Source organism: Oceanimonas aquatica, assembly GCF_030732065.1.
In the GTDB taxonomy this organism is placed as follows: domain Bacteria; phylum Pseudomonadota; class Gammaproteobacteria; order Enterobacterales; family Aeromonadaceae; genus Oceanimonas.
Map to the genome: position 1 here is coordinate 57,672 of NZ_JAVBHX010000001.1, position 54,970 is coordinate 112,641.

Annotated in this window: 56 protein-coding genes, 1 tRNA gene, 1 pseudogene and 1 other annotated feature (2 of these 59 only partly in view); of the genes and pseudogenes, 35 read left to right on the forward strand and 23 right to left on the reverse strand. The window is 61.9% G+C overall.

The features are described 5' to 3' along the window. From ccmA to Q9290_RS00325, 10 genes are all read left to right on the forward strand, one after another. Positions 1–22, forward strand: partial view of a cytochrome c biogenesis heme-transporting ATPase CcmA gene (gene ccmA, locus Q9290_RS00280; RefSeq protein ID WP_306077639.1) — the final stretch only. 611 nt of this gene lie to the left of the window's left edge; the window shows 22 of its 633 coding nt (coding positions 612–633); the start codon falls outside the window, past its left edge; it ends in the stop codon at positions 20–22. Next, entirely contained in the window at positions 19–687 is a 669-nt protein-coding gene (gene ccmB, locus Q9290_RS00285) for a heme exporter protein CcmB (RefSeq protein WP_306077640.1), read from the forward strand. Before ccmA ends, ccmB begins: the two co-directional genes overlap by 4 nt. A 107-nt stretch (positions 688–794) precedes the next feature. Next, positions 795–1,541, forward strand: coding sequence for a heme ABC transporter permease (locus Q9290_RS00290; protein ID WP_306077641.1), 747 nt, complete (start codon positions 795–797; stop codon positions 1,539–1,541). Further along, a complete protein-coding gene (ccmD, locus tag Q9290_RS00295) occupies positions 1,531–1,737 on the forward strand; it encodes a heme exporter protein CcmD (protein ID WP_306077642.1) in 207 nt (68 codons plus the stop codon). The genes Q9290_RS00290 and ccmD overlap by 11 nt, the downstream gene beginning before the upstream one ends. After that, the gene (gene ccmE, locus Q9290_RS00300) at positions 1,734–2,228 is read left to right on the forward strand and encodes a cytochrome c maturation protein CcmE (protein ID WP_306077643.1); all 495 of its coding nucleotides are present in this window, start codon (positions 1,734–1,736) and stop codon (positions 2,226–2,228) included. Before ccmD ends, ccmE begins: the two co-directional genes overlap by 4 nt. Next, the gene (locus tag Q9290_RS00305) at positions 2,225–4,180 is read left to right on the forward strand and encodes a heme lyase CcmF/NrfE family subunit (RefSeq protein ID WP_306077644.1); all 1,956 of its coding nucleotides are present in this window, start codon (positions 2,225–2,227) and stop codon (positions 4,178–4,180) included. The genes ccmE and Q9290_RS00305 overlap by 4 nt, the downstream gene beginning before the upstream one ends. After that, complete coding sequence (locus Q9290_RS00310; protein WP_306077645.1) at positions 4,177–4,710, forward strand: DsbE family thiol:disulfide interchange protein; 534 nt, start codon at positions 4,177–4,179, stop codon at positions 4,708–4,710. Before Q9290_RS00305 ends, Q9290_RS00310 begins: the two co-directional genes overlap by 4 nt. 3 nt (positions 4,711–4,713) lie before the next feature. Next, positions 4,714–5,175: a cytochrome c-type biogenesis protein gene (locus tag Q9290_RS00315; RefSeq protein WP_306077646.1), complete on the forward strand. Its 462-nt coding sequence runs from the start codon at positions 4,714–4,716 to the stop codon at positions 5,173–5,175. Position 5,176: 1 nt separating this feature from the next. Further along, entirely contained in the window at positions 5,177–6,391 is a 1,215-nt protein-coding gene (gene ccmI / locus Q9290_RS00320; protein ID WP_306077647.1) for a c-type cytochrome biogenesis protein CcmI, read from the forward strand. Between the two features lie 74 nt (positions 6,392–6,465). Beyond that, complete coding sequence (locus Q9290_RS00325; protein ID WP_306078166.1) at positions 6,466–7,257, forward strand: MlaA family lipoprotein; 792 nt, start codon at positions 6,466–6,468, stop codon at positions 7,255–7,257. Between the two features lie 70 nt (positions 7,258–7,327). On the opposite strand, the gene Q9290_RS00330 is transcribed toward Q9290_RS00325, so the two are convergent. After that, on the reverse strand, positions 7,328–7,612 hold the full coding sequence (locus Q9290_RS00330; protein ID WP_306077648.1) for a hypothetical protein: 285 nt from the start codon (positions 7,610–7,612) through the stop codon (positions 7,328–7,330). A gap of 240 nt (positions 7,613–7,852) precedes the next feature. Between Q9290_RS00330 and Q9290_RS00335 the strand changes: the two genes are divergently transcribed. Then, the gene (locus tag Q9290_RS00335) at positions 7,853–8,923 is read left to right on the forward strand and encodes a 3-deoxy-7-phosphoheptulonate synthase (protein WP_306077649.1); all 1,071 of its coding nucleotides are present in this window, start codon (positions 7,853–7,855) and stop codon (positions 8,921–8,923) included. Between the two features lie 90 nt (positions 8,924–9,013). Continuing rightward, entirely contained in the window at positions 9,014–10,144 is a 1,131-nt protein-coding gene (gene tyrA / locus Q9290_RS00340; RefSeq protein WP_306077650.1) for a bifunctional chorismate mutase/prephenate dehydrogenase, read from the forward strand. 817 nt (positions 10,145–10,961) lie between these two features. On the opposite strand, the pseudogene Q9290_RS00345 reads toward tyrA, so the two are convergent. Together Q9290_RS00345 and hpf are read right to left on the reverse strand one after the other, a co-directional pair. After that, positions 10,962–12,122, reverse strand: a pseudogene (locus tag Q9290_RS00345) (chorismate mutase); the annotation flags it as partial. A 35-nt stretch (positions 12,123–12,157) separates the two neighbouring features. Continuing rightward, positions 12,158–12,279: a sequence feature (Phe leader region), on the reverse strand. Positions 12,280–12,418: 139 nt separating this feature from the next. Then, entirely contained in the window at positions 12,419–12,745 is a 327-nt protein-coding gene (gene hpf / locus Q9290_RS00350; protein ID WP_306077651.1) for a ribosome hibernation-promoting factor, HPF/YfiA family, read from the reverse strand. A 248-nt stretch (positions 12,746–12,993) separates the two neighbouring features. Between hpf and Q9290_RS00355 the strand changes: the two genes are divergently transcribed. From Q9290_RS00355 to yciA, 3 genes are all read left to right on the forward strand, one after another. Continuing rightward, on the forward strand, positions 12,994–14,901 hold the full coding sequence (locus tag Q9290_RS00355; protein WP_306077652.1) for a transglycosylase SLT domain-containing protein: 1,908 nt from the start codon (positions 12,994–12,996) through the stop codon (positions 14,899–14,901). After that, positions 14,891–15,703 (forward strand): NAD(P)-binding domain-containing protein, encoded by an 813-nt coding sequence (locus Q9290_RS00360; protein WP_306077653.1) that lies wholly within the window; start codon positions 14,891–14,893, stop codon positions 15,701–15,703. The genes Q9290_RS00355 and Q9290_RS00360 overlap by 11 nt, the downstream gene beginning before the upstream one ends. Before the next feature lie 70 nt (positions 15,704–15,773). Beyond that, positions 15,774–16,172 (forward strand): acyl-CoA thioester hydrolase YciA, encoded by a 399-nt coding sequence (yciA, locus tag Q9290_RS00365; RefSeq protein ID WP_306077654.1) that lies wholly within the window; start codon positions 15,774–15,776, stop codon positions 16,170–16,172. A gap of 68 nt (positions 16,173–16,240) precedes the next feature. Here yciA and Q9290_RS00370 read toward each other — a convergent pair whose 3' ends face one another. Beyond that, a complete protein-coding gene (locus tag Q9290_RS00370; RefSeq protein WP_306077655.1) occupies positions 16,241–17,623 on the reverse strand; it encodes a LysM peptidoglycan-binding domain-containing protein in 1,383 nt (460 codons plus the stop codon). A 63-nt stretch (positions 17,624–17,686) separates the two neighbouring features. After that, positions 17,687–18,454 carry a hydroxyacylglutathione hydrolase gene (gene gloB / locus Q9290_RS00375; RefSeq protein WP_306077656.1) on the reverse strand — a complete coding sequence of 256 codons (768 nt, stop codon included), beginning with the start codon at positions 18,452–18,454 and terminating at the stop codon, positions 17,687–17,689. 52 nt (positions 18,455–18,506) lie between these two features. Here gloB and Q9290_RS00380 point away from each other — a divergent pair, with 52 nt between their 5' ends. Then, entirely contained in the window at positions 18,507–19,223 is a 717-nt protein-coding gene (locus Q9290_RS00380) for a class I SAM-dependent methyltransferase (protein ID WP_306077657.1), read from the forward strand. On the opposite strand, the gene rnhA is transcribed toward Q9290_RS00380, so the two are convergent. Beyond that, complete coding sequence (rnhA, locus tag Q9290_RS00385) at positions 19,211–19,675, reverse strand: ribonuclease HI (protein ID WP_306077658.1); 465 nt, start codon at positions 19,673–19,675, stop codon at positions 19,211–19,213. The two genes, Q9290_RS00380 and rnhA, sit on opposite strands and share 13 nt — an antisense overlap. A 136-nt stretch (positions 19,676–19,811) precedes the next feature. Between rnhA and dnaQ the strand changes: the two genes are divergently transcribed. The 6 genes from dnaQ (at position 19,812) to Q9290_RS00415 (ending at position 26,635) form a co-directional block, all read left to right on the forward strand. Next, on the forward strand, positions 19,812–20,546 hold the full coding sequence (gene dnaQ / locus Q9290_RS00390) for a DNA polymerase III subunit epsilon (protein WP_306077659.1): 735 nt from the start codon (positions 19,812–19,814) through the stop codon (positions 20,544–20,546). Beyond that, positions 20,543–21,655, forward strand: coding sequence for a choice-of-anchor X domain-containing protein (locus Q9290_RS00395; protein ID WP_306077660.1), 1,113 nt, complete (start codon positions 20,543–20,545; stop codon positions 21,653–21,655). Before dnaQ ends, Q9290_RS00395 begins: the two co-directional genes overlap by 4 nt. 129 nt (positions 21,656–21,784) lie before the next feature. Further along, positions 21,785–21,861, forward strand: a tRNA-Asp gene (locus Q9290_RS00400). A gap of 463 nt (positions 21,862–22,324) precedes the next feature. Then, entirely contained in the window at positions 22,325–23,962 is a 1,638-nt protein-coding gene (locus Q9290_RS00405; RefSeq protein ID WP_306077661.1) for a BCCT family transporter, read from the forward strand. Positions 23,963–24,024: 62 nt separating this feature from the next. After that, positions 24,025–25,896, forward strand: coding sequence for a DUF294 nucleotidyltransferase-like domain-containing protein (locus tag Q9290_RS00410; protein ID WP_306077662.1), 1,872 nt, complete (start codon positions 24,025–24,027; stop codon positions 25,894–25,896). A gap of 7 nt (positions 25,897–25,903) precedes the next feature. Then, positions 25,904–26,635 (forward strand): 3'-5' exonuclease, encoded by a 732-nt coding sequence (locus Q9290_RS00415; protein WP_306077663.1) that lies wholly within the window; start codon positions 25,904–25,906, stop codon positions 26,633–26,635. A gap of 4 nt (positions 26,636–26,639) precedes the next feature. On the opposite strand, the gene Q9290_RS00420 is transcribed toward Q9290_RS00415, so the two are convergent. Further along, positions 26,640–27,257, reverse strand: a complete 618-nt coding sequence (locus Q9290_RS00420; protein ID WP_306077664.1) for a DUF2726 domain-containing protein — start codon at positions 27,255–27,257, stop codon at positions 26,640–26,642. 179 nt (positions 27,258–27,436) lie between these two features. Here Q9290_RS00420 and Q9290_RS00425 point away from each other — a divergent pair, with 179 nt between their 5' ends. The 4 genes from Q9290_RS00425 to rlmM are packed head-to-tail and all read left to right on the forward strand — an operon-like array spanning position 27,437 to position 30,411. After that, the gene (locus tag Q9290_RS00425) at positions 27,437–28,348 is read left to right on the forward strand and encodes a transcriptional regulator GcvA (protein ID WP_306077665.1); all 912 of its coding nucleotides are present in this window, start codon (positions 27,437–27,439) and stop codon (positions 28,346–28,348) included. Continuing rightward, on the forward strand, positions 28,345–28,956 hold the full coding sequence (locus tag Q9290_RS00430; RefSeq protein WP_306077666.1) for an alpha/beta fold hydrolase: 612 nt from the start codon (positions 28,345–28,347) through the stop codon (positions 28,954–28,956). The genes Q9290_RS00425 and Q9290_RS00430 overlap by 4 nt, the downstream gene beginning before the upstream one ends. Next, the gene (locus Q9290_RS00435; protein ID WP_306077667.1) at positions 28,946–29,323 is read left to right on the forward strand and encodes a DUF423 domain-containing protein; all 378 of its coding nucleotides are present in this window, start codon (positions 28,946–28,948) and stop codon (positions 29,321–29,323) included. The genes Q9290_RS00430 and Q9290_RS00435 overlap by 11 nt, the downstream gene beginning before the upstream one ends. Next, complete coding sequence (gene rlmM, locus Q9290_RS00440) at positions 29,320–30,411, forward strand: 23S rRNA (cytidine(2498)-2'-O)-methyltransferase RlmM (RefSeq protein WP_306077668.1); 1,092 nt, start codon at positions 29,320–29,322, stop codon at positions 30,409–30,411. Before Q9290_RS00435 ends, rlmM begins: the two co-directional genes overlap by 4 nt. A 69-nt stretch (positions 30,412–30,480) precedes the next feature. Here rlmM and Q9290_RS00445 read toward each other — a convergent pair whose 3' ends face one another. From Q9290_RS00445 to queF, 6 genes are all read right to left on the reverse strand, one after another. After that, positions 30,481–31,488, reverse strand: a complete 1,008-nt coding sequence (locus tag Q9290_RS00445; protein WP_306077669.1) for an isocitrate dehydrogenase — start codon at positions 31,486–31,488, stop codon at positions 30,481–30,483. A 91-nt stretch (positions 31,489–31,579) separates the two neighbouring features. Continuing rightward, positions 31,580–32,350 (reverse strand): flap endonuclease Xni, encoded by a 771-nt coding sequence (gene xni, locus Q9290_RS00450; RefSeq protein WP_306077670.1) that lies wholly within the window; start codon positions 32,348–32,350, stop codon positions 31,580–31,582. 7 nt (positions 32,351–32,357) lie between these two features. Beyond that, a complete protein-coding gene (gene ppnN / locus Q9290_RS00455) occupies positions 32,358–33,713 on the reverse strand; it encodes a nucleotide 5'-monophosphate nucleosidase PpnN (protein ID WP_306077671.1) in 1,356 nt (451 codons plus the stop codon). Positions 33,714–33,745: 32 nt separating this feature from the next. After that, a complete protein-coding gene (locus Q9290_RS00460; protein ID WP_306077672.1) occupies positions 33,746–35,248 on the reverse strand; it encodes a GGDEF domain-containing protein in 1,503 nt (500 codons plus the stop codon). A 39-nt stretch (positions 35,249–35,287) separates the two neighbouring features. Continuing rightward, complete coding sequence (locus Q9290_RS00465; RefSeq protein WP_306077673.1) at positions 35,288–37,528, reverse strand: tetratricopeptide repeat protein; 2,241 nt, start codon at positions 37,526–37,528, stop codon at positions 35,288–35,290. An 84-nt stretch (positions 37,529–37,612) separates the two neighbouring features. Continuing rightward, positions 37,613–38,464, reverse strand: coding sequence for an NADPH-dependent 7-cyano-7-deazaguanine reductase QueF (queF, locus tag Q9290_RS00470; RefSeq protein WP_306077674.1), 852 nt, complete (start codon positions 38,462–38,464; stop codon positions 37,613–37,615). A gap of 118 nt (positions 38,465–38,582) precedes the next feature. Here queF and Q9290_RS00475 point away from each other — a divergent pair, with 118 nt between their 5' ends. Beyond that, positions 38,583–39,119: a SecY-interacting protein Syd gene (locus Q9290_RS00475; RefSeq protein WP_306077675.1), complete on the forward strand. Its 537-nt coding sequence runs from the start codon at positions 38,583–38,585 to the stop codon at positions 39,117–39,119. Here the strand turns inward: Q9290_RS00475 and Q9290_RS00480 are convergent. The 5 genes from Q9290_RS00480 to Q9290_RS00500 are packed head-to-tail and all read right to left on the reverse strand — an operon-like array spanning position 39,109 to position 41,777. Beyond that, complete coding sequence (locus tag Q9290_RS00480; protein WP_306077676.1) at positions 39,109–39,882, reverse strand: Zn-ribbon-containing protein; 774 nt, start codon at positions 39,880–39,882, stop codon at positions 39,109–39,111. The genes Q9290_RS00475 and Q9290_RS00480 overlap by 11 nt on opposite strands. Continuing rightward, the gene (locus Q9290_RS00485; RefSeq protein ID WP_306077677.1) at positions 39,882–40,163 is read right to left on the reverse strand and encodes a hypothetical protein; all 282 of its coding nucleotides are present in this window, start codon (positions 40,161–40,163) and stop codon (positions 39,882–39,884) included. Before Q9290_RS00485 ends, Q9290_RS00480 begins: the two co-directional genes overlap by 1 nt. Before the next feature lie 14 nt (positions 40,164–40,177). After that, the gene (locus tag Q9290_RS00490) at positions 40,178–40,405 is read right to left on the reverse strand and encodes a DUF2789 domain-containing protein (protein WP_306077678.1); all 228 of its coding nucleotides are present in this window, start codon (positions 40,403–40,405) and stop codon (positions 40,178–40,180) included. Between the two features lie 42 nt (positions 40,406–40,447). Continuing rightward, positions 40,448–40,750: a DUF3301 domain-containing protein gene (locus Q9290_RS00495; protein ID WP_306077679.1), complete on the reverse strand. Its 303-nt coding sequence runs from the start codon at positions 40,748–40,750 to the stop codon at positions 40,448–40,450. Continuing rightward, entirely contained in the window at positions 40,743–41,777 is a 1,035-nt protein-coding gene (locus tag Q9290_RS00500; RefSeq protein WP_306077680.1) for a DUF3549 family protein, read from the reverse strand. Before Q9290_RS00500 ends, Q9290_RS00495 begins: the two co-directional genes overlap by 8 nt. A gap of 86 nt (positions 41,778–41,863) precedes the next feature. On the opposite strand from Q9290_RS00500, the gene Q9290_RS00505 reads away from it, so the two are divergent. The 3 genes from Q9290_RS00505 to Q9290_RS00515 are packed head-to-tail and all read left to right on the forward strand — an operon-like array spanning position 41,864 to position 43,420. Next, positions 41,864–42,199 (forward strand): YqcC family protein, encoded by a 336-nt coding sequence (locus Q9290_RS00505; protein WP_306077681.1) that lies wholly within the window; start codon positions 41,864–41,866, stop codon positions 42,197–42,199. Then, a complete protein-coding gene (truC, locus tag Q9290_RS00510) occupies positions 42,196–42,951 on the forward strand; it encodes a tRNA pseudouridine(65) synthase TruC (protein WP_306077682.1) in 756 nt (251 codons plus the stop codon). The genes Q9290_RS00505 and truC overlap by 4 nt, the downstream gene beginning before the upstream one ends. Before the next feature lie 28 nt (positions 42,952–42,979). Further along, positions 42,980–43,420: a flavodoxin gene (locus Q9290_RS00515; RefSeq protein ID WP_306077683.1), complete on the forward strand. Its 441-nt coding sequence runs from the start codon at positions 42,980–42,982 to the stop codon at positions 43,418–43,420. 166 nt (positions 43,421–43,586) lie between these two features. On the opposite strand, the gene Q9290_RS00520 is transcribed toward Q9290_RS00515, so the two are convergent. Continuing rightward, entirely contained in the window at positions 43,587–44,423 is an 837-nt protein-coding gene (locus Q9290_RS00520) for a CvfB family protein (RefSeq protein ID WP_306077684.1), read from the reverse strand. A gap of 242 nt (positions 44,424–44,665) precedes the next feature. Between Q9290_RS00520 and Q9290_RS00525 the strand changes: the two genes are divergently transcribed. Beyond that, on the forward strand, positions 44,666–46,555 hold the full coding sequence (locus Q9290_RS00525) for an SLC13 family permease (RefSeq protein WP_306077685.1): 1,890 nt from the start codon (positions 44,666–44,668) through the stop codon (positions 46,553–46,555). Between the two features lie 14 nt (positions 46,556–46,569). Continuing rightward, positions 46,570–46,836: a DUF3081 domain-containing protein gene (locus Q9290_RS00530; protein WP_306077686.1), complete on the forward strand. Its 267-nt coding sequence runs from the start codon at positions 46,570–46,572 to the stop codon at positions 46,834–46,836. A gap of 121 nt (positions 46,837–46,957) precedes the next feature. Here the strand turns inward: Q9290_RS00530 and dbpA are convergent, their stop codons facing one another. From dbpA to glnD, 3 genes are all read right to left on the reverse strand, one after another. Then, positions 46,958–48,337 (reverse strand): ATP-dependent RNA helicase DbpA, encoded by a 1,380-nt coding sequence (gene dbpA / locus Q9290_RS00535; RefSeq protein WP_306077687.1) that lies wholly within the window; start codon positions 48,335–48,337, stop codon positions 46,958–46,960. 235 nt (positions 48,338–48,572) lie between these two features. Continuing rightward, a complete protein-coding gene (gene dapD / locus Q9290_RS00540) occupies positions 48,573–49,604 on the reverse strand; it encodes a 2,3,4,5-tetrahydropyridine-2,6-dicarboxylate N-succinyltransferase (protein WP_306077688.1) in 1,032 nt (343 codons plus the stop codon). Between the two features lie 52 nt (positions 49,605–49,656). Continuing rightward, positions 49,657–52,287: a bifunctional uridylyltransferase/uridylyl-removing protein GlnD gene (glnD, locus tag Q9290_RS00545; RefSeq protein WP_306077689.1), complete on the reverse strand. Its 2,631-nt coding sequence runs from the start codon at positions 52,285–52,287 to the stop codon at positions 49,657–49,659. Positions 52,288–52,402: 115 nt separating this feature from the next. Here glnD and Q9290_RS00550 point away from each other — a divergent pair, with 115 nt between their 5' ends. Next, positions 52,403–52,996: a YqaA family protein gene (locus Q9290_RS00550; protein WP_306077690.1), complete on the forward strand. Its 594-nt coding sequence runs from the start codon at positions 52,403–52,405 to the stop codon at positions 52,994–52,996. A 79-nt stretch (positions 52,997–53,075) separates the two neighbouring features. Here Q9290_RS00550 and cspD read toward each other — a convergent pair whose 3' ends face one another. Then, positions 53,076–53,291 (reverse strand): cold shock domain-containing protein CspD, encoded by a 216-nt coding sequence (cspD, locus tag Q9290_RS00555; RefSeq protein ID WP_306077691.1) that lies wholly within the window; start codon positions 53,289–53,291, stop codon positions 53,076–53,078. Between the two features lie 365 nt (positions 53,292–53,656). Between cspD and clpS the strand changes: the two genes are divergently transcribed. Further along, entirely contained in the window at positions 53,657–53,974 is a 318-nt protein-coding gene (gene clpS, locus Q9290_RS00560; RefSeq protein WP_306077692.1) for an ATP-dependent Clp protease adapter ClpS, read from the forward strand. 44 nt (positions 53,975–54,018) lie between these two features. Next, positions 54,019–54,970 carry the 5' end (the start) of an ATP-dependent Clp protease ATP-binding subunit ClpA gene (clpA, locus tag Q9290_RS00565; RefSeq protein ID WP_306077693.1) on the forward strand. The gene runs 1,301 nt beyond the window's last position, so the window shows 952 of its 2,253 coding nt (coding positions 1–952); the start codon lies at positions 54,019–54,021; the stop codon falls past the right edge of the window.

Genomic DNA, 54,970 nt, shown 5'->3' on the forward strand with positions numbered 1-54,970 from the left:
GCCCCGGGAGGTCACCCCATGATGCATACCTTTACCGGCGTGGTACGCCGGGAGCTGGTCAGCGCCCTGCGCCGGCGCGCCGACATTCTCAACCCGCTGTGGTTTTTCGTCATCGTCATTACCCTGTTTCCCCTGGGCGTGGGGCCGGAGCCGGCGCTGCTGGCGCGCATCGCCCCCGGCATCGTCTGGGTGGCGGCGCTGCTGGCCTCTTTGCTGGCGCTGGAGCGGCTGTTCCGGGACGACTTTATTGACGGCACCCTGGAACAAATGATGCTGATGCCCTGTCCTTTGGGGGTAGTGGTGCTGGCCAAGGTGCTGGCGCACTGGTTGCTGACCGGCTTGCCACTGCTGCTGCTGTCGCCCCTGGTGGCGGTGCTGCTGAGCATGGACATGAGCGGGTTTGCCGGCATGTTCTGGACCCTGTTGCTGGGAACGCCCATTCTCAGCCTGCTGGGCGCCATTGGCGTGGCCCTGACCGTGGGCATCGGCAAGGGCGGTGTGCTGCTCAGCCTGCTGACCCTGCCGCTGTATATTCCGGTGCTGATCTTCGCCACCTCGGCCATTGAAACCGCCGGCCTGGGGCTGCCCTACAGCGGTCAGCTGGCAATACTGGGCGCCATGCTGGCGGGCAGTGTGACCCTGGCGCCCTTTGCCATTGCGGCGGCGTTGCGGGTTAGCGTGAACTAGATTCGGCTGGCGCTGTCTGAGTCGGCAAAGGTTTCTAAAGGGGGCGGATTTGGGGTATCTTAAGCCCGCCCGAACAATGCGTAGTATACAAAAGGTCTTTGAGCAAGATGTGGAAATGGTTACACCCTTACGCCAAATCGGAAGAAGCCTACCGAATTGCCGGCCTGTGGCTGCCCTGGTTTGCCGTGTTCAGCCTGGTCTCCTTTGCAATAGGACTGGCCTGGGGGCTGGCGTTCGCGCCCGCCGATTATCAGCAGGGTGACGCCTTTCGCATCATCTACATTCACGTGCCTGCCGCCATTATGTCGATGGGGGCCTATTCCTCCATGGCCATTGCCGCCTTTATCGGCCTGGTGTGGCAGATAAAAACCGCCGACATGGCGGTGTCGGCCATCGCCCCGGTGGGCGCGGTATTTACCTTTATCGCCCTGTTTACCGGTGCCGCCTGGGGCAAGCCCATGTGGGGCACCTGGTGGGTGTGGGACGCCCGCCTGACCTCCGAGCTGATTTTGCTGTTCCTCTATCTCGGTGTCATCGCCCTGTATAACGCCATCTCCGACAAGGTGCTGGCCGGCCGTGCCGCCGGTATTCTGGCGCTGGTGGGGGTGATTAACCTGCCCATCATTCACTACTCGGTGGAGTGGTGGAACACCCTGCACCAGGGCGCCACCATCACCAAGTTTGACCGGCCGTCCATTTCCAATGACATGCTCTGGCCGCTGCTGATCATGATTTTTGCCTTTATCTGCTTTCTCGGTGCGGTCACCCTGATGCGGCTGCGCAACGAGCTGATACGGCGCGAGTCCCATCGTCCCTGGGTACTGAAAATGGCGGAGAAACAGAATGAAGTTTGATAGCTGGTCTGCCTTTCTGGCCATGGGTGGCTACGGCTTTTACGTCTGGCTGTCCTTTGCCGTGACCCTGCTGGCCCTGCTGGGGCTGGTGGTGGCCACCATAACAACAAAAAAACGCTTGCTGCGCGAGGTCAGCCAAAAACAGGCCCGGGCCGCCCGACGCGAGGCCGCCCGCAAGTTGGAGAACACCCTATGAATCCCAGACGTAAAAAGCGAATGACCCTGCTGCTGGCCGTGGTGGCCGGGCTGTCGGTAATGATTGGCCTGGTGCTTTACGCCCTGCAGCAAAACATCGACCTCTTCTATACCCCCACCGAGCTGGTGCAGGGCAAGGGGGAAGACCATATCAAGCCGGAAGTGGGCCAGCGCCTGCGCATCGGTGGTCTGGTGGTGCCGGGCTCGGTGGCGCGGGATCAGCAAAGCCTCAAGGTCAGCTTCGGGCTGGTGGATGCCGGCGGTGAGCAGGTCACGGTACGCTTTGACGGCATACTGCCGGATCTGTTCCGGGAAGGACAGGGCATTGTGGCTCAGGGTACCCTGGCGGACGCCCGCACCATAGACGCCTTTGAAGTGCTGGCCAAGCACGATGAAGAATACATGCCACCGGAGGTGGCGGAAGCGCTCAAGGGAATGGAGCACTTCAAACCCGAATACACGGAGGCACAGCTGAAGGGTAGCAACCTATGATCCCCGAGCTTGGACAATTCACCCTGGTGCTGGCCCTGGCCTGCGCCCTGGTGCTGAGCATTTATCCGCTGACCGGGGCCATTCGTGGCAACACCGCCATGATGCTGCTGGCCCGGCCGCTGGCCTATGCCCAGTTCGGCTTTTTGCTGGTGTCGTTTCTGTGTCTGGCCTGGGCCTTTGTGGAGCACGACTTTACCGTGCTCTATGTGGCGTCCAACTCCAACAGTCTGCTGCCGCTGGCCTACCGCATCTCGGCGGTGTGGGGCGCCCATGAGGGCTCGCTGCTGCTGTGGGTACTGATCCTCGCCGGCTGGACCGCCGCCGTGGCTCGCTTCAGCCGGGCGCTGCCGCTGGACGCGGTGGCCCGGGTGCTGAGCGTGATGGGCATGATCGCTATCGGCTTTTTGCTGTTTGTACTCTTTACCTCCAACCCCTTTGAACGCACACTGCCGTTCTTTCCGGTGGACGGCCGGGACCTGAACCCGCTGCTGCAGGATCCGGGGCTGATTTTCCACCCGCCCATGCTCTATATGGGCTATGTGGGCTTCTCGGTGGCCTTTGCCTTTGCCATCGCCTCACTGATGACCGGCAAGCTGGATGCCGCCTGGGCCCGCTGGTCCCGGCCCTGGACCATGGCCGCCTGGATTTTTCTGACCCTCGGCATTGCGCTGGGCTCCTGGTGGGCCTATTACGAGCTGGGCTGGGGCGGCTGGTGGTTCTGGGATCCGGTAGAAAACGCCTCATTCATGCCCTGGCTGGCGGGCACCGCCCTGATCCACTCCCTGGCGGTGACCGAAAAACGCGCCAGCTTCAAGGCCTGGACGGTACTGCTGGCGATAATGGCGTTCTCCCTCAGCCTGCTGGGTACCTTCCTGGTGCGCTCCGGGGTGCTGGTGTCGGTGCACGCCTTTGCCTCCGATCCCACCCGGGGCCTGTTTGTGCTGATCTTCCTGCTGCTGGTAGTGGGCTCGTCGCTGCTGCTGTATGCCATCAAGGGCGCCGAGGTGCGCAGCCACGGCAAGCATGAGCTGGCCAGCCGGGAAAGCCTGCTGCTGGGCAACAATATCGTGCTGATGGCCGGTCTGGTGGTGGTGCTAATCGGAACCCTGCTACCCCTGGTGCACAAGGAACTGGGGCTGGGCAGCATCAGTATCGGTGCGCCCTTCTTTAACAGCCTGTACGCCTGGCTGATCATTCCCTTTGCCCTGCTGCTGGGCGCCGGCCCGCTGTTCCGCTGGCGCCGTCAGCCCATGAAGGAAGTCAGCGGCAAGCTGTTGCTGGCACTGGTGCTGAGCATTGTGCTGGGGATTGGCCTGCCGGTGCTGTTCTCGGATCATTTTGAGCCCTGGGCGGCCGTGGGCATTGGCCTGGGTGTGTTTATCGCCATTACCAGCCTGCAGGAAACCTGGACCCGGGCCACGCATCGTCATTCATTCTTTACCGGCGTGCGCAAGCTCGGCAACAGCCACTGGGCCATGATCCTGGGGCACATTGGCCTGGCGGTGACCATAGTGGGCGTCAGCTGCACCCAGCTCTACAGCATCGAGCGGGACGTGCGCATGAGCAAGGGCGACACCGTCACCTTTGCCGATTACACCTTCACCTTTGACGGCATTCGCGAGGCCGATGGCCCCAACTACGACGGCTTCAAAGGCGTGATCAGCGTGGCCAAAAACGGCCGGCCGCTGACCGAGCTTCGTGCCGAAAAGCGCATGTATCTGGTGCAGCGCATGTCCATGACCGAGGCCGCCATCGATGCCGGCTTTACCCGGGATCTCTATGCCGCTCTGGGTGAAGAGCTGGACGACGGCGCCTGGGCGGTGCGGCTGTACTACAAGCCCTTTGTTCGCTGGATCTGGCTGGGTGGCCTGCTGATGGCCATTGGCGGCGCCATTGCCATTGCCGATAAGCGCTACCGTTTTGGTCGCAAGCAAGCCGTGGAGGCCCAATGAACCGCCGTATTCTGATCCTGTCCATTCCGCTGGTGCTGTTTCTGGCGGCCAGCGTGTTCCTGTACAAGGGGTTGTTTTCCGACCCCACCAAACTCGAGTCGGTGCTGATCGATCAGCCGATTCCCGAGTTCACCCTGCAGGATTTGCACGACCCGGACAAGCAGCACGACAAGGCCATTTTTACCGGCAAGCCCATGCTGCTGAACGTCTGGGCCACCTGGTGCCCCACCTGCTATGCCGAACATGAATACCTGAATGAGCTGAAGGCAAAGGAAGGCGTTTATATCATTGGCATGAACTACAAGGACGAGCGGGAAAAGGCCCTGCGCTGGCTCAGCAACCTGGGTAACCCCTATGCCATCGATCTGTACGACCCGCGCGGCATGCTGGGGCTGGATCTGGGCGTGTACGGCGCCCCCGAGACCTTTCTTATCGACAGCAAGGGGGTCATTCGCTATCGCCATGTGGGGGATGTGAATGAACAGGTGTGGACCCAGACCCTGAAGCCCATTTTCGAGCAAATGGAGTAAGCCATGTTGCGCGTGCTGATGCTGGCGGCCCTGCTGTGGCTGCCCCTGGCCCAGGCGGCCATTGACGTATACGAGTTTGACGATCCCAAGCAAGAAGAAGTATTCCGCGAGTTGCTGCGGGAGCTGCGCTGCCCCAAGTGTCAGAACCAGGACATTGCCGACTCCAATGCGGAGCTTGCCAAGGATCTGCGGGAAAAGACCTACCAGATGCTGCAGGACGGCAGCAGCAAGAGTGAGGTGGTCGACTACATGGTGGCCCGCTACGGCAATTTCATTCTCTACAAGCCGCCGGTGATGGCGTCCACCCTGATCCTCTGGGCCGGCCCGGTACTGGTGCTGATGATCGGCGTCATGGTAGTGCTGGTACGTACGCGAAAAAAGCCGGCAACCTCCGCCGATGAGGCCCTCAGCGACGAGGAAAAACAACGCCTCGATCGCCTGCTGAACAAGAACAAAGAGAGCTGACATGACTGTATTCTGGATCCTCAGTGCCACCCTGGTGGCGCTGCTGGCACTGGTGATTATTCTGCCGCTGACCCGCGGCCGCGCCGAGTCGAGCCAGAGCCGTAACGAACTGAACACCCGGCTTTATCGCCAGCGTCTGAAAGAGCTGGAGCAGGACAGCGAACTGGGCCTGCTGGAAGACGATGCCGCCCTGCAGCAGGAGCTGCAGAAAAGCCTGCTCGATGACGTGGTCAGCGACGAGCCTGCCGCCCGCCGTGGTCGCAGCCCGCTGGTGCTGCTCTCCGCCCTGGCGCTGGTGGTGCTGGTGAGTTACGGCACCTACTGGCAGCTGGGGGCATATCGTCAGGTGGACGAATGGCAGCGGGTCTCGGCGGCACTGCCCGAGCTGTCCCGTCATGTGCTGATCCAGCCCGACGACACCGTCACCGATCAGGACGTGCGCGAGCTGATACTGGCCCTGCGCACCCGCCTGCATCAGGACGGCGACGACTATCGCGGCTGGTTGCTGCTGGGCCGACTGGCGCTGGAGCTGCGCGATGGCGAAACCGCCCGCGACGCCCTGGAAAAAGCCATGACCCTGACCGACGAGCCCGACGCGGTGCGGGTGCCCTACGCCGAAGCCCTGGCCATGACCGGCGAAAGCCTGCGTGCCGAGCGGCTGGTGCGGGACGTGCTCACCCGTCAGCCCGGTAACTTGGAAGCCTGGTCGGTGTTTGCCTTTATGGCGCTGCAGCAGAGCGACTATCAGCTGGCCATCGCCCGCTGGCAGCAGATGCTGGAGATCATGCCCACCGACAATCCGCGCTACGCCATGGTGCAGCGCTCCATTGCCTTTGCCGAGCAGCAGCTGTCCGGCAGCGAGCAGGCACCGGTGACCGGGCCCCGCTATCAGGTGGAGATCAACACCGCAAGCAGTGTGCCCTATCACCCGGGGGCCGTGCTGTTTGTGTTCGCGGTGGATGCCAACGGTGGTGAAATGCCCCTGGCGGCCCGGCGCATTGAGCAGCCGGCCTTTCCCATGAGCATTACCCTGTCGAACGCCGATGCCATGGTGCCGGAGAATAACCTGAGCAGCCGTGAGGCGGTGATCATCAAGGCGCGCATAGCGCCGAGCGGCAATGTGACCGATGCCACCGATGCCTGGGAAGGGCGCAGCGGCAAGCTCGCCACCGATGAAGACAGCCAGCTGAGTGTGCTGATCGACACGCCTTTGTAAATTGCGGCTGGCCGTGATGGCCGGCCCTCGGTAGACTTGAACTTTCGATAACAACAACAAATGAGCGACTGATGATGTGGCATAGAGTGCTGATGCCCGCTGCCGGCATTCTGCTGACCGGCTGTGCGGCACACCAGGGCGTGGAGCAGGAGCGGGTTAACGATCCGTTTTCACCGTCCGTTCCGGCGGACTACGCCAAATCCACCGCGGCCGACTCCCGCGATCCTTTTGAGCCGGTGAACCGGGCCAGCTGGGTGATTAACTACGACATCGCGGATCCTTACGTGGTGCGTCCGGCGGCTCACGCCTATGCGGATTATGTGTCGCGTCCGGTGCGGGTGGGCATTCAGAACGTGGTGCTCAACCTGGAAGAGCCGGCCAGTTTCGTGAACCACCTGGTGACCGGCGACCTGCCGGGGGCCGGCAATAACCTGGTGCGCTTTGGCGTGAACAGCACTGTCGGGGTGCTGGGTTATTTCGACGTGGCCAGCAGGTTTTCGTTCGACCCCAAATCCAAGGACTTCAGTCAGGTACTGGGGCAGATGGGCGTGGGCGACGGTCCCTTCCTGATGATCCCGCTGATGGGCCCCACCACCCTGCGCCAGCTCTCCGGCGACATGGTGGACAGCCTGTATTTTCCCTACGATGTCATGACCTTTGCCATGCGTACCGGCAAGTGGGTGATGGACGGCCTCTATCAGCGCAGTGAGCTGATAGAGCGGGAAGCCATTATCGACAACTCCCTCGATCCTTATGGTCTGACCAAGGATCTGTACCTGCAATATCAGGACACCAAGATCGGCAAGGAATTCGAGCCTGCCTCCGATGAAGAGCTTGAAGCCTTTATGGAAGAAATCGACGGCTAATTTCTGTCAGGAGTGAAGGGGGAGGGGAGAGCTGTGGTGACACCTCTCCCCTGACATCTCCTCCCTTACGTCAGTCTCGGCGCTGCCAGCGCTGCCACCAGCGTTTGTACCAGGGCGGCGAAAACGCCCTGCTGTGCTCGGCGGCAAACAGGGCCTTCTGCATGGCGCCCGGGCTGGGGCGATAACCGTAATGCTGCTCCCAGCTGGCGGCCACCTCGGCCAGGATCAGCCGGCACTGGTGATCGTACAGGGTATCGTAATCGTAGGACGGCGGGCTTTGCCGGTAATCAACGCCGTAATGATCCAGAATACGCCGCAGGGCGGCGACCAGCTCCCGGTATTCATGCTCGCTCATGGCCATGCAGGCTCCTTGGTTCTTTTCATTATAGAGTTGACCCGCTTGCGGCTCTTTTCTGCGCATTAAAGCGACATTCTCCAAAATAACGGCCTTTTGCAACCTTCCAGGCTTTGCAAGCCCGGTCAGCCTTGGTAAGGTGAAGGTGGTTGCGTAAAAGAGAAATAGTCATAAGTCAAACAACAGTGGCCTTTTCTTTTTATTTGGTTGTAAGAAAAAGTTTACAGTGAGGATGTCATCATGCAGAAAGACACATTGAACAATATTCATATTCAATCCGAGAAGGTGATGATCACCCCGGCGGAGCTCAAGGCCAAGCTGCCCATCTCGCAGAAGGCGCTGGATTACATCGGCCAGGCCCGCCAGACCATTTCCGATATTGTTCATCGCAAGGATCACCGCCTGCTGGTGATCTGCGGACCCTGCTCCATTCACGATATCGACGCAGCCAAAGAGTACGCAACCCGCCTCAAAAAACTGCATGATGAATACCGTGACAGCCTTTATATCGTAATGCGCGTCTATTTTGAAAAGCCGCGCACGACCGTGGGATGGAAAGGCTTTATCAACGATCCTCACCTCGACGGCAGCTTTGACATTGAGCTGGGTTTGCACAAGGCGCGCGAGCTGCTGTGCTGGCTGGCGGAGCTGGAACTGCCCCTGGCCACCGAAGCGCTGGATCCCATCAGCCCGCAATACCTGGCCGAGCTGTTCTCCTGGTCGGCCATCGGCGCCCGTACCACCGAATCCCAGACCCATCGGGAAATGGCCTCCGGCCTGTCGATGCCGGTGGGCTTCAAGAACGGCACCGACGGCAACCTGGGCACCGCCATCAACGCCATGAAGGCGGCGGCCGAGCCCCATGCCTTTATGGGCATCAACCAGGAAGGTCAGGTGGCGCTGCTGGTGACTCAGGGTAACCCGGACGGCCACGTGATCCTGCGCGGCGGCAAGCACCCCAACTACGATTCGGTGAACATCGCCCTGGCGGAAAAGGCCATGACCGGCGCCGGCCTGAGCCCGCGGCTGGTGGTGGACTGCAGTCACGGCAACTCCAACAAGGACTACAGTCTGCAGCCGCTGGTAACCGAAAACGTGGTGCATCAGATCCAGGAAGGCAATCAGTCCATTCTCGGCATTATGCTGGAATCCCACCTGTTCGAGGGCAATCAGTCCAGCGAGCAGCCGGTTGGTGACATGCAGTACGGTGTCTCTATTACCGACGCCTGTATCGGCTGGGATACCACCGCCGAGCTGCTGGCGAATTGCCATCAGCAACTGGCTGACGCCCTTAAGGCTCGGGTGGGCTGAGCCGTGATTGTCAGTCGCGGCCAGTAACAGGCATAATGCAAAGGCGCCGGGCCTTGAGTGGTCCGGCGCCTTCATTCTGGGATGGAATCAATGGTAGATGAACTCAAGGTCCTGCGGGATCAAATCGATGAAGTCGATCAGCAGCTGGTAGAGCTGTTTGCCAGACGACTGAAACTGGTGGCCGGCGTGGGCGAAGTGAAGAGCCGCAACGGCGTGCCCATTTACGCTCCCGACCGGGAAGCGGCCATGCTGGCCAGTCGCCGGGCCGAGGCTGAGGCCCGGGGCGTGCCGCCGGATCTGATTGAAGACGTACTGCGCCGCTTTATGCGCGAGTCCTACGCCAGCGAAAAGGATACCGGCTTCAAGTGCGTTAACCCGGATCTGCGCAAGGCGGTAGTGGTCGGCGGCGGCGGCCAGCTTGGCGGTCTGTTTGCCCACCAGCTGACCCTGTCCGGTTACCGGGTTGAGGTGCTGGAAAAGGACGACTGGGAGCGGGCCGATACCCTGCTTGCCGATGCCGGCCTGGTGATGATCGCCGTGCCCATCGATCAGACGGTGGCGGTGATCGAGCGCCTACCGGCCCTGCCGCAAGACTGTTTGCTGGTGGATCTGACCAGCATCAAGAGCGAGCCGGTAGCGGCCATGCTCAAGGCCCATGCCGGCCCGGTGCTGGGTTTGCACCCCATGTTTGGCCCCGATGTGTCCAGCCTGGCCAAGCAGGTGATCATTCATTGCGAGGGCCGCGGTGCCGACCAGTATGAATGGCTGCTGGCACAAATTCGCATCTGGGGCGCCCGGCTGCAGGCGGTGCCCGCCGAGGAGCATGATGAGGCCATGAGTCTGGTGCAGGCGCTGCGTCACTTCACCAGCTTTGCCTATGGGGCGCATTTGTGTGCCGAGGGTGCCGATCTGGCCCAGCTGCTGCGCCTGAGCTCGCCCATTTACCGGCTGGAGCTGGCCATGGTGGGGCGGCTGTTCGCCCAGGATCCGGCGCTGTACGCCGACATCATTTTGTCGTCACCCCGCAACCTGGCGATGATCCGTCGCTACCATGGGCGTTTCGGCGAGCTGCTGGATCAGCTGGAAAGTGGTCAGCGTGAGGCCTTTGTGAACCAGTTTGAAACCGTGAGCGCGTTTTTCGGCGACTATGCCGACACCTTCCTCAAGGAAAGTCGACTGCTGCTGGCCCAGGCCAACGACAGCCGTCATCACGCGGACTGACGCGGCGCGCAGGTACGAAATGCCGGATCAAATCCGGCATGACGGACAATAAAAAGCCCGGCCAACTGGCCGGGCTTTTTGCGTTCTGGCCGAGCCTGGCTCAGTCGCGATACAGGCTGTGAGCCAGTTGCTCCAGGGCGGTGTCGTCGTCGCTCAGGGTCAGGCAGAAGCCGCTGACGCCGGCGGCATTGAGCGCCTCGCCCAGGCGGGGCAGGGCGGCGGTATCGCCACTGAGCCGGCTGACCAGCGGCAGGTGGGTCTGGCTGCCCAGCTCCAGCAGGCGCGCCAGGGGCAGCGCCTGGGTGTCCAGCAACGCCAGCTGCTGGTTGCCCTGATGCAGAATGTGCTGGGCCAGGCGCAGGCTGTTCTCGGGCTCGCCGGCCAGCTCCAGCAGCAGCGGCCGGGTACAGCGGCCGGCAGCGCTCACCAGCTCTTCATTGCCGGCGGCATCGGTACCCAGCAATAACAAGTCCACCGACTCGGCGGCCCTGTGTACCTGTTCGGCATTGCCGACCCGGGTCATGGCCGCCAGATCAAAGCGGGCGGCGGTGGTGCGCAACTGCTGCAGCCGTGCCAGGCCCTGCTCCGGCGTGACGCCGGTGAAGCAGTCCAGGGCCAGAACCTGGCCGCCCTGCTCCTTGATGCGGCGGGCGGCTTCCTGCAGCCGGGCCTCATCGGGCCAGCCCGCCAGCTCGGCGATCAGCAGCGGCTCGTCGCCGCCCAGGGTAAAGGGGCCCACCTGTACCTGGGTGTTGTCGGCCTTGTAATGACGGCTGTAACGCACCGGCTCGGTGCGCTCATCGCTCTGGGCCTGGTTCAGCAGCCGTGCCGGTATGCGGGTGGGCGCCACCTCGGCGCTGGGGTAGCAGCCCAGCACCTTGATAAAGCGGGTAATACGGCCCAGCTCCTTCATGGCGGCTTGCATGGCCTCGCTGTTGACGTTGGCGGCCACATCCACATAGAACATTTCTTCCCAGGGATTGCCGATAATGGGGCGGGATTCCAGCCTGGTCATGGTAATGCCATGACTGCGCAGCACTAGCAGGGCTTCCACCAGGGCACCGCTCTGCTGGCCGGTAGACATAATAAAGCTGGTCTTGGCGGGGATCTGCCCGGCCACCTCTATGGGCTTGCGGGCCACCACGATAAAGCGGGTCATGTTCTGCTTCTGGTTGGCCAGGCCTTCCACCAGCGGAGTGAGGCCGTGCAGCGCGCCGCCGTCGGCACTGCCCAGGGCGGCCACGTCGGGGCGGTTCAGTTTGGCGACCTGCTCCATGGCATTGGACGAGGCTGCGCAGAACTTCACTTCCAGCTTGCCCAGGCGCTCCAGGTACTGGGAGCACTGCTGGTAGGGCTGAGAGTGGGTATAGAGGGTCTTGATGTTCTCAACGCGGGTATCGGTGGCCACCAGCAGGCAGTGCTCAATGGGCTGGGTCAGCTCGCCCACAATGGACAGGCTGGTGTGCTGCATCAGATCGAAGACATCGTTGATGGAGCCGGAGCTGGTGTTTTCAATGGGCAGAATGCCGTACTGGGCCTGGCCCGATTCTACTGTGTCGAAGATCTGCTGAAAGGTATCGCAGTTGTGCTCGACAAGCGGCGCCTGATAACGGGACAGGTATTTGCGCGCCGCCATGTTGGAGTAGGAGCCCTTGAGCCCGAGAAAGGCCACGCTGATGGCGGGAACGCTGTCCTGAGGGTTAAGCAGATCCTGCAGCAGTGCCTGCTGGGACAGCACCGAATCCTCGATAACGGTTTGAAAGATGCGGGTCACAAAGTGGGCGTCGAGGCCGAGTTGCCGGCCCTGATTGACCAGCTCCACCAGCAGTGCCTGCTCCCGCTCCTGATCGCGAATGGGGCGCGGGTTTTCCAGTTTCGAGCGGGCCACGTCCAGGCTCAGGGCCTTGCGCTGGGCCAGCAGGCTGAGCAGCTCCCGGTCCAGGCGGGTGATCTTGCTTCGTATCTCGTCCAGGTTCATGAATAGGGCTTCCTTCCTCGCCAGACTGCGCGTGAATAAAAAAAGCCTCCCGGTGGGAGGCTTGGCTGTTCGTCTTTCGCTTGTTTCTCGCCAGACCCTCGCCTCCCGGATTCAGGATGCAAAAAAGAAGCGAAAGAAAAACAGATGTACCGGCATGCTTTATGACTCTTGATTAACGCAACCCATAGAAATACTGAAAAGCGGCGGTGCTGGCAAGCGTTTTCCCGGCTTTTTGGCGGTTAACGGTAAAAAAAAGCGGCCGAATGGCCGCTTTGCAGAAAGGATGGGGAGCAAGGTTACTCTTCTTCTTCCAGCACCGGCTGGGCGGTCTGGGTACGCTGGGCCAGGGGTTTTTCCGCGTAGCGGGTCAGCTGGCGTTCCAGCTTGTGGCCCAGATCGTTGATGGCGGCGTACAGGTTGTCGTCTTCTGCCTGGGCGAACAGGGTTTCACCGGGCAGGCCGGCACTGGCTTCCACCTGATAGTTAAGACCTTCCTTCTGGATCACGACCTGGGGGTTAATCAGGGCGATCTGGCGCCGGTTGAGCTTCTCGAAGCGACTTTCAATCCGTTCACGAATCGCGGGAGTGATGTCGATAACATGGCTGGTAATGGCAATGGACATAAGGGACCCCCTTGGTTGTTGTCTCTGCTTTACGGTTTCAGATTACTCCCTTTGTAAATTGGTATCGTGAGCTGGATCAAGTAAAGGGGGCGGGCACGGGAGGAAGACGGTAACTGTGATTGAGGACAAAATTTGGTGCTTAACGACTCCGCTTGTCCTGTACTTTAAAAGAATTTTGCGCTCGCCATTGGCAGCTCTGCCGGCATTTCTTACGATAGCGTCATTATATCGTCGCGGGAGAGAGCAACGTGTTCAAACGGGTAGGATTGGGAGTCTTGTTACTGAGTCTGGGGCTGAGCGCCCAGGCATCGCCGCAGCGGGAGCAGTATCGCCTGGCGGAGCAGGCCCTGGCTCAGGGTAAAACCGGCGAATACCGCCAGCTGAGGCAAGGGCTCGACACCTATCCGCTGGTGCCTTATCTGGACTATGAAGCGCTGTCGAAGCGACTGAATGAGCTCGGCACCGGTGATGTGCGCGATTTTATGCGCCGCTATGCCGACACGCCGCTGGCCAACCGGCTGGAGCGCCGTTTTTTGTTTCGTCTCGCTCGGGAGCAGCGCTGGCGGGAGTTTCTTTCTCTTTACCCCGAGCTGCCCAACAGCGCCGAGCTGCAATGTGCTCACTACCGGGCCAAATGGGCCACCGGCGACAAGGCCGAAGCCATGAAAGGCGCCGAGCGGCTGTGGCTGCATGGCCGCTCCCGTCCCGATGCCTGTGATCCCCTGTTTGAGGCCTGGAAGACGCGGGGCGGTCTGAATGACGAGCAGGTATGGCAGCGCATGCTGCTGGCCTACGAGTCCGGCCAGAGCGGCCTGCTCAAGTACCTGTCCGGTTTGCTTGGTGGCAAGGCCCGCGAGAGCGGCGACCTGCTGGTGAGCCTGGATCGCAATCCCGCCCTGCTGGCCGACGGTGAAGGTTTCAGCTCGTCCAACCCCCGCCACCAGGCCGCCATGGCAATGGCGCTGGTGCGGTTGGCCGACCGGGATCCGGGCCTGGCCATGACCCTGTATCCGCGTTATCAGCGTGCTCCCGGCCTGACCTCATTGCAGGTGGCCGAGGTGGAGCGCAGCCTGGCCCGGCGGCTGATGTTCAACCGCACCAAGGAGTATCGGGGCTGGCTGGACAAGCGCCTGCCCGAGATAGGTACCGATGCGCTGTTTGAGCTGCGCGCCCGTCTGGCCATCTGGGAGCAGGACTGGGGTCATCTGGTGGCCTGGATAGACCGGCTGCCGGCGGATGAGCAGAATACCAGCCGCTGGCAATACTGGCGTGGCCGCGCGCTGGCAAGTACCGGAAAGCAGAAAGAAGCGGATGCGGCCTGGGCCAGGGCCGCCGGCGAGCGGGAATATTATGGTTTTCTCGCCGCCCAGCGCAGCCAGCGGCCGTTTTCCCTCAATCGCCAGGCTCCTCCGGCGGCACCCGACTGGCAGCAGGCCCTAACGCGCTGGCCGGGGCTGGCCCGGGTAGCGGAGTGGCTGGCGCTGGGCAACAAGGCGGCGGCCCGCAGCGAGTGGTATCACCTGCTGGGCAGCGTGGGTGAAGCGGATCAGCTGGCGCTGGGCGCCCTGGCGCTGAAGCAGGGCTGGCACGACAAGTCGATTCTGGCCAGCATTCGCGCCCGGGCCTGGGATCAGCTGGAACTGCGTTTTCCCGTGGTATACGAACAGGTGTTTCGCGGCCAGGCCAACAAGCTGGATCTCGACGAGTCCACGCTCTTTGCCATTGCCCGACAGGAAAGTGCCTTTTACGAGCAGGCCCGCTCGCCGGTGGGCGCTGGCGGCCTGATGCAGCTGATGCCGGCCACCGCCCGGGAAACCGCGCGCAAGCACGGCATCCGTGATTATCAGCGGACCAGCGACGTTTACCGTCCCGAGGTGAATGTGCAACTTGGCTCCAGTTACTTCAAGGAGCTGCTGGAGCGCTATCAGGGCAACCGCATTCCGGCCATTGCCGCCTACAACGCCGGCCCCGGCCGCATTAACCGCTGGCTGGAGCAAAGTGCCAGTCGCCCACTGGATGTGTGGGTGGAAAACATTCCCTACCGGGAAACCCGGGGATACGTACAGAACGTGCTGGCTTATTCGGTGATATACCAGGATATGCTGGGACAGAAAAAGACCTTTATCACGCCGCAGGAGCTGGATTATGTCTATTGATCGCAGCCTGGCCATTCTTGGCCTGGGCTGGCTGGGCGAGCCGCTGGCACAAACCCTGCTGGAGCAAGGCTGGCGGGTAAGCGGCACCAGCCGCCAGGCCGACAAGGTGGAACGGCTTGAGCGTGCCGGCATGGCCACCCAGCTTTGGGACTTTAACGCACCACTGCCGTCACACTGGCCGGAGCGGCTGAAGGCCGGCACTCTGCTGCTGTGTGTGCCGCCGGGCAAGCTTGACGCTTATGCCGATACGCTGGGGGCCCTGGCCCGGCTGGCGGTGGCCGGGGGCGTGACGCGGGTGATCTTTACCAGTGCCACTTCCGTGTATGCCGGAGTAGGCAGCAAAACCGAGGCCGATGCCGGCCCCGATGGCCCTCGCGGCGAGCGCATGCTGGCCGCCGAGCGGGCAGTGCAGGCCTGCGGTGCCGAGCGGGTGCTGATTTTGCGCCTGTCGGGGCTGGTGGGCGGCAACCGGGAGCCGGGGCGGTTTCTTTCCGGCCGGCGTTTTGACGGCGGTGATGAGCCGGTCAACCTGGTGGCACTGGAGGATCTGCTGCGCTTTATTCCCGCTGTGCTGGAACGGGATGACTGGCCCTATGTGCTTAACGTCAGCGCGCCTCATCACCCCAGCCGGTGCGATTTTTACGGTGAAGCGGCGCGCCTGCAGGGGCTGGCACCGCCCGAGTTCGGCGGGGGCGGCGAGGGCAAGACCATTGATGGCAGCGCCCTGAGCCGCTGGCTGAATATGGACTATTCGGTCACCGACTGGTTTGACTGGCTCGCGGCGCGCCGGCCGCAAGGCTGAGTGACGATTGCGGGGGGCCACAAGGCGGACTATGATGCCGGCTTCGGTTTGAAAGAAGAGAATTGTAACCATGAGCGAACCACAAAGCCCTTGCGGAGACCTGCTGCTGCGTACCATGGCCATGCCGGCCGACACCAATGCCAACGGCGATATTTTCGGTGGCTGGATCATGTCGCAGATGGATCTGGGCGGCAGCCTGCTGGCCAATGAAATAGCCTTTGGCCGGGTGTGCACCGTGGCCGTGGATAAAATGGTGTTCGCCCGTCCGGTGCAGGTGGGTGATGTCATCTGCTGTTATGGCGAGCTGGTGAAGGTAGGCCGCACCTCCATTACCATCAAGGTGGAGGTCTGGGTCAAGCCGGTATTAACGCCGGAAAGCGGCCCGCGTTACCCGGTGGCCGGCGCCGAGTTCGTGTACGTGGCTATCGACGAGAACGGACGCCCCCGTGAAGTAAAAGGACGCGACTGATAACCGCCGCACCACAGAACAAAAAAGGGAGCCGAAAAGGCTCCCTTTTGCATTTAACGTGTGGTTAATCAACCGGAATTGGCGGCTACAATCAGCTTCTGGCCGGCGCGCAGCATGTGCTTGTTGCTGAGCCGGTTCCAGCGCAGCAGATCGGCAATGCTGACGCTGAAACGGCTGGCGATCACCGACAGCGAATCGCCGGCCCGCACCCGGTAGGTGCTTTGCTGAGTGCTGGCGCGAGCGGGCGCCGGCGCAGCGGAAGTGGGCACCAGCAGGGTCTGGCCAATGCGAATGGTGTTGCCGCGCAGGTTGTTGGCCTGCTTAAGCGCCACGATATGCGTGCCATGGCGACGGGCGATCACGCCCAGGCTGTCGCCGCCCTTGACCCGGTAGCGCTGGTAACTCATGCGTTCTTCCGCGGGCAGATCGGCCATGGCCAGCTCAAAGGTTTCGGCGTGGCGCACCGGTACCAGGATCTCGGTATCGATCAGCGGCGACGTGGCGGTGTGCTTGAACGCCGGGTTCAGCTCCCGAAGCTGGCTGCGGCTGACGCCGGCCAGATCTGCCGCCATGTTCAGATCGACCTGACCTTCCACGGTCACCGCCGCCACCTGAGGACGGTTGGGCAGTACGGGCACGTCCATGCCGTAATGGCCGGGCTGCTTGAGAATGTCGGCCAGGGCCATCAGCTTGGGCACGTAGTTCTGGGTTTCCTTGGGCAGCGACAGCGACCAGAAGTCGGTGGGCTTGCCGTGGCGACGGTTGGCGCGAATGGCCCGCTGTACCCGGCCTTCACCCGAGTTATAGGCGGCCAGGGCGTGGGTCCAGTTGCCGTCAAAGAACTTGTGCAGGTACTCCAGATAATCGAGGGCCGCATCGGTCGAGGCCATGATGTCATAGCGGCCGTCGTACCAGCTGTCGTAATGCAGGCCAAAGTTCTTGCCGGTGCCTTTCAGCATCTGCCAGATGCCGGCGGCATGGCTGTGGGAGTAGGCCTTGGGATCAAAGGTGCTTTCCACCACCGGCAGCAACACCAGCTCCATGGGCATGTCCCGCTTTTCTATCTCTTCCTTGATGAGATAGAGAAACGGTCTGGCGCGCTCGGTAACGGCGCGCATATATCCGGGCTGTTTCAGGTACCACTTGCGCTGAGCCACCACACGGGGGTGGTCGGCCGGAATATCCAGCGTCATGTCGTCGGCAATGGCCTGCCACATATCCTGCTGGCGGGCGTCGGCCTTGCGCTGTTCCGGGCCTTCATCGGACGAATGACGGCTGTCGCGGCCGGCGGCCTTGCGCGAAGCGTAATCACTGGATTTGGAGTAATACGGCTGGCTTGTCTGCTCTTCGGCGCGGTTCTGGTGACCATGGGTCTGGCGCGCCGAATCGGTCGATACCGCCTGGCAGCCAGCCAGGAGCAAGGCACCGGATAAAAGGCAAAGTCTTATCATCGTGTCTGCTTCTCTAAAAAACGGCGGCCAGTGTATGCTTTGTGAGCAGTTTAATCAAGTTCGTTAAAAATGGTCTTTCCAGCGCCGAAGTGCGGCGAACACTTGACAGTCTTCGTTTAACTCCTCCATCGCCTGTTGCTGAGCGGCGGCCCGCACCGCCGGCTCGCCGGTGCGCAGGAACACATTGATGGCTTTTTCGCGGCCAATGGTAGATGGCAGCGTGGGCACGTCCTGCTGGCGTAATTTGGCCGCTTGTTTCATGTAGTTCAACAGCGCTGGGTTATCGGGTTCCACGGCATGGCAGAACGCCAGGTTCGACAGCGTGTATTCGTGGGCACAATATACCTGGGTGTCGTCGGGCAGGGCGGCCAGGCGCTCGAGGGAATGGTGCATCTGCTCGGGCGTGCCCTCAAACAGCCGGCCACAGCCGCCGGAAAACAGGGTGTCGCCGCAAAACAGCATGCCGTTGCCAACATAGGCGATGTGGCCGCGGGTGTGGCCCGGTATCGACAGCACCGTCAGTTCAAGCCCGAGCGCCGGCAGCGACACCGGGTCGCCGTCGTACAGGGCAATGGCGCCGGGCGCAGGCAGGCGCTCGTCGGCGGGGGCATATACCGCGGCATCGGGCCAGGCGGCCAGCAGCTCGCGCACGCCGCCGGTATGGTCGTGATGATGATGGGTAATGAGAATGGCGGTCAGCTCAAGATCACGTTCGGCCAGGGCGGCCGTGACCGGAGCGGCCTCGCCCGGATCGACCACGGCGGCCTGACGGCCATTGCCAATCAGCCAGATATAGTTATCGTTAAAGGCACGAAGCGAAATAGCGTTCATCGTTGATCACATCCTTGGCATGAGCAGAATGCCAAAGTTTACCAGAGGGATCATGACCACAGCCAGCAAGATGCCCCCACCAGCCCCGTCCGGCTGGCATGCGCTGCCCCGGGGCAAGCATATCGCCGAGCAATTGCAGCAGCGCCTGGACGCCTGGGCGCCGGGCCTGTTCGGCTTTACCCTGCTCAAGGTGGATGCCCTGAGCGCGGCCCTGTCGCTGGACGGCAGCCGGCTGCGCCAGGGAGTGGTGATGACCCGGCATGAACAGGAAGGCACGGATCTGCTGGGGGACGCCACTGCCATGCCCTTTGCTCCGGGCAGCCTGGATGCCTGCCTGCTGGCCCATGTGCTCGACTACAGCGAACACCCTCATGCCATTTTGCGGGAAACCGAAGTGGTATTGCGGGATGACGGCTGGCTGGTGCTCACCGGCTTTAACCCTTACGGCAGTGCGGCCTGGGCCCGCTGGTTGCCGGGCTGGCGCAAGCGGTTGCCGGGCTGGCGCCATATGCTGGCACCGGCCCGGGTGGAAGACTGGCTGAAATTGCTGGGATTTGAGGTGATCGAGCGGGATTACATCGGTTTTACCAATTTCATGCCCTGGCTGGATCGCTGGCAGCGGCAGCGTTGCCCGCATTTTTGTCCGTCACCGGCGGCGGTGTATATCGTGCTGGCGCGCAAGCGCCGGTTTCCGCTGACTCCTGTGCGCGAGCGTCAGCGGGTGGCGGCGCCGGTGGCCCGGCCGGAAATGGCCCGTCAGCGGGAATAACCTTCGTCTTCTTGATGATTGCCGGAATCCATGGCCGCTTCCCGGGCCAGGTCGTCACAGCGTTCGTTTTCCGGATGGCCGGTATGGCCGCGCACCCAGTGCCACTGCACCCTGTGGCGCTGGCAGAGTTCGTCCAGCTGCTGCCACAAATCCGCGTTTTTCACCGCCGTTTTGGCGGCGGTACGCCAGTTATTCCGCTTCCAGCCCTTGATCCACTGGGTAATGCCCTGGCGCACATACTGGCTGTCGGTGGTCAGCTCTACCGCACAGTCGTGGCTGAGGGTTTCCAGCCCCTTGATGGCGGCCATCAGTTCCATGCGGTTGTTGGTGGTCAGCCGGTAGCCGCCGCTGAGCTCCTTGCGGTGCTGCTTGTAGATAAGCACGGCGCCGTAGCCGCCGGGGCCCGGGTTGCCGAGGCAGGAGCCGTCGGTAAATAGCTGAACCTGTTTCATGGTGTTGCCCGTTCGGTAAATTCTGTGAAAGGGCGCAGTCTGCCACAGGCAACGGGGAAGGAGCCAGCGCAGCGGGCCTTATCATCGGCCGGCGCAGGCGATATACTGGCCGCCGAATTTGTGGAGGAAAAACACAGTGATCACCGAATCTGGCTATCAGCGACAGGTGGTGCTCGATACCGAGACCACGGGCATGAATATGGACACCGGCCCTCATTACATGGGGCACAGGGTGATCGAGATCGGCTGTGTGGAAGTGGTCAACCGGCGGCTGACCGGTCGGCACCTGCACCTTTACCTCAAGCCGGACCGGCTGGTGGACGAAGAGGCCATTCGCGTTCACGGCATTACCGATGAATTTCTCGCCGACAAGCCCGAGTTTTCCGTTCATGTCGACGAATTTCTCGACTTTATTCGTGGCGCCGAAATGGTGGCCCACAACGCTCCCTTTGACGTGGGCTTTCTCGACTATGAAATGGAGCTGCTGGGCCGCCCCGAGCGCATGGCCGAGTTGTGCAAGGTAACCGATACCCTGGCCCTGGCCCGCCAGCTCTATCCGGGCAAGCGCAACAACCTGGATGTGCTCTGCGACCGCTACGGCATCGACAACAGCCATCGTACCCTGCACGGGGCCTTGCTCGATGCCGAGATCCTGGCCGATGTTTACCTGCTGATGACCGGCGGCCAGACCAAGCTGAACCTGCAGGCCGAAGGCAGCCAGCAAAGCGGCAACGGCGGCGAACTGCGCCGGCTGGCGGCCGGGCGGGCGCCACTTAAAGTGATCCTCGCGCTGGGCGCCGAGCTGGAGGCCCATGAAAGCCGGCTCGATCTGATCGAAAAAAAGGGGGGCAGCTGCCTGTGGCGCCCATGATGCTGCGTATTTTGCCGATGCTGGCGCTGCTGCCGGTCATGTTCGCCCATGCCGAAGAGCAGCATGCCCGCTGGCTGGGTAATACCTTTCGCATCGATCCGTCCATTCGGGAAGTGACCCTGTTTATCGAGCGTGAAGGACCCTCGATTCCGGTGGTACTGATCCGGCCCGATGGCAGCAAGTATTATTACCAGCGCCATCCCGATACCATCAGCTGGGCGTCCACGCCCACCCGGGACGTGATCACCCTGTGGCAGCCGGAGCCGGGCCCCTGGCAGGCCACCGGCAAAATTGCCGGCGAGCATGGCATTACCCTGCTCAGCGTGTTCCGTCTCGAGCTCGATGAGCTGCCGGCCAAACTGTACCAGAACGAGGTCATTCGGCTGCACGGGCAACTGCTCCACGGTAATACCACCCTGGATGCCAATTATTATCTCGACGGCCTGGGGCTGACGGCCCAGTTGTATTCCCGGGCCGAGGCGCAGCAAGCGGATCCCTTTAACCGGGCGCCGTTGCCCCTGGGCGAGTTTGTGGATGACGGCACCGGGCTGGACCCGGTTCCGGGCGACGGCAACATGACCGCCGAAGTGGTATTTGAGGCCCTGCCCGGCAGCTACTTGTTTCAGGCCGAGGTGTCGAACGGCGTGCTGGCCCGTTATGCCGAACGCAATATCACTCTGTACCCCATGCCGGTGCGTGCCCGCTTTACCACCCCCGACTCCCAGCGACGCTGGCGCATTGAACTGGATGCCGACAGCAACATCGACACCGACAGCCTGACGGTGACGGGCGAGCTGATTAATCCGCTGGAGCAGACCCTGGCCATTTCCGGTCAGGGGCGGCATATCGAACTGCCACCGGCGCGCCAGCCGGGCAACTATCGCTGGCAAGGGCGGGCCTATGCCACGACCGTGGATGACCGGGAGATCCAGCTGCAACTGAATGAACAGGTGGTGCGGGTCGTGCCACCGCTGCCGGAAGTAACCCAGGCACCGGACCAGGTGACGGCGAAGGAAGGGCGGGGCTGGCCACTGTGGGCGGGTCTGGCCGGGCTGGCTCTGGTATCTGCCGGGGGAGGGCTGTGGTGGTGGCGCCGGCGACGACGATGAACGAAAAATCGGCTTTTTGGAGCATTGAGCATAAAAAATGACCGAAAGGAATGAAATGATCATTTTACTCTTGACGCCAATACCGGCCGGTCATATTATTCGTTCCGCTTGAAGCGAAAGCCAAGCACCGGAGCGGTAGTTCAGTTGGTTAGAATACCGGCCTGTCACGCCGGGGGTCGCGGGTTCGAGTCCCGTCCGCTCCGCCAATTTCAAGAAGCCCTGAGTCAACGCTCAGGGCTTTTTTCATTTCAGTGTTCCGCGACAAGAACCCTTCGGCCTTCGGGGCGCGGCACTGGCCCTGCCGGATGAACTCGGTGCTGAAGTCCTTCGCCTTCAAACGCGGTGCCTGTCCCACTCCGCCACACTCGGTAAAGTCTCGCCGGGCTCGGTTTTTCTCATTTCCGTCATCTCACTTCTCGTGACCATTATCGTGACCACTGCTCCGTTCAGGCCGAAGGCCAAAGCCTTGCCGGCTGGGGGAGCTATTGGGCTATGCTTGGTGGGCGCAATGCCAGTGAGAGGAAAATAATTAACGGCCCGACTTATTTGTTTGTTTGTTTTTTAATCCGAAATCTTCTCTTTTTACTACAGCTATGATTTATATGGCTTTTTGTGCTAGTTTTAGAGGGTTTTTTAATTATAGCTCTAAGCATGAGAGCGAGGCAGCCAATGACAGATAAAGACAATCATGATGTGATTGCCCCCGAAGGCAAGGCCAATCCCATCGACACCGATTATCAGATAGGGCAGGACAACATCGCCCTGCAGATCGGTCCCTTCGGGCTCGACATTCACAACCGGGTATTCATGATTTCCGGCCTGGCCATTGTGGCCTTTGTGTTTCTGACCCTGGCCTTTCAGAACCAGGTGGGACCCATGTTCAGCGATTTGCGCAGTTGGCTGACGTCCACCCTCGACTGGTTCTTTCTGACCTCCGCCAACATTATAGTGGTGGTCTGTTTTGGCATTATTCTCTCACCCCTGGGCAGGGTGCGCATTGGCGGCACGCAGGCTACCCCCGATTTCAGCTACCTGGGCTGGCTGTCCATGCTGTTTGCCGCCGGTATGGGTATCGGTCTGATGTTTTTTGGTGTGTCCGAGCCGCTGACCCATTTCAGTACCTCCATGGCCGGTACCACGGTGGAAAACGGCGTGCGTACCGACTGGGCTCCTCTGGGAGCGGCCGCCGGCGATGCCGCCGAAGCCACCCGCTTGGGGATGGCTGCCACCCTCTATCACTGGGCGCTGCATCCCTGGGCCATTTATGCCGTGCTGGCGCTGGGGCTGGCCATTTTCTCCTTTAACAAGGGGCTGCCGCTGACCATGCGCTCCGTGCTGTATCCGCTGCTGGGCGAGCGGGTATGGGGCTGGCCGGGTCACATCATCGATATTCTGGCGGTGGTCGCCACCCTGTTTGGTCTGGCTACGTCCCTTGGTTACGGCGCCTCCCAGGCCTCTGCCGGCCTCAACTTTCTGTTCGGCATTCCCGATACTACGACCACTCAGGTGGTGCTGGTCATTCTGATCACCGCGGTGGCCCTGGTCTCGGTGCTGGCCGGTCTTGATGCGGGGGTTAAACGGCTGTCGGAAATCAACATGACGCTGGCGGCGCTGCTGTTGCTGTTCGTGATCATCGTGGGGCCGACCATGCTGATTTTCTCCGGCTTCTTCTCCAACATCATGTCTTATTTTGAGTATTTCCCGGCGCTGTCCATGCCCTTTGGCCGTGAAGACGCCAACTACTCTCAGGGCTGGACCGCCTTCTACTGGGCCTGGTGGATCTCCTGGTCGCCCTTTGTGGGCATGTTTATCGCCCGGGTATCCCGGGGCCGCTCGGTGCGGGAATTCCTGGTGGCCGTGCTGCTGGTGCCCACCACCGCCTGTATCATGTGGTTCAGTGCCTTTGGGGGCACCGCCATTCAGCAGGTAGTGAGCGAGGGGTATCAGGCGGTGGCCGATGCGGCCCTGCCGCTGCAGCTGTTTGAAATGCTGAAAAACCTGCCGCTGACCGCGATTACCTCCTTTATCGGCATCGTGCTGGTGGTGGTGTTCTTTGTGACGTCGTCCGACTCCGGCTCTCTGGTTATCGACACCATCGCCGCCGGCGGCAAGGTCAATGCGCCCAAGCCCCAGCGGGTATTCTGGTGTACCTTTGAGGGCCTGGTGGCCATTGCCCTGATGCTGGGCGGCGGCCTGGCGGGGTTGCAGGCCATGGCGGTGTCCACCGGTTTTCCCTTTACCATAGTGCTGCTGATATCCTGTGTGGCCCTGATCAAGGGGCTGATGTCGGAGCCCAGGGGCGACTGAAGTAACACACCCGTAATCAAGGCAGCCCAGTGCTGCCTTTTTTCGGTTTGCAGGAGAGACAAATGGAAGCCGAACAGCAGGAAATTCTGAGTTTCATGCGTCAGTGGGCCCCCTTTACGGCGTTGCCGGAGGAGGTACTGGAGCGCATCGCCACCGAGGTGGAAGTGGCCTATTACCGGGCCGGCACCATCATTCTTCAGTACGGGGATGCGGTGCACGATCTTTATCTGGTGCGCAGCGGAGCGGTGGAGCTGTACCGGCGTAACGGCGAGCTGCACAACCGACTGAGCGAAGGCAGCCTGTTTGGTCAGATGGGATTGTTGATGAACAACAAGAACCGGTTGCCGGCCACCGCGCTCGAAGACACCCTGGTCTACTGTTTGCCCGAGCCCCTGTTTAATGAACTTTATGAGCGCTTTGAGGCGTTTTCCGATTTTGTGGAAGTGGGGGAGAGCACTCGCCTGCGCCATGCCGTGTCCCGCCATCAGGGCGCCAACGAGCTGATGACCTCCGGCATTCGTGAACTGATCTCCCGGGATCCGGTGTCCATCGGCCGCTCGGCCAGCGTGTTCGATGCCGCCCGCAAAATGACCGAGGAAGGAGTGTCCTCCATTCTGGTACTCAATGAGGAGTCGGACGCCGAGCAGGAAGTGGCCGGCATCATTACCGACCGGGATCTGCGCACCCGGGTGCTGGCGGAAGAGCTTCCTTCGAGCACCTCGGTGGCGGAGGTGATGTCCACGGATCTGGTGGCCGCGGAAAGCGATCAATATGTGTTTGAGGCCATGCTGACCATGCTGCGCTACAACCTGCATCACCTGCCAGTGCTGCACCGGGGCAGGCCGGTGGGAGTGGTGGCGCTGTCGGACGTGATGCGTCATGAGTCCCGCAACAGCCTGTTTGTGGTGCGGCATATTTTTCGCGCCCACGACGCCGACGAACTGGCCACCATTGCCGACGATGCCCGGGCCTGCTTTGTACGCATGGTCAATGAAGACGCCAATTCCCACATGATTGGCTCGGCGATGGCAGTGATCGGGCGCAGCTTCAAGCAGCGGCTGCTGGAGCTGGCGGAAGAAAAGCTGGGACCGCCGCCGGTGCCTTATTGCTTTCTGGCGCTGGGCTCCATGGCCCGGGACGAACAGCTGGTGGTGACCGATCAGGACAATGCCATCATCCTCGACAACGGTTACGACCATGAGCGTCACAACGACTATTTTGCCGCCCTGGCCGAGTTTGTGTGCGATGGCCTGGCCGCCTGCGGGTACAGTTACTGCACCGGCGGCATTATGGCCAGCAACCCGGAGTGGCGCAAAACCCGGCGTGAGTGGGAGCAGTGCTTTACCGACTGGATTGAAAAGCCCAGTGCCCGCTCATTGCTCAACAGCTCGATATTTTTCGATCTCGACGGTGTCTACGGCCACCTGGAATGGGCCGAGCAGCTTAACCGGCTGATATTGCGAAAGGCCCGGCGCAGCCCGCGCTTTCTTGCCAGCATGGCCCGCAATGCCCTGTTGCGCACGCCGCCGCTCGGTTTTTTCAAGGAGTTTGTGATGGAGCAGGATGGCAAGCACAACAACTCCATCAATCTCAAACGCCGGGGCACGGCGCCGCTGGCGGATCTGGTGCGGGTGCATGCCCTGGCCACCGGCTCCAAGGCGCGCAATTCCTTTGAGCGGCTGACCGATGTGATCGACGCCGACATACTGCCCCGGGGCAGAGGGCCGGATCTGCGCGATGCCATGGAGTTTATTGCCATGGTGCGCATTCGTCATCAGGCCATGGATCTGGAAGCAGGACGGGATCCGGACAACAGTATAGAGCCGGAGAATCTGTCCGACTTTGAACGGCGCAACCTCAAGGATGCCTTTCAGATCCTGAGCCAGGCCCAGAAGTTTCTGAAATTCCGCTACCAGCCCGGACGGGCTTCCTGAGGCCGCCATGGTATACCTGAGACCTTCTGCACTGGTTGAACAGGCCCACGCACTCGACTGGCCGGCCTTGTTTGAGGAGCGGGCGCGCAGTGCCCGGGATTACCGGCTGCAGCGCTTTTACCGGGCCGGCCTGCCGGCCCCCGATACACCGCTGGCCCAGGTGCCCTTTGTGGCGATGGACTTTGAAACCACCGGGCTGGATGTAAAAAAGGACGCCATTGTCAGCATTGGTCTGGTGCCGTTCAGCCTGCAGCGCATTCGCTGCAAGGAGGCCGCTCACTGGATTGTGAATCCGCATAAGCCCATGGTGGAGGAAACCGTGGTGCTGCATCACATTACCCACTCCGAGGTAAAGGAAGCGCCGGATCTGCTGCTGGTGCTGGACGATCTGCTGGCGGCGTTGGCGGGGCGCGTGGTGGTGGTGCATTACCGGCGCATCGAGCAGGTGTTTTTTGCCGCCGCCCTCAAGGCTCGGCTCAACGAAGACATTCGCTTTCCGGTGATCGACACCATGGAGCTGGAAACCCGGTTTCACCCCCGCCGGCTGAACCTGTGGGATAGGTTACGCCGGCGCAAGCCGGCCTCCATTCGTCTGGCCAACAGCCGGGAGCGTTACCACCTGCCTTATTACGCGCCTCATCATGCCCTGACCGACGCCCTGGCCACCGCCGAGCTGCTGCAGGCTCAGGTGGCCCATCATTACACGCCGGAGACGCCCCTGAGTGAGCTGTGGCTATAGCCGGTTACAACCGAAAGCGGGGTTCGTCGCTGTCGTCGTCGGGCTCGTCGTCGGGCAGGCTCAGCACCGGCTCCTGGCGGCCGCCGGCCAGTGAGGGCGGTGGAGCCGCGGGCCGAAGCAGGGCGTTCAGCTCGTCGCGCAGCGCCTCGGGCGTGGGCCAGTCCTTGGGCGACAGGTGCACCACCGGCAGACCGGCGGTTTCTATCTGCTCCAGCAACCGGTGACGGTGGCGGCCATCGGCCTGACTCAGGCTGTCGTCCACCAGCGCCACCACCAGGCGCACCCGCAAATCCCTGGGCGAGCACAGCACGAAATCCAGCTTTTCGCCGAACAGGGCCTGCAACGCCGCCTCACGGTGGGTTTTTTTGAGGGTGGGGGCCAGCTCCAGTACTTCGTTCATCTGCACCGCAGGAAACACCCGGAGCTGGTCACCGGCGGCCTGCTCCAGCAGCTCCAGGGCGGTGGCCGCTTCGGGGCTGAACATGACCCGTTGCACATAGGCCTGGCCCGGCTTGCCGCGCCAGATCCGGCGCAGCAGGCTGAACAGGGTCAGCAGCACCAGCAGGCTGACCAGGGCGAGCATCAGCCAGTCGAGCAGGGAAACGGGCAGCCAGTCGATCATCTTGAGCAATATCCGCGAAACATGAAAAGAAGGTCAGTGTACCGAGCCGGCCCGGGAAATTGAACTGTTCAAAGTACCGTTCGGCACTCATTGTTTTGGTATCCCCCATGGCCAGCGCTGGCATGCACCGGCGCGCACCCCTATAATCCACAGCCATCGAAATGCTGACCGAGGTGTGCATGTCCCGGCGATTACCCCCGCTCAACGCGCTCAAGGCCTTTGAAGCCGCCGCCCGCAACCTGAGTTTTACCCGGGCGGCGGAAGAGCTGTTTGTCACGCAGGCGGCCATCAGCCATCAAATCAAGGGGTTGGAAGAGTTTCTGGGCATCAAGCTGTTTCGCCGGCGCAATCGCTCCCTGCTGCTGACCGAGGAAGGACAGAGCTATTTCCTGGAGATCAAGGACATTTTTACCGCCATCTCCGATGCCACCGAACGGCTGCTGGCGCGCAGCGCCAAGGGCGCGCTCACGGTGAGCCTGCAGCCGAGCTTTGCCATTCAGTGGCTGGTGCCGCGGCTGGTGCGCTTCAGCGAGGCGCATCCGGATATTGATGTGCGCATCAAGGCGGTGGACCTGGATGAAGGCTCGCTCACCGATGACGTGGACGTGGCCATTTATTACGGCCGGGGCAACTGGCCCGGTCTGCGGGCCGACAAGCTGCATGCGGAATACCTGATCCCGGTGTGCTCGCCCATGCTGTTGATGGGCACCCGGCCGCTGAAAACACCCGAAGACCTGACCCGGCATACCCTGCTGCACGATACCTCCCGGCGCGACTGGAAGGCCTGGTTCAAACAGCTCGACATTCAGGCGGCCAACGTCAACCAGGGGCCCATCTTCAGCCATTCGTCCATGGTGATCCAGGCCGCCATACACGGCCAGGGCGTGGCGCTGGGTCACAGTGTGCTGACCCAGCCCGAGCTCGACGCCGGGCGGCTGGTGTGCCCCTTTGAGCAGGTGCTGATGTCGAAAAACGCCTACTACCTGGTCAGCCATGAATCCCAGGCCGGCCTTGGCAAGATTGCCGCCTTTCGCGACTGGATGCTGGCGCTGGTCAACAAAGAAGAGAAGCAAAAGGCAGTGAACGGATGAGAATACTGAAAAACGGGCCCGATACCGCCGCCGCACGCGTGTTGCTGGCCCACGGTGCCGGTGCCGGCATGGAGCACCAGGTCATGCAGGCCCTGGCCGAGGGCCTGGCCGGCGAGGACATTCAGGTGGTGCGCTTTGAGTTTCCCTACATGCAAAAGACCCGGGCCGATGGCCGGCGCCGGCCGCCCGACCGTGAGCCGGTACTGCTGGACTGCTGGCGCAGCCTGGCGGCGGAATTTGCCCATCCCAAATTGTTTCTGGCGGGCAAGTCCATGGGCGGGCGCATGGCGTCACTGGTGGCGGACGAGCTGCAACCGGCCGGACTGATGCTGCTGGGCTTTCCCTTTTATCCGCCGGGCAAGCCCGAGCGGTTTCGCGGTCAGCACCTGGCCTCGATTGCCACGCCCACCTTGTTGCTGCAGGGGGAGCGCGACACCTTTGGCAACCGGGAAGCGGTGGCCAGCTTCGATCTGGCCGACACCGTGGACACCTGCTGGGTGACCGACGGCGATCACGGCTTCAAGCCGCGCAAGGCCTCCGGCACCACGCTGGAGCGTAACCTGGCGCAGGTGTGCCAGCGCATGAGGAACTTTATTCGTGATCATTAATCTTGCCTTTTACGGCGCGGCCTTATCTGGCCTGAGCGCCACTGCCCTGGGGGCCTATGGCGCCCACGGCCTGGCGGCGGCACCGGCGCTGGTATCGGCCTTTAATACCGGCGTGCAATACCAGTTTTTGCACGCCCTGGCGCTGCTGCTGGTGGTCGTGATGCTGAAACGGCGGGCGACCGGGTTGCTTAATGCCGCCGTTATTTTCTTTGTGCTGGGCATTGTGATGTTCAGCGGCAGTATTTATGCCCTGGTGCTGTTGGGTACCAGGGGGATTGGTTTTGTCACTCCCCTGGGGGGAGTGTGTTTTATGGCGGGCTGGCTGTGCCTGATGCTGTCCGGTCGCGCCTGGTTGAGGTCTGAATGAAACAGTTGTTGATATATTGCCGTCCCGGATTTGAAAAGGAGGCGGCCGCCGAAATTCAGGACAGGGCCGGGCAGATGGGCTGTCCGGGCTTTGCCCGCACCAGGGACGACAGCGGCTATGTGGTGTATGAGTCCTTTCAGCCGGAAGACGGCGATCTGCTGGCGCGCAAGCTGCCGTTTCGTGAGCTGATTTTTGCCCGTCAGATGCTGGTGGTCTGGGCCGAGCTCACCGATCTGCCCCTGGATGACCGCATCAGCCCCCTGGTCGAGGCCGCCGAGGGCATGCCTCTGTGCGGCGATATTCGGGTGGAAACCGCCGACACCAATGAGGGCAAGGAGCTGTCGCGCTTTTGCCGCAAGTTTACCGTGCCGGCGCGCCAGGCGTTGCGCGGCAAGGGCGTGCTGACCCGGGCCGAGGCCCGCAACCGGCCGACTCTGCACCTGTTCTTTACCGCCAACAACCGGGTAATGCTGGGCTACTCCTACTCCTATAACCAGTCGCCGTTCCACATGGGCATTCCCCGGCTGCGCTTTCCCGCCGATGCGCCGAGCCGCTCCAGCCTCAAGCTGGAAGAGGCCTTTCATGTGTTCATTCCCCGGGAAGAGTGGGATACCCGGCTTACCTCCGGCCTGCGCGGCGTGGATCTGGGCGCGGCCCCTGGCGGCTGGACCTACCAGCTGGTGGCCCGGGGCATGATGGTAGCGGCCATCGACAACGGCCCCATGGCCCAGAGCCTGATGGACACCGGTCAGGTCAAGCATTACCGGGAAGATGGCTTCAAGTGGCGACCCAGCCGCAAGAACGTCTACTGGCTGGTGTGCGACATGGTGGACAAGCCGGCCCGGGTGGTGGCGCTGATGGCCGACTGGTTGCTGGCGGAAGACTGTCAGGAGGCAATTTTCAATCTCAAGTTGCCGATGAAAAAGCGTTACGCCGAGGCGGTGCACAACCTGCAGCAACTGAAGGACAGGCTCGACGAGCTGGGCGGCTTTCAGGTGCAGGCCAAGCAGCTGTATCACGATCGGGAAGAGATCACCGTGCACGTGTGCCAGCCCCGCAAGGTGGCCAGGCTTCAGCCCAAGGCGTAAACAACGTCGGCATGACTGCATAAAAAAACGGCGCCTCAAGGCGCCGTTTTTCATTCTGCCAAATGCCGGTTACAGGTTGGCAATAATGGCGTCGGTAAATTCCGTGGTGCTGGCGTTGCCGCCCAGATCCCGGGTGACCGTCTTGCCCTCGGCAATGGTCTTGCGCACGGCATTGCGGATTTGTGCCGCCTTGTCGGCCATGCCCAGATGCTCCAGCATCTGAATGGAGGCGAGGATCACCGAGCAGGGGTTGGCGATGTTCTGGCCGGCAATGTCGGGCGCCGAGCCATGCACGGCTTCAAAAATGGCCACGTCCTTGCCGATGTTGGCGCCCGGCGCCATGCCCAGGCCACCCACCAGACCGGCACACAGATCCGAGAGAATGTCACCGAACAGGTTGGTAGTAACGATCACGTCGAACCGCTCCGGGTACATCACCAGGTTCATGCAGGCGGCATCCACGATCATCTCGTTGGTTTCGATGTCCGGGTAGCGCTGGGAGACCTCCCGTGCCACTTCCAGGAACAGCCCGGAGGTGGACTTGAGAATGTTGGCCTTGTGCACCACGGTGACCTTTTTACGGCCCTCGTTGCGCGCCAGCTCATAGGCAAAGCTGACGATGCGTTCGGCACCTTCCCGGGTGATGATGCTCATGGCTTCGGCGCTGGCGTTGTCGTCGGAGCGCTTCTGACCGGCACCGGAATACATGCCTTCGGTGTTTTCCCGAATGGTAATGATGTCGATGTTGTCGAACCGGCTTTGAGTGCCTTCAAACGACACCACCGGGCGCACGTTGGCGTAGAGGTTGAACAGCTTGCGCAAGGAGACGTTGATGGAGGTAAAGCCACCACCTACCGGCGTGGTAAGCGGTCCCTTGAGGGCGATTTTGTTCTGGGTAATAAGGTCGAGGGTAGCCTGGGGAAGAAGCTCGCCGTGGTTTTCCAGGGCCATCAGGCCGGCGTCGGCGTAGTCGTAGTGAAAGTCACAACCTGCGTGATCCATAATTCGCAGGGCGGCATCGATAATGCTGGGACCGATGCCATCACCCGGGATCACGGTAATACTGCGTTTGCTCATGGGCAGCGTCCCGTTATCAGTGGTTGGTCTATATTCTGTTTTGCCGCCACTTTATAACATTTTGTACCCATTTTGCCTATGACTCTTTGGTCTAATGGTGATATCGAAGCTGCTGCAAATTCACCCCCAGCTCAATATCATCCACCAGTTTGACCAGCTGCCGCGCCAGCAGCGCGTCATTCTGGTGCGCCTGCACGGTTTTTTGTTCTTTGGTGTCGGCGGGAGCAGTGAGCAACGTCTCCAGGTTGCCAAATTGTTGCAATAGAGCGAGAGCCCGTTTTGGGCCAATGCCGGGGACGCCCCTGATGTTGCTGCCGGAGACTCCGGTCAGGGCCCAGTAATCCACCAGCTGCGCGGGCTCAAGGCCGAACTTGTCCCGCACATGGGCCTCGTCCAGCCAGCGCTGGCCAAAGTGATCCCACAGCTGAATACGGGGCTCCAGCAACTGGCAAAAGCCCTTGTCGGTGGAGACGATAATACTGTGGCCGCCGTGCCGGGCGAGCCGGCGGGCCAGGGTGGCCACCAGATCGTCTGCTTCTTCGCTGTCCGACAGCAGGGCGTCGATGCCCTGCTGCAACAGGGCACGCTGCAATTCCCCCAGATAGGCCGCCAGCGCTTCCGGCATGGGCTGGCGGTTGGCCTTGTAGTCGGGGTGAAGGCGATGACGAAAGCCCACCGGGGCACCGTCAAATACCGCCACCACGTGGCTGGGCCTAAACCGCCCCAGTAGCTTGCCGGCGGCCTGTACCAGGGCGGCCTGAGTGGCCGCCAGTTGTGCTTCCGGTTGCTCATGCTGGCCCTGTTGCACCGCGTGCAGCCGGCGCACCAGATTCATGGCATCTAGGATCAGCAGTTGTTGCACGCGGGCCTCAGCGGTTGATGCGGTAGCAGGGCACATAGGCGGAGCCGGGCAGCTTCATGCGCTGCTGCTCCACGAACTGCCGCAGCAGCTTGTCCATCATCTTCATCAGCTTGGGCTCGCCGTTGATCAGGAAAGGCCCTTTCTTCTCGATGGCTTTCAGGCCGCTTTCCTTGACGTTGCCCGCAACGATGCCGGAAAAGGCCCGGCGCAGGTTGGCGGCCAGCTGTTGAGGCGCCTGCTCCCAGTGCAGGTTGAGATTGGCCATGCTGTCGTGATCGGGCACAAAGGGCAGCTGAAACTCGGGCTCGATCTTGAGTGACCAGTTAAAGGAATAGGCGTCACCCACCGACTTGCGGTAGTCCCGAACCAGCGGCATGGTGGTTTTCAGGCGGCGGGCCACTTCCGCCGGATCGTCGATGATGATCTCGTACAGGGCCTGGGCGTCCGGCCCCAGGGTATTGCCGATAAACTCGTCGACGCTGCGGAAATAGTTGGCGCTCTCTTTGGGCCCGGTCAGAATGATGGGCAGCGGCTGATTGCGGTTTTCCGGGTGCATCATGATGCCCAGAATGTAGAGAATTTCTTCCGCGGTGCCCACGCCGCCGGGAAACACGATAATGCCGTGGCCCAGGCGCACAAAGGCCTCCAGGCGCTTCTCGATGTCCGGTAGGATCACCAGCTCGTTGACGATGGGGTTGGGCGGCTCGGCGGCGATAATGGAAGGTTCGGTCAGGCCCACGTAGCGGCTGCCGGTGATCCGCTGCTTGGCGTGGCCCACGGCGGCGCCCTTCATGGGCCCTTCCATGGCGCCCGGACCGCAGCCGGTGCAGATGTTGAGCTCGCGCAGACCCAGCTCGTTGCCCACTTCCCGCGTGTACTGGTATTCCGCCGGGCTGATGGAATGACCGCCCCAGCAGACCACCAGGTTGGGATCGGAGCCCGGGTTGATGGCCCGGGCATGGCGCAGAATGGAAAACACCAGATCGGTCACATGGGTGGAGTCGGTCAGGTTCAGCTGAGGGTTGGCCTGCAGGTGGCTGTTCACGTAAATAATGTCGCGCAGCACCGAGAACAGATGATCCTGAATGCTGCGAATGATTTCGCCGTCCACAAAGGCATGCTCGGGCGGATTGAACAGTTCCAGCTTGATGCCCCGCTCCCGGCGAATGACGTTAATCTCGAAATCCTTGTAGCGTTCCAGAATTTCCTTGGAGCTGTCGGTTTTGCTGCCGGAGTTGAGTACTGCCAGGGCGCAGTTGCGAAACAGCTGGTACTGGCTGCCCGAGGCCGACTGTTTGAGGCGATCCACCTCGATTTGGGACAGCAGGTTCATGCTGCCAACCGGATTGATATGGGTGATCATGTTTTATCCCTAGATATTTGTTGTGGCAGGGCTCAGAGAATGACGAGCTGATTGCGCCCTGCATTTTTTGCCCGGTACAGGGCCTGGTCGGCGCGCTCCAGGGCGGAGGTGACGGTGTCCCCGTTCTTGAGCAGGGTGGCCCCCATGGAGACGGTGATGGTCACGCGCTCCTGTTTGAAACGAAACGGAATCGCTTCTATTTGCTGGCGCAGTTGCTGCAGCGGCCGGTGCAGCAGTGCCGGATCCACATTCAGCATCAGCACCACGAATTCCTCGCCGCCAAAGCGGGCCACAAAGTCGCTTTCCCGCAGGCCCTGGCGCAGGGTGCGGGCAATCAGCCGCAGGGCCTTGTCGCCGGCCAGGTGGCCAAACTTGTCGTTGATGTTCTTGAAGTGATCGATGTCGAGCAGGGTAATGCACAGGGGCTGCCGAGTACGCTGCCAGCGGCGAAACTCGGTTTTCAGCCGTTCATTGAGGGCGGTGCGGTTGTAAATCTGGGTCAGGTTGTCGATCAGCAGTTTTTCATTCTGGCTGGTCAGACGCTGTTGGTAGTCATGGGCTTCCTTTTGCAGACTGTTCACCTGGCCTTCCAGGCTTTGCAGCCGTGCCAGCAGGGAGGCTTCCCGCTGTTGCAGGTGCGCCTGGCGGGTCAAAAGTGTGGTGACGCGCTGTTCGATTTCCCGCGTCAGCCGGGTCTGCTCCTGGCTGGCCAGGTGGGCGCCGATGGCTTTCAGTTCGCCGGTCAGATCGGCATCGCTGGCCTGACGGTCACTGATCAGGGCCTGGCCTTCACGAACGGAGTGGGCGCACTGGCCCTGCATGCCTTCCAGCCCCTCGTTCAGGCGGGTCAGAAAGCGGGTGGAGTGCTGGCGCTCGGTGCGGCTGCCCTGGATCACCAGTTCAATCAGGCGCAGGCACAGTGGCGGCAGCGCCGTGGTGTCGTTGTGCTGTAACAGCTGTTGCTGAATGCCACCGATTTCCCGGCCCACCTCGCCGCCGTAGTCGAGTTCGTCGATCAGCTGCAGCAGCCGCTGGCACAGTTCGCGCTGTTCCAGCTGGCCTTGCTGCTGCCGAGTGGAACACTGGCCGATGGCCTGCTGATAGCATTCCAGCAGCGGCCACAGGTAATAAAGAAAGTGGCCGGGAGCTTCCAGATCGTGCAGCAGGGCGGGCAGCTGGGGCGGGGCAAAGGGCGACTCCTGCAGATCCCGCGCCGCCTGCAACAGTTGTTCGCCCCCCTGTTGTTGCTGGCGCTCGGCCTGTTCCCGGCATAGTTGCAGCTGGCTCATCAGGGGATGCAGCCGGTCGGTGAGGGCTGACAGATCGGGGAGCGTCTGCTCGCCGGCCGGGGCAGAGGCCGCGCTCTGGCTGCTGAACAGTTTTTGCCATTGTACCAACAGGCCGCGGCCGTCTTCCTGCTCCGGCAGCACCGCGTCCGTGGTGGCCGTCCGGGGCAGGGTGTCCAGCAGGGTTTGCAGCTCGGTGATGACGGATGTCAGGTCCTTTAACATCATGGAGTCATTGTGATTGTTCATTATTCACCATTGCCCTGAGCGGCATTGTCATTGTTAACATCATGGTAACGCCGGAAGCAGCGCTTGCCAGTCAATTTGTTGTTTTTTGTGGGAGCTGTTTACCTTGACCAGCCCCTTCATAATACCCTGAATGCAGCAGGTGCGAATATCCCCGGTAAAAAAGGCCGCCTGCTGGCAATCCACCGCCAGCAGTTCCACCCAGGCGGATTCACCGGTGATTTCCGCCAGCTGATGGGCGGCGGCCATGGCCAGGTAGAGAATGTCGCCCAGGCGCATGTCGTCGAGCACACGGGGCGACTTGGGCAGAAACGGATGGCCAATAATGCCGGTGATCAGCCGCCGGTCCAGTTCGAACTGACAGGGAAACTCCGCAAACATGCGTTCCAGTGCGTCCAGGGTTTGCTGCAGCTCGGCCACTTCCTTCTGGGGAATGGCGTAAATAAACTGACCGTCGCGCAAATCGTAGAGCCGTGCCCTGGGATGAATGCGCCCGCGCAGGTATTCGCCGAGCTGACGCTGTATGTCGGTGGCGTGGCCCAGCCCGACCCGCTCGCGCAGGTTGGCCATAAAGGGCACCTGCAGCAGCAGATAATAGATTTTGTCGTCAAAGGGACGGACCTGCTCTTCGCTCAGATACCACTGCTCCGAGCGTTGCTGCTGCCGGGCCATTTCCTGGGGCAGGCGCTGCATCAGCTGGCGCCAGTTGGGCAGGCCGGTGATGGGCTCGATCAACAGCGCCTGCTGCAGCTCCTGATTATGCTTTTGCAGCCGTCGGTTGCGCACATGGTTGCGCAGCAGGCCGTACAGCAGCAGCGGCGACAGCAGGCTGAGGCCGGCGGCGAGCAGGGCAAACTGCTCCCGATCCTGCAGCAGTCGCTCACTGCGGCGGTTGAGCTCGGTCAGCTCCCGCTCCTGTTGCAATTGCTGCTCGTTGTCCTGTACCAGGCTCTGGGTCAGCAGGCGATTGACCGTGGTGGCCCGCTTGAAATAGGCGTGCAGGGCCTTCTGGTGTACCAGCGCCTCGCCCATATTGCCGCTTTGCTCAAACAGCTCGGCCAGCAGCCGGTGGCTTTCAATCAGCCGCAGCACATCATCCAGCTGCTCGGCCAGGGTCAGCGCCCGCTCCAGCCTGAGCAGGGCCAGGCCATATTCGCCCTGGGACAGGTGCAGCCTGCCCAGTTGTACCAGGGCATCGATCTGGCGTGGCCCGTCCTGGTTGCGCTCAAAGCCGGTGCGGGCCATGCCGAGGTAATGCAGGGCTTCATCCGCGCTGTTCAGCCGGGCATAGGACTGACCGATCTCCAGATAAAGCTGGTACATGATGTTGGCATCGCCCTGAATACGGACCAGATCCAGGGCGTTGAAGAAGTAAACCAGCGCCAGGTTGGCATCGTCGCCGCTGCGGGTGACCCGGCCGAGGTTTATCAGCGAGCTGATCAGCAGCGGATTGTTGCCCAGCAGCTCAAACTCGGTGGTGGACTGGTTGGCGTACTGCACGGCCTTGTCGTTTTGTCCCAGCGCAGCATAGATGGCGGCGGCCTTTTTGGCGGCCAGCGCCTTGACATAGAACTGACGGCGATCGCCGAGGGAGTCGAGGGTTTCCAGAAAGTGGGACAGGGCCAGCTCGTCCTGCTGCAGTTGCAGGTAGTATTCCCCCAGCAAAAAGTTGGCCCAGGCCTGGCGCGGGGTGTCGTCCTGCTGCAGGGCCTGCAGCCGCACCTGCTCAAAGGTCTGGCGGGCGTCGTCAAAACGATGCTTGTGCAGCAGCACCGAGGCCTGCAGCAGTTGCAGATCCCCTCTCAGGCCCGAGTCGGAGGGCAGGTGCAGCCCGGCGGCCTCATCGAGCTGGGCCTGGGCCTGATCCGGCTGCTGGCGCGCCAGGGCCAGCTTGGCCTTGATCAGCAGGCTGATGGCCAGGGCCTCCTGCTGGTCATACTCGCGGGCCAGGGCGATGGCCCGGTTGATGCTGGCGTCCGCCGGCAGCAGCAGGCCGTCGTTGGCCTGACACAGGGCCTGCAATTGCCAGGCGGTAAAGGTCTGGCCACGGGTGCGATAACGCTTGGCCTGTTGCAGCTGATCCGGCTCCTGACGGGAATTGAACACCGAGGCGGGCCTGGCTTCCTTGCGCTGCAGAAAATAGTGGGTCAGGGCCACGCATTCGTCCGGCCGGCTCAGCATAAGCCGACGGGCCCGCTGCAGCTCGGCGGGCTCCGGTTGGTAGGATGACAGTGGCGGGGCGCCCGCCAGATGCGACACCAGTACGGCGACAGACAGAATCACAATAATCGATACCGAAAAAACCGAGCCAGTAGCGCAGTTTACGGAGCCCGCCGGCCCGCGTCCAGCCCGGCGGGCTAAGGCGGGTTACTGGCGTTGCAGACGCACGTTGGCCGCCTTGCCGGCGACATTGCTGCGGTAGGGATTGATGTCGAGACCGCCGCGACGGGTATAGCGGGCATACACGGTCAGCTCTCTGGGCTGGCAGTGCTGCATCAGATCCATAAAGATGCGCTCCACGCACTGCTCGTGAAACTCGTTGTGCTGACGAAAGCCCACCAGATAGCGCAGCAGGGCATCCTGCCGAATACGCGGCCCCTGATAGCGGATCATGATGCTGCCCCAGTCGGGCTGGCCGGTGACCAGGCAGTTGGACTTGAGCAGGTGGGAATGCAGGGTTTCGCTCACTTCTTCCGCCTCGGTGGCGTGGGCCAGCAGGGCGGGATCGGGCTGGTAACGGTCGATGTCGATGTCCAGCTGGTCGATGCAGTGGCCGGGCAGGCGGCCAAACTGGGCCGGCGCGTACTGCAGCTCATAGAGCTTGACCGTGACCGGCCCCTCGGCACAGGCGGACAGATCCCGGGTTAGGGTTTCCTCTACCGCGGCCAGGCTTTCAAAGCGGCTCTGGTTATAGCTGTTCAGATACAGCTTGAAGGATTTGGACTCAATCAGATTGACGCTGGTGGCGGGCACCCGCACCTCGCCCATGGCCACCATGGGCTTGCCCCTGGCGTTGAGCCAGGACAGTTCGTAAAGGTTCCACAGATCTTCACCGGAAAAGGGCAGGGCATCGGCCTTGAGTTCCAGATCGTCCCGGTTCAGACTGCGCGGCACCGCCTGCAACTGGCCGGGGTCATACTCGCTGACATAGCTGCTGGCCTTGCCCAGTTGCAGTTCGGCAAGGGACGGGCTCTGTTGGTATTTCTGCTCTGGTGTCATTTGAAATTCCGGTTGCTAGAATAACGCCGTTAACGGTGCTGTGGCCCCAAGGCCGTGCCGTACACCTGTGCGCTCATTATGTTGTACACATTTTTACCGTTTATTGTGAGACTTTGTCATGCAGAATCAAGTGGTGACGGCCCTGGCCGACCTGTTCGACCGTTACCGTCGTCTCTATGGTCAGCCTCTGGCCGAACAGGACCCCGCCGAGCCATCGCCCGCCGAGCTGCCACCGGCCCATCACGGCCGGGTGGGCTGGCGGCCGGTTGAGCGTGACGAGCCGGGCAACTTTGATAACCTGGCCCAGGCCCTGAACATGCCGGTGCATCCGTCGCTGGCGGCCTTGTTCGGGCATTATTACGCCGGACATTTACCCCTGTGTTACAAGGGCCTCTTTGTTACCCTGTTGCAGCCCTGGCACCACACTGATTTCGAGCGCCTGCAGCAGAACCAGATTGGCCACCAGCTGATGCAGCGCAAGCTCGGCCTGCCGGCCACCTGGTTTATTGCCACCTGCCGCGATGAACACCGGCTGGTGACCCTCGAAAACGCCAGCGGCGCCGTCTTGCTGGAACGCCTCGGTCAGGGCGCCATCGGCACCCTGGCACCGGATCTGGCCAGCTTTCTGCGCCGGGCCGAGCCGGTCAGCTCTTGAAGTCCCAGGACAGGTTGGACACCAGCCGGCAAGGCTCGCAGAAAAAGTCAAAAATATCGTGCAGCGGCGCGTCCAGCCGCCAGTCACCGCCGCAGCCAGGGCAGGGGCGGGCCTGCTCGGCGGCCAGGCTGTCGCCGCCCACCCGGTACAGATAGTAGAAGGTGGGGATTTGGGTCAGAAACTCGATGCGCTTGGCCAGATCTCGGCCCCGGCGGCTGAGCAGGCTGGTGGTTGAGGAGATTTCCTGTACCGCACCGTGTTCCAGAATGGAGCCGTTCATCTGCAACTGATCACAGGCTTCCCAGTCTTCCTGCCATTTCAGAACCTGCTTGAAATCGCCGTTGGCCACCGCCGGAAGCCGGTACAGCGGAATGGGCGCGAAGTGCTCGCCGCAGCGCAGCGGTGAGCAGGTGTGCAGGTAGCTGGTATAGAGCACCTGCCAGGCGGGAGTATGGGGCTCATCGGTGGTGTCGGAGTTGAGATCCGGGCCGCGCGGTGTCACCTTGGGGCTGGTGAGGCCGGCCTGATGCAGCCGCTCCACCGCGATCTCCACCTGCCGGCTGTGATGATGCGGGTGCAGGCTGTCCTGCTCCGGACACACCACCCGGCTGGTCAGCCAGCCCTGATGAATGACGGTGGGAAACTCCCGGCCGATGATCTGGCCGTTATAGCGCAGGGCGTCAAGCAGCTGGCGTATCGCCGACTCGGCCTCGGCCAGGGCAGTGTCCTGGTAGCAGTCAAATTGCAGTTCACAAACCCACATCAGGCGGCTGGCTCCTCGAGGCGGGCCAGCCGGGCTTCCAGCAGGCGTACTTTTTCTTCCAGCGCCGCCAGGCGCTCGTCCTGATCCGCTGTTGTTGCGGGCGTAGCCGGTGCCGCGGTGATCTTTGGCAGCGACTCGGGAGCCTGGCGGTGACGGTTAATCAGGCTGATCAGTTCGGCCATGTTGACCGGGCCCGATAACCGGGCCCGTACCGTGGCGGTGGTGATCGCCTTGCCCTCGGCGGCAAGGCGGTGAATGGTATCAATGATCTCTCGGGACATGGGGTCTCCGTGGGTTATCTCAGGCTGGCGTTGAGCTGGTCGATGATCTCGGCCCAGTCCGAATCTTCCTGCAGCCCTTCCTTTAAAAAACCGGCCTGGGCCGGGCTCCAGAAGGGGGCTTCGACCAGCTCCACGTCCGGCGGCAGTTGGTGGTTGTGCAGAAAGTGCTCTATGCCCTGATTGGTGGCATCCAGCCCCAGTTGTTCAAACAGCTCGCTGAACGGATGAACGATATGTTCCATGTTGACCTCCGGTTGCAGTGAAAAAGAACAGTCAGATCTGAGTTACAGCATAGGTGATGGCGGTTCCCGCAGCACAGGTACCGACACTTCCACCACGCGCAGGCCACTTAGCCAGAGATCGCCTTCGTTGCGTTGCAGGCCGTCGTGGCTGAACTCAAAGCGAAAATGGGCAAGCCACCGGCCCTTGCGCAGGCAAAAGCGATAGCGGTAAACGCTGAGCAGCTGAAACTGCTGGCGCTTGCAGTACTGCACCAGCCAGCGGTTGGCGAACTCGCTCTGGCGGCGCAGCTGCCAGACACCGGCCCCCAGCAGGGCCAGCGCCAGCAGGCCGAGCAGCTCAGCCACGGGCGGTGGCGAACAGACCGCCCAGGGCCTGTTTCAGGGCGGCGGGCAGCTCGGGGTTGTGCAGGTTGGCCAGGATCAGCGGCCGCAGCGCCGGCACCGACACCAGCTCGGCAAAGAGGCCGTTGAACAGCTCGCCATGGTGTTCTGCCAGCAACGTCAGGTATTGCAGCAGCAGGGCCTCGTCGGTCAGCTCCTGCCACAGCCGGGCGGCCAGGGTCAGCAACAGGGTTTGACTCGGGTTCAGCGTCAGCAGGGTGGCGAGCTTGGTGCTGCGCTCGCGAAAGGGGGCGCAGCCGGCGGTGGCGCGCAGCAGCAGGCCAATGCGCTCCTGATCGGGCTCGGCCCGCTCCAGCTCGCCGTTGATGGCTTCAATCATGACGCTGGCCAGGGGGGCCGGCAGCGGATGATGCTCGCACTGGGCCAGCAGCGCCTGCTGGACCGGTGCCGGCAGTTGCCACAGTCGCTGTTGTACCCGCTTGGCAAGGGCGGCATCGGTGTGCAGCCGGGCGGCCACGTCCGCCAGTCCCTGAAGGCCCAGCTGTTGCCAGTCGTGAGCATCGGGATCGTTCAGGTAGTCGAGCGCGCCCCGGTAATAGGCGGACGGCGCATGGCCCAGTGTCAGGCTTAGGCGGGCGTGAAAGGCGGCCAGCTTGTCCTGGGCGGGCTGAAAGGTAAAGGGCGTCTCCGCCAGCTGATGTTGCTGCTCGTCGGTCAGCGGGGCGTGAATATCGCCGCCGAGCTGTTCCACCAGCGCCGACAGAAAATGTTTCACCGCGGCGTTGTTAAACAGGCCGCGCTCGTCCAGAGGGATTTTGAGAAACCACACATAGGGCTGCCCACCGCTTTGCTGCCAGTAGCATACCGCCAGCCAGGCGTGGCGCTGCAACGGCCAGGGGTAGGGGCGTTGCCCGGCCTCGATGGCGACAAAGTCGTCCTGCTCAAGGGGCTGCAAGCGCCGGCCCAGATCGAACAGGCGAAAGTCGGTCCCGGCCTGGGTCAAAAATTCGCTGAGAGTGTCTATTTGCATCGGCTCCTCCTGTCTTGAGGGCGAATTATAGGGAGTCGGGAGCCGGGATGGTATAGTAACGGGCTGTTTTACCCGGAGTTTGCTTAATGTCCGCCGATATTCAACGCCTGCTGCTCGACATAGAACGGGAGCTGACCGCCCTGGGCTGGTGGCAGGAGACGCCGCCATCTGCCGAGGCGTTGGCCAGTACCCAGCCCTTTTGCATCGACACCCTGAGCCTGGCCCAGTGGCTGCAGTTCATATTGCTGCCGCGCCTGCGGGCCATGTTGACGGCGGGCACCCCCTTGCCGAGCCGCATTGCCGTGTATCCCGTGGCGGTGGAGAGCTTCAGGAGGGAGAGTGGCGACCCGGGTGCGCTGCTTGAAGCCATTGCTTGCCTGGATGAAGCCCTGAGCGGTCAGCCGGTGGTGCGCGAAGCATGAGCATCGAACTGGTGTATGAAGATGACTGGCTGGTAGCGGTGAACAAGGAGCCCGGCCTGCTGGTGCACCGCAGCTGGCTGGACCGTCATGAAACCCGCTTTGCCATGCAGCTGACCCGGGATGCCGTGGGTTGCCATGTGTTTCCGGTGCACCGGCTCGACCGGCCCACCTCCGGCCTGTTGCTGTTTGCCAAAAATGCCGAGGTGGCCCGCACCCTGACCGAAGCCTTTGGCGAGCGGCGGGTGAACAAAACCTATCTGGCGCTGGTGCGGGGCTATCTGGAGGGCGAAGGCCGGCTCGACTATGCCCTGAGCCGGGAGCTGGATGACATTGCCGACAAGTTTGCCGACACCGACAAGCCGGCCCAGGACGCCATCACCCGCTGGCAGGGGCTGGACCGGGTGGAGCTGCCCGTGGCGGTGTCCAAACAGCACGCCACCAGCCGTTACAGCCTGGTGCAGCTCAGTCCGGAAACCGGCCGCAAGCACCAGCTGCGCCGGCACATGGCCCATCTGCGCCATCCCATCGTCGGCGATACCAGTCACGGCGATGGCCGCCATAATCGCTTTTTTCGTGAAGCATACCAGTGCGACCGGCTGATGCTGCATGCCGCCCGGCTGAGCCTGAGTCACCCGGTGACCGGCGAGTCGCTGACCCTCAGCGCCCCGGTGGACGCGCACTGGCACCGGCTGGCCGAGGCCTTTGGCTGGCATCGAGCCCTGGCCTCGGCCATGGCGGACGGGGTAGAGTAGGACTTTAACGACACCAAGGAGAGCATGAATGGCGACAGTGGATATTATTATCGGCACCGTGTACGGCTCGGCGGTGCTGGTGGCGGAAACCCTGGAAGAAGCGCTGGTGAAGGCGGGCCACAGCGTGACCCTGCATGAGGACGCGGAGCTGGATGAGCTGGACCAATCCCACTTCTGGCTGTTTGTGACCTCGACCACCGGACAGGGAGACATTCCGCCTAACCTGGTGTCGCTGGTCGAGGCACTGCGGGAAACCTGCCCGCCGATCCCAGAGGTGCGTTACGCCCTGGTGGCCCTGGGCGACAGCAGTTACGACGACTTCTGCGGCGCCGGCCGCCAGCTCGATGAGCAGTTGCAGGAACTGCAGGCGCAATCCGTGACCGCACGCCTGCAGGTGGATGCCACCGAGACCCTGGAGCCGGAAGTGCCCGCCCTTGAATGGCTCAAGGGCTGGATTGAGAAAATTTAAACCCTAATCCGTCATGCCCGCGAAGGCGGGCATCTAGGGGCGGAATGCACAAGTTGTCATCTCGTTCCCACGCTCTGCGTGGGTATGCATACCAGAGCTGTGCCAGAATACGATATACACTCCCACGCAGAAGCGTGGGAGCGAGAAACATCTTACCTCTAGTTCCTTACTCCTCACCTTTCAGCCGAATGCCGTCCGCTTCAATCACGATCCTGCCCTGCTTGTAGAGACCACCGATGGCCTTCTTGAAGGTACCCTTGCTGATGCCAAACTGGCGATAAATGGTGTCGGGGTCCGTCTTGTCGCTCACCGGCAGACTGCCGCCGGCGGCGGCCAGCCGGGACAGTACCTTTTCTGCCGCCTCGTCGGTCTTGCCCGGACCGGGCTTGAACAGGGTCAGATCCAGCTTGCCGTCCTCCCGCACCTGCTTGATGTAACCGCGCAGGCTTTTGCCCATGGGCAGGCGCTCGGGCAGCTCCGACTTGAACAACTGGCCCCAGTGCTTTCCGTCCACCACCGCCTTCAGCCCCAGCGGGGTGCCGGCCACGATCAGCAGGTTGACTTCGTCGCCGGCGTGGTAGCGGGGCGTGTCCTTGCTGAGGAAAGGCTCCAGCTTGCTGGTGGCCACCATGCGGCCTTCGTGATCCAGATACAGGTATACCACGTAATGGCGGCCTACCTGCATGGGGCTGGCCTGGTTGCGCACCGGCACGAAGATGTCCTTTTTCATGCCCCAGTCAAGAAAGGCACCCAGGCGGTTGACCGTGACCACTCGCAGCGAGGCAAACTGGTTGACCCGGGCCTTGGGGCGGAGGGTGGTGATCACCGGCTCCAGATCGGCATCCAGATAAATGAAGGCGCCGACCTCGTCGCCGGGCTTGCAACCGGCGGGCAGCTGGCTGTTGGGCAGAAACAGCTCGCCAAAGTCGCCTCCGTCCAGCCAGCCGCCCTTGTCATCCAGCCGCAGCAGGGGCAGGGAGTTGTTGTCGCCAAGCTTGATCATGGAGTTCACCGTCATTGTCAAAAGCCATGATCTTAGCGTGCCGGCCGAGTAAAGACCATCTTTGCAAAGGGCGCGCGCAGGTGGCCCAGAAACATGGTATAAGCCTTTAAATTCAAGGGATTATCAATTAACTCTTGCCAGCATCCGGTAAAAGACTGCTACACTCGGGCAAAAGATGGACACTTTGGTGATTGTGTTCCCGCTTTTAAGCGGGCCCGCCATATCAGGAGCGAACCGCAAGCATGGATCAGGCACAGATCACCATCCTTGTTATTCTCGCCGCGACCGTGGTGATGTTCATGTGGGGGCGCTGGCGCCACGACATGGTGGCTGCCGGCGCCCTGCTGGCCTGCATTCTCACCGGCCTGGTGCCCGCCGACGTGGCCTTTGACGGCCTCGGCCACCCTGCGGTGATTACCGTGGCCTGTGTGTTGGTGCTGAGCAAGGGGCTGCAAAGCTCGGGGGCGGTGGATGTGCTGGCGCGCACCTTTTTGCCGGGGCAGTCTGGTCCGGTGCTGTCAATTGTGGCGCTCACCACCCTGGGCGCGGTGCTGTCGGCCTTTATGAACAACGTGGGCGCCCTGGCACTGCTGATGCCGGTGGCCCTGCAAATGGCCCGGCGCCAGCAATTGCCGCCGGGCAAAATGCTGATGCCGCTGGCCTTTGGCACCATACTGGGCGGCATGACCACCCTGATCGGTACGCCTCCCAACCTCATTGTTTCCGGCTTTCGCCAGGCCAGCGGCGGCGACGGCTTTGGCATGTTCGACTATACCCCGGTGGGGCTGGCGGTGGCGGCACTGGGCGTGGCCTTTGTGGCGCTGATCGGCTGGCGGCTGGTGCCCGCGCGCAAACAGTCGGGGATGGAAGGGTTTGAGTCCGGCGCCTACATCACCGAGGCCCGGGTGCCGGAAGGCAGCAAGGCCGAGGGGCTCACCCTGCGCGAGCTCGAGCTGGCACTGGTGGAAGCCGACGCCCAGGTGCTGGGGCTGGTGCGCAATTCGGTGCGGGTGATGCCGCCGAGCCCGCGCCGGCGTACCCGCGCCGGCGATATTCTGATGCTGGAAGCCGAGGCCGATACCCTGTCTCATGCGCTGTCGTCCCTCGGGCTCAAGCTCGAAGAAGCCCAGGACACCAAGGAAGAGCGACAGAAGGAAAAAGAAAAGGCCGGCAAGGAGGGGCCGGCGCGTGACGTGGCGACTGAGGCGGGCAAAGAAGAGTCGGTCAAAAAAGAGAAAAAAGAGAAGAAAGAAAAGTCCGAGGCCGACGGCTCGGAAGAAATCGTGCTGATGGAGCTGGTGATCCTGCCCAGCTCCGAGCTGCTCGGGCGCTCCGCCCGCGGCATACAACTGCGTACCCGCTATGGCGTTAACCTGCTGGCGGTCTCGCGTCAGGGCCAGCGCTCGTTCAAGCGACTGCGGGCGCTGGCGTTTCGCGCCGGCGATCTGCTGTTGATGCAGGGCTCGCCGGAGCTGATTGCCGAGTTTGCCTCCAGCACCGGCTGCGTGCCCCTGGCGGAGCGGGATCTGCGTATTCCCGACAAGAAAAAGGCGCTCACCGCCGCTGTCATCATGGCTGCCTCGGTGACCGTGGCAGCCATGGGCTGGTTGCCGGCGGCGGTGGCTTTTGCCAGCGGGGTGCTGGCGTCCATGGTGCTTCGCACCGTGCCGCCGCGCTCGGTCTACAATGCCGTGGACTGGCCGGTGGTGGTGTTGCTGGGGGCGCTGATCCCGGTGGCGGATGTGATGGAATCGAGCGGTACCGCCCGCCTGGTCGCCGGCTGGTTACTGGATGGGGTGGCCCAGGGCAGCGCCCTGGTGGCACTGGCACTGATCCTGGTGGTGACCATGACTCTGTCGGACGTGATGAACAACGCGGCCACGGCGGCGGTGATGTGTCCTATTGCGCTGGGTACCGCCAACCAGCTGGCGGTGAACCCGGATGCCTTTTTAATGGCGGTGGCCATCGGCGGCTCCTGCGCCTTTCTGACGCCCATCGGACATCAGAACAACACCCTTATTCTGGGGCCGGGTGGCTTTCGCTTTGGTGATTACTGGCGACTGGGGTTGCCGCTGGAACTGCTGGTGGTGGCGCTCAGCCTGCCCATGCTATTGTGGGTATGGCCGCTTTAACAGAGGAACAATGAATGCAAAATGAACTTGATAACCGCGTGATTCTCGAAGTGTTTGACAAGATCCGGCGTTTTGGCGAGCCCTATGAGGACGGCCACATGCTGGAAGGCATCGTCGCCAAAAGCGACTTCGATGGCTACAGTGTGGTGCTCGAGGGCAGTGGCGTAACCCTGCAGCTCAACTTTCATCAGAGCTACCATTTCGAATATGCCACCAATGGCCTCAAGGAGCAGTTTATGGCCAAGGTGGACTATATTCACCGCCACTTTAATGAGTCATAACGGCAAAGATAACATCGTCATACCGGGCTTGACCCGCTATCTTGCTGCAGAAAGATCCTGACCGGGTCGTGACGACTTTCGTCAGGATGACGGCCTTAGCGTATCATTAATCCGGCGATGGTCAGCCCAGCCGGCTTGCGCGCACGCTGCGGCCCTTGATTTTGCCCTGTTGCAGGTGTTTGAGCGCCTGTCGTGCCACGCTTTTGTGCACCGCCACGTAAGACTGCATTTCGGAGATGTCGATTTTTCCAATCTGGTTACCGGCAATGCCGGCGTCTCGGGTCAGGGCGCCGAGAATGTCGCCGGCGCGGATCTTGCTTTTGCGGCCGCCGGCGATGTTCAGGGTGACCATGTCCGGCTGGCGGGGCTCGGCCTGGCCATTGAGGGCATTCAGCGACCCTTGCGCCATGGGCGCACGCTGATATTCCTCAATCATATTGACCCGGTAGGCTTCCTGCGGGCTGTACAGGCTCAGCGCCAGGCCCTGCTCGCCGGCGCGGCCGGTGCGGCCGATGCGGTGTACGTGCACCTGGGGATCCTGGGTGATGTCATAGTTGATCACCGCCGCCAGCTCCTTGATGTCGAGGCCGCGGGCCGCCACATCGGTGGCCACCAGAATGTTGGCGCTGCCGTTGGCGAAACGGACCAGAACCTGGTCCCGTTCCCGCTGCTCCAGATCGCCGTTCAGTGCCAGGGCGGCAAAGCCCAGGCCGTTGAGGTGATCGGCTACTTCCTGACAGGCCCGTTTGGTGTTGCAGAACACCACGGCGGAGGCGGGGGCATAGTGGGCCAGCATGGCGGCCAGCGCGGTCTTGCGCTGGTCGGGCGTGACCTCAAACAGCAGCTCCACAATGTTGTCGGCGTTTTGCTCATCGGCCACCGCAATTTGCTGAGGCTGGCGCTGCAGGCCGCGGCTCAGCTCGGCAATGCCGTCGGGGTAGGTGGCGGAAAACAGCAGGGTCTGGCGCTCGGCGGGGGCAAATGCCACCACCTTGCGAATGTCGTCGGCAAAGCCCATGTCGAGCATGCGATCCGCTTCGTCCAGCACCAGGGTGTCGAGGGCGTCCAGGCTCAGGCTGCCCTGTTGCAGGTGCTTGAGCATGCGTCCCGGCGTGCCCACCACGATATGGGCGCCAAATTGCAGGGTGGCCGTCTGGGCCGCCGTGGGCGAGCCGCCACACAGGGACACCAGCTTGACATTGGCCATGGTCCGGGCCAGCTTGCGCAGCTCCCGCGCCACCTGATCCGCCAGCTCGCGGGTGGGGCACAGCACCATGGCCTGTACTCGGTTGCGGCTCACGTTAAGGCGCGACAGCAGCCCCAGGCCAAAGGTCAGGGTTTTGCCACTGCCGGTGCTGGCCTGGGCGATGACGTCGTTGCCGGCCAGCACCAACGGCAGGCCCTGAGCCTGTATGGGAGTCATGCGGCTGTAGCCCAGGCTGGTGAGGTTATCGAGCAGGGTGGGTCCCAGCGGCAGGGTGGAAAAGTCGGTGTTGGTCACGGAAGGCTCTTGCAGTGTCGAGAAATGAAAGGGGCCGGAATGGCCGGGCGCGCATGATAGCAGAAAAGTGTTCGGGGTGGTGGTTTTCTGGTCGCGAAGACAAAAACGGCGCTGTCGGTGACAGCGCCGTTTGCATGGACAGAGTACCGTCATACCGGGCTTGACCCGGTATCTTTGTAACGGGCTACGTCATGCATTCAGAAGATGCCGGCTCAAAGGCCGGCATAACCGAGGATCAGTTGTGCTTGTGCAGCTCGGCGTTCAGCTCGATGGCGGACTTGTTGGTCTTCACCTCGATGCGGCCGGTCTGGGAGTTGCGACGGAACAGCAGATCCGGCTTGCCGGCCAGATCGGCGGCTTTCACGGTCTGTACTTCGTTGTTCTGATCGTCCAGCACGGTGACCTTGGCGCCGGCGGTGATGTACAGGCCGGACTCGATGGTGCAGCGATCACCCAGGGGAATGCCCAGGCCGGCGTTGGCGCCCAGCAGGCTGCCTTCACCCACGGAGATGACGATGTTGCCGCCACCGGACAGGGTGCCCATGGTGGAGCAGCCGCCGCCCAGGTCGGAGCCGTTGCCGACGACCACGCCGGCGGAGATGCGGCCTTCCACCATGCTCACGCCCAGGGTGCCGGCGTTGAAGTTGATAAAGCCTTCGTGCATGACGGTGGTGCCTTCACCCACATGCGCGCCCAGGCGAATGCGGGACGCATCGCCGATGCGCACGCCGGCAGGCACCACGTAGTCGGTCATCTTGGGGAACTTGTCCACGGAGTTGACGCTGATGGTGCGCCCTTGAGCGCGCGCCTGCAGCTGGCGCTTGGCCAGTTCGTCCACGGCGATGGCGCCTTCGCTGGTCCAGGCCACGTTGGGCAACAGACCGAACATGCCGGACAAGTCCAGGCCATGAGGCTGAACCAGACGGTGCGACAGCAGCGCCAGCTTAAGGTACACCTCGGCGGTGGAGGCGGGGGCAGCGTCGGTTTCCAGAATGGTCACTACCAGTGGCTGGTCGGTGCCTTCCAGGATCTCTGCGATGCCGGCCTGTTCGGCGGCGCTGGCAGACTGGAAGGCCGCTTTCAGCCCGGCCAGTTGTTCGGCGGTGATTTCGACGGCGGCGTTGCCACCCTGGTAGCCAATCTGGTCGGCCACGGCGGCGATCAGTGCGTCATCCGCGTTCAGCAGCGGCAGGTTATAGTAAACCTCCAGCCATTCTCCCTTGGCGGACTTGGTGCCCACGCCCAGACCGAAAGCAAAGTTTGCCATGGTGTTCACTCCGTTAATTTTGTTGCTTTTCCTGAAATTGATGCACCTTTTATCACATTTTGTCCTCGTGGTTGAGTTCATCCACCAACTTTTCTCGCAATTGCCCCTGCTCCTGCTCAGTTAATGGCCGATCCTCGCCGTTGGTGAGACTGAAAAAGTCTTCCACCCGCTCGCCGATGGTGGTGATCTTGGCGGCATGCAGATTCAGTCCCAGCCGGCTGAACACGGCACCGGTGCGGGCCAGCAGGCCGGGGGTATCGAGTGCCACCAGCTCCATCAGGGTACGTTTGCTGCTGCGCTCCGGCTCCAGAAACTGCACTCGGGTGGGCACATAAAATTCCCGGTGCCGGCGCGAAGGTGGCCGAATGCGGACCACCGGCGGCGTACGGCCGTTCAGTGCCAGGGCCAGATCGGTGCACAGCTCGCTCAGGCGATCGCCGCTCACCGGCTGGCCGTCGGGCTCGAGCACGATAAAGGTGTCGAGGGCATAGCCGTCTTTCGAGGTCATGATCTGGGCATCGTGAATGTTGAGGTTTTTCTGATCCAGCGCCGCCGCCACCCGGCCAAACAGGTTGGGGGAGTCTGGGCAGTAGATAAACAGCTCGCTGCCGCCGCGGCCGGGCTGCTGGCTGATCTGCACCAGCGGCTGCCGGGCCTCGCCGTGGGCCAGAATATGCCGGCTGTGCCAGGCGATCTGTTCCGGAGTATGACGCAGAAAATAGTCGGCGGGAAAGCGGGCCCACAATGGCTTGATTTGCTCAACCGCGGTGTCCAGGTGATCCAGCAGGCGGCGCGCCTGCTGCTGGTTTTCACGAATGCGCAGGCGCAGATCCGGCGGGTTTTCCAGCCCCCGGCGCAGCGCTTTCTGGGTGGCGAAATACAGCTCGCGCAGCAGGCTGCCCTTCCAGTCATTCCACAGGGTGTCGTTGGTGGCGCAGATGTCGGCCACCGTCAGGCAGTAGAGAAAGTCGAGGTGCAGCTCGTCGCGCACCTGGGTGGCGAAGTCGCGGATCACTTCGGGGTCATGAATGTCCCGGCGCTGGGCGGTGACCGACATCAGCAAATGCCGGCGCACCAGCCAGGACACCAGGCGGGCATCGGAGCGGTCAAGACCGTGCTCCAGACAAAAGTCCAGGGCGTCGTCGGCTCCCAGGGTGGAGTGATCGCCGCCCCGGCCCTTGGCGATGTCGTGAAACAGCCCGGCCAGCAACAGCAGCTCGGGCTTGCGCAGCCGGTTGGCGATGTCAAAGCACAGCGGGTGGCTGCGCCGGCGAGCGTCATCGCGAAACCGGCCGATGTTGGTCAGCACTCTGTGGGTATGTTCATCCACCGGGTAGGCATGAAACATGTCGAACTGCATCTGGCCGACAATCTTGTTCCACTGGGGAAAGTAGGCGGCGAGCACGCCGTAGCGGTGCATCAGGGTCAGGGCCAGGCGGCCGCTGCCGGGGTGGCGGATCAGCATCATGAACAGCCGGCGGCAGTCGGCCCGCTCGCACAAAAAACCGCTCAGCCGCCGTCGGGCATCCCGCAGCTGGCGCAGGGTGGTGGAATAGATGCCGCTGATCTGGGGGTAGGCGGCTATCTGGTAGAACAGCCTTAAGATGGCGGCGGGCTCCTTGTTGAACAGCTCGGGATCGACCACGTCGATCAGCCGGCCGCGCAGGCGAAACTCCGGCGTCAGGCTTTTAACGTCCATGGCTATATGACCCAGAATGGCTTCGTCAAACAGCTGCAGCAGCATTTCGTTGAGTTCGGCCACCCGGCGTACCGTCTGGTAGTAGCGCTTCATCATGCGCTCGATGGGCTCGTTGCCCTCGCCGGCGTAGCCCAGGGCGGTGGCCACCGCTCGCTGGCGGTCGAACAGCAGCCGGTTGTCGGGCCGCCGGATCTCGGTGTGCAGGGCAAAGCGCAGCTTCCACAGAAAGTTCTGGCAATCCTGCAGCTCGTCATATTCGGCCTGATCGAGAAAGCCGTGGCTGACCATTTCGCCCAGGGTGGTGGCACCGAAGTGGCGGCGGGCCACCCAGCTGATGGTCTGAATGTCGCGCAGGCCGCCGGGGCTGTTTTTGATGTCCGGCTCCAGCTTGTAGCTGGTGTCGTGAAACTGGCAGTGGCGCTGTTCCTGTTCGGTGCGTTTGGCCTCGAAAAAGGCCTGGCTGGGCCAGAACCGGTCCGGTGCCGTGGCCCGGGTCAGAGCGGCAAAGGTGTCGTAGCAGCCGGTAATCAGCCTGGCTTCAATCAGATTGGTGGCCACGGTAATGTCCTGCTCGCCCTGTTCAACGCATTCGGCTACCGAGCGCACGCTGTGGCCCACCTCCAGGTGCAGATCCCACAACTGGGTGACAAAGTCGCCGACGCGCTCGTTCAGGGCCGGGTCCAGTTCATGGCGGCACAGGATGAGCAGGTCGATGTCGGAGCAGGGGTGCAGCTCCCCCCGGCCATAGCCGCCGACGGCCACCAGCGCCAGTTCCGGTGACTCGGCCAGGCCATGGCGGGCCCACAGCCCGGTGAGCAGCTGATCCATATGCTGGGAGCGGGTGCTCACCAGCTCGTTGATGTCGTCGCCGGCATCAAAGCGCTGCTCCAGCCAGCCCTGCAGGCGGGCCAGGATTTCCTTGCAACGAGCCAGGGTGAGCTGGTCGGGAGATAAAAGCGCGGGTGCGAGCAGACTGGCTTCCATGGGCGGTATTTCCTTTTGAACGGAACAGCCTTTAACTTAACAAAGCCGGTGAACGGGGAAAAGCGCGCCCGCATTCGGCATACTGGCAACGGTCATTTCTCGGTAACGGAGCCTGATGATGCAACCCGATGAGCAACTGCCGCCCTGGCTCAGCCGCGTTACCGGCTCGGCCTGGCTGCTGCCGGTGGTGTTTGTGGCTGCGCTGCTGGAGGCGGTGATCCTGCCCATTCCCCTTGAACTGTTGCTGATCCCGCTGATGCTGGTAGAGCGGGCGCGCCTGTGGTCGCTGGCCGCCACTGCCCTGGCGGGGTGTCTGAGCGGCGCCCTGCTGGGCTATGGCCTGGGAGCCTGGCTGTTTGACAGCCTGGGACAGCCACTGCTGGAGGTGCTGAACGGACAGCAGGCCTTTGATGCCTTCAGCCGGGAATTATCCAATGACGGCTTTATGGCCATTGTGATGGTGGGCATCACGCCGGTACCTTTTCAGGTGGCCATGCTGGCCGCCGGCGCCGTGGGGTATTCCCTGGGGCTGTTTATGCTGGCCTCGGCCATCGGGCGCGGTATTCGCTATTTCGGGCTGGCCTGGCTGGTGCGGTTGACGGGAGAGCGGGCGCTGGCGCTGTGGCGCCGTCACGCGCGCAAGCTCGGCATGGTGCTGCTGGGGCTGGCGCTGCTGGGCTACGGCCTCAGCCGCTGGCTTGGGGCCTGAGATGGCGCCTGACTGAACGAAGAAGAGGCGCCAATGGCGCCTCTTGCTTACTGGGAATACATTGTCTTCCCGTGCTTTATTATGCAGGCTGACCCGCCGGTACTATGCTGACCGCATGGTTACCTTTGGGGCCTTTTTCTATTTCGTAACGAACGACCTGGCCCGCTTTCAGGGTTCGGTATCCTTCCATCTGAATGGTGGAAAAGTGGGCGAACACGTCCTCGCCACCTTCCTCCGGACAGATAAAGCCAAATCCCTTGGCATTGTTAAACCACTTCACCGTTCCGGTTGTCATACTCGTGCATCCTTTTACTCAAACATCCTAAACAACATTGAGAAACTGGCCGCAGCCAATTATAACTTCAGGCGAATTTTCGCCGGATGCGGGCGCAAGAAAAGCCTCGAATGAAGCTTTACTGGCGACCCGTTAACCACTCTAGTGAAACCGGTGAGGGAGTCAAGTGCCTCATGCCTCGTTCCGGGCGCTCTGTCAGGGTAAAAAAACGTCATCCTTAAGGTGGTTGTTGACAGTGGCGGCGCAGGCGGTAGGGTGAGGGTAACAGGCCCGTACCGTACGGCCATGGCGACAGGGGGCACACTCGAATACCCCTTGCCCGGACCGGTGTAGCGGGATCCAATTCAGTGATTTAGAGTAACTATATGGGCAGGAGAACACAGCATACCCTGGATGATAAACCGAAGGAGGCGGAAGAAACCGCGCTGCAACCCCCTCCTATGTACAAGGTCATCTTGAATAATGACGATTACACCCCCATGGATTTTGTTGTGGAAGTGCTGCAAAAATTCTTCGCCATGGACATGGACAAGGCCACCGAAGTGATGCTGTCGGTGCACTACCAGGGCAAGGGGGTCTGCGGACTGTTTACCGCAGAAATAGCAGAGACCAAGGTAGCGCAAGTGAACAAGTTTGCCCGTACGCACGAACATCCGTTGTTGTGCACCATGGAGCAGGCATAAAAGCGCCCGAACAGGGTGACCGGAGTTTCTTAGGGGAGGTGCCTATGTTGAACAAAGATCTTGAGAGCACGTTGAACGATGCCTTCAACGAAGCCCGCCGATCGCGTCACGAGTTCATGACGGTGGAGCACCTGTTGCTGGCCCTGCTCGACAATCCGTCGGCCAAAGAGGCCTTGCTGGCCTGCGGTGCCGATCTGGAGCAGTTGCGGCGCGAAACCCACAGCTTTATTGAACAGACCACGCCGTTGATTCCCGTGGGCGACGATGAAATCGAAACCCAGCCCACCCTGGGCTTTCAGCGGGTGCTGCAACGGGCGGTATTCCATGTGCAGTCATCGGGCAATGCCGAGGTGACCGGTGCCAACGTGCTGGTGGCCGTGTTCAGCGAGCAGGAGTCCCAGGCGGCCTACCTGCTGAAAAAGGTCGGCGTGGGCCGACTCGATGTGGTCAATTTTCTGTCTCACGGCATTCGCAAGGACGGCGAGCAGGAAGACGCGCCGTCGTCCCAGCAGGAAGAGCAGAACGACGAAGCCGCCAACAACCAGACCGAAGGCTTTGTCATCAACCTGAATCAGTGGGTAAAGGAAGGCCGTATCGATCCGCTGATTGGCCGTGATCAGGAGCTCAACCGCACCATTCAGGTATTGTGCCGCCGGCGCAAGAACAACCCGCTGCTGGTGGGTGAGGCCGGGGTGGGGAAAACCGCCATCGCCGAGGGTCTGGCTTATCGTATCGTGCATGAGGACGTGCCCGAAATCATTGCCGACAGCACCATTTACTCCCTCGACATGGGCTCCCTGCTGGCGGGCACCAAATACCGGGGCGACTTTGAAAAACGCTTCAAGGCGGTGCTCAAGCAGTTTGAAAAGCAAAAGGGCGCCATTCTGTTCATCGACGAGATCCACACCATCATCGGTGCCGGTGCGGCTTCCGGTGGTCAGCTCGACGCCGCCAACCTGCTGAAGCCGCTGCTGTCCAGCGGTCAGATCCGTTGCG

Coding starts and splice junctions, on each gene's coding strand:
- ccmB (WP_306077640.1), top strand. CDS start 19: ATGATGCATACCTTTACCGGCGTGGTACGCCGGGAGCTGGTCAGCGCC.
- Q9290_RS00290 (WP_306077641.1), top strand. CDS start 795: ATGTGGAAATGGTTACACCCTTACGCCAAATCGGAAGAAGCCTACCGA.
- ccmD (WP_306077642.1), top strand. CDS start 1,531: ATGAAGTTTGATAGCTGGTCTGCCTTTCTGGCCATGGGTGGCTACGGC.
- ccmE (WP_306077643.1), top strand. CDS start 1,734: ATGAATCCCAGACGTAAAAAGCGAATGACCCTGCTGCTGGCCGTGGTG.
- Q9290_RS00305 (WP_306077644.1), top strand. CDS start 2,225: ATGATCCCCGAGCTTGGACAATTCACCCTGGTGCTGGCCCTGGCCTGC.
- Q9290_RS00310 (WP_306077645.1), top strand. CDS start 4,177: ATGAACCGCCGTATTCTGATCCTGTCCATTCCGCTGGTGCTGTTTCTG.
- Q9290_RS00315 (WP_306077646.1), top strand. CDS start 4,714: ATGTTGCGCGTGCTGATGCTGGCGGCCCTGCTGTGGCTGCCCCTGGCC.
- ccmI (WP_306077647.1), top strand. CDS start 5,177: ATGACTGTATTCTGGATCCTCAGTGCCACCCTGGTGGCGCTGCTGGCA.
- Q9290_RS00325 (WP_306078166.1), top strand. CDS start 6,466: ATGTGGCATAGAGTGCTGATGCCCGCTGCCGGCATTCTGCTGACCGGC.
- Q9290_RS00330 (WP_306077648.1), bottom strand. CDS start 7,612: ATGAGCGAGCATGAATACCGGGAGCTGGTCGCCGCCCTGCGGCGTATT.
- Q9290_RS00335 (WP_306077649.1), top strand. CDS start 7,853: ATGCAGAAAGACACATTGAACAATATTCATATTCAATCCGAGAAGGTG.
- tyrA (WP_306077650.1), top strand. CDS start 9,014: ATGGTAGATGAACTCAAGGTCCTGCGGGATCAAATCGATGAAGTCGAT.
- hpf (WP_306077651.1), bottom strand. CDS start 12,745: ATGTCCATTGCCATTACCAGCCATGTTATCGACATCACTCCCGCGATT.
- Q9290_RS00360 (WP_306077653.1), top strand. CDS start 14,891: ATGTCTATTGATCGCAGCCTGGCCATTCTTGGCCTGGGCTGGCTGGGC.
- yciA (WP_306077654.1), top strand. CDS start 15,774: ATGAGCGAACCACAAAGCCCTTGCGGAGACCTGCTGCTGCGTACCATG.
- Q9290_RS00370 (WP_306077655.1), bottom strand. CDS start 17,623: ATGATAAGACTTTGCCTTTTATCCGGTGCCTTGCTCCTGGCTGGCTGC.
- gloB (WP_306077656.1), bottom strand. CDS start 18,454: ATGAACGCTATTTCGCTTCGTGCCTTTAACGATAACTATATCTGGCTG.
- Q9290_RS00380 (WP_306077657.1), top strand. CDS start 18,507: ATGACCACAGCCAGCAAGATGCCCCCACCAGCCCCGTCCGGCTGGCAT.
- rnhA (WP_306077658.1), bottom strand. CDS start 19,675: ATGAAACAGGTTCAGCTATTTACCGACGGCTCCTGCCTCGGCAACCCG.
- Q9290_RS00395 (WP_306077660.1), top strand. CDS start 20,543: ATGATGCTGCGTATTTTGCCGATGCTGGCGCTGCTGCCGGTCATGTTC.
- Q9290_RS00405 (WP_306077661.1), top strand. CDS start 22,325: ATGACAGATAAAGACAATCATGATGTGATTGCCCCCGAAGGCAAGGCC.
- Q9290_RS00410 (WP_306077662.1), top strand. CDS start 24,025: ATGGAAGCCGAACAGCAGGAAATTCTGAGTTTCATGCGTCAGTGGGCC.
- Q9290_RS00415 (WP_306077663.1), top strand. CDS start 25,904: ATGGTATACCTGAGACCTTCTGCACTGGTTGAACAGGCCCACGCACTC.
- Q9290_RS00420 (WP_306077664.1), bottom strand. CDS start 27,257: ATGATCGACTGGCTGCCCGTTTCCCTGCTCGACTGGCTGATGCTCGCC.
- Q9290_RS00425 (WP_306077665.1), top strand. CDS start 27,437: ATGTCCCGGCGATTACCCCCGCTCAACGCGCTCAAGGCCTTTGAAGCC.
- Q9290_RS00430 (WP_306077666.1), top strand. CDS start 28,345: ATGAGAATACTGAAAAACGGGCCCGATACCGCCGCCGCACGCGTGTTG.
- rlmM (WP_306077668.1), top strand. CDS start 29,320: ATGAAACAGTTGTTGATATATTGCCGTCCCGGATTTGAAAAGGAGGCG.
- Q9290_RS00445 (WP_306077669.1), bottom strand. CDS start 31,488: ATGAGCAAACGCAGTATTACCGTGATCCCGGGTGATGGCATCGGTCCC.
- ppnN (WP_306077671.1), bottom strand. CDS start 33,713: ATGATCACCCATATCAATCCGGTTGGCAGCATGAACCTGCTGTCCCAA.
- Q9290_RS00460 (WP_306077672.1), bottom strand. CDS start 35,248: ATGAACAATCACAATGACTCCATGATGTTAAAGGACCTGACATCCGTC.
- queF (WP_306077674.1), bottom strand. CDS start 38,464: ATGACACCAGAGCAGAAATACCAACAGAGCCCGTCCCTTGCCGAACTG.
- Q9290_RS00475 (WP_306077675.1), top strand. CDS start 38,583: ATGCAGAATCAAGTGGTGACGGCCCTGGCCGACCTGTTCGACCGTTAC.
- Q9290_RS00480 (WP_306077676.1), bottom strand. CDS start 39,882: ATGTGGGTTTGTGAACTGCAATTTGACTGCTACCAGGACACTGCCCTG.
- Q9290_RS00485 (WP_306077677.1), bottom strand. CDS start 40,163: ATGTCCCGAGAGATCATTGATACCATTCACCGCCTTGCCGCCGAGGGC.
- Q9290_RS00490 (WP_306077678.1), bottom strand. CDS start 40,405: ATGGAACATATCGTTCATCCGTTCAGCGAGCTGTTTGAACAACTGGGG.
- Q9290_RS00500 (WP_306077680.1), bottom strand. CDS start 41,777: ATGCAAATAGACACTCTCAGCGAATTTTTGACCCAGGCCGGGACCGAC.
- Q9290_RS00505 (WP_306077681.1), top strand. CDS start 41,864: ATGTCCGCCGATATTCAACGCCTGCTGCTCGACATAGAACGGGAGCTG.
- truC (WP_306077682.1), top strand. CDS start 42,196: ATGAGCATCGAACTGGTGTATGAAGATGACTGGCTGGTAGCGGTGAAC.
- Q9290_RS00515 (WP_306077683.1), top strand. CDS start 42,980: ATGGCGACAGTGGATATTATTATCGGCACCGTGTACGGCTCGGCGGTG.
- Q9290_RS00520 (WP_306077684.1), bottom strand. CDS start 44,423: ATGATCAAGCTTGGCGACAACAACTCCCTGCCCCTGCTGCGGCTGGAT.
- Q9290_RS00525 (WP_306077685.1), top strand. CDS start 44,666: ATGGATCAGGCACAGATCACCATCCTTGTTATTCTCGCCGCGACCGTG.
- Q9290_RS00530 (WP_306077686.1), top strand. CDS start 46,570: ATGCAAAATGAACTTGATAACCGCGTGATTCTCGAAGTGTTTGACAAG.
- dapD (WP_306077688.1), bottom strand. CDS start 49,604: ATGGCAAACTTTGCTTTCGGTCTGGGCGTGGGCACCAAGTCCGCCAAG.
- glnD (WP_306077689.1), bottom strand. CDS start 52,287: ATGGAAGCCAGTCTGCTCGCACCCGCGCTTTTATCTCCCGACCAGCTC.
- Q9290_RS00550 (WP_306077690.1), top strand. CDS start 52,403: ATGATGCAACCCGATGAGCAACTGCCGCCCTGGCTCAGCCGCGTTACC.
- cspD (WP_306077691.1), bottom strand. CDS start 53,291: ATGACAACCGGAACGGTGAAGTGGTTTAACAATGCCAAGGGATTTGGC.
- clpS (WP_306077692.1), top strand. CDS start 53,657: ATGGGCAGGAGAACACAGCATACCCTGGATGATAAACCGAAGGAGGCG.